This is a genomic window from Frigoribacterium sp. VKM Ac-2859 (assembly GCF_013204925.1).
In the GTDB taxonomy this organism is placed as follows: Bacteria; Actinomycetota; Actinomycetes; order Actinomycetales; family Microbacteriaceae; genus Frigoribacterium.
The window spans coordinates 551,042-605,868 of sequence record NZ_JABMLC010000002.1 but is presented as its reverse complement, the minus strand read 5'-3'; the positions used below and the strand labels follow the sequence as shown (position 1 = coordinate 605,868).

General features: G+C 72.4%; 56 protein-coding genes and 1 tRNA gene (2 of these 57 running past the window's edge). 33 read left to right on the top strand and 24 right to left on the bottom strand.

The annotated features are described in order from the left end of the window. The 4 genes from HQQ78_RS10695 to HQQ78_RS10680 form a co-directional block, all read right to left on the bottom strand. A protein-coding gene (locus HQQ78_RS10695; RefSeq protein ID WP_056043098.1) for a hypothetical protein crosses the window boundary here: on the bottom strand, positions 1-64 show its 5' end (the start). Its footprint begins 500 nt before the window's first position; 64 of the gene's 564 nt are visible here — the first part of the coding sequence; its start codon is at positions 62-64; the stop codon falls past the left edge of the window. Beyond that, positions 61-1,695 (bottom strand): DNA repair helicase XPB, encoded by a 1,635-nt coding sequence (locus HQQ78_RS10690; protein WP_056043095.1) that lies wholly within the window; start codon positions 1,693-1,695, stop codon positions 61-63. The genes HQQ78_RS10695 and HQQ78_RS10690 overlap by 4 nt, the downstream gene beginning before the upstream one ends. 108 nt (positions 1,696-1,803) lie before the next feature. Then, positions 1,804-3,663 carry a helicase-associated domain-containing protein gene (locus HQQ78_RS10685; RefSeq protein ID WP_173153112.1) on the bottom strand — a complete coding sequence of 620 codons (1,860 nt, stop codon included), beginning with the start codon at positions 3,661-3,663 and terminating at the stop codon, positions 1,804-1,806. A 39-nt stretch (positions 3,664-3,702) separates the two neighbouring features. Next, positions 3,703-3,981 (bottom strand): hypothetical protein, encoded by a 279-nt coding sequence (locus HQQ78_RS10680; RefSeq protein WP_054146822.1) that lies wholly within the window; start codon positions 3,979-3,981, stop codon positions 3,703-3,705. Between the two features lie 91 nt (positions 3,982-4,072). On the opposite strand from HQQ78_RS10680, the gene HQQ78_RS10675 reads away from it, so the two are divergent. Further along, entirely contained in the window at positions 4,073-4,450 is a 378-nt protein-coding gene (locus tag HQQ78_RS10675; RefSeq protein ID WP_043593516.1) for a cold-shock protein, read from the top strand. After that, on the top strand, positions 4,443-5,075 hold the full coding sequence (locus HQQ78_RS10670; protein WP_173153109.1) for a DUF3027 domain-containing protein: 633 nt from the start codon (positions 4,443-4,445) through the stop codon (positions 5,073-5,075). The genes HQQ78_RS10675 and HQQ78_RS10670 overlap by 8 nt, the downstream gene beginning before the upstream one ends. A 96-nt stretch (positions 5,076-5,171) precedes the next feature. On the opposite strand, the gene serC is transcribed toward HQQ78_RS10670, so the two are convergent. After that, a complete protein-coding gene (serC, locus tag HQQ78_RS10665; RefSeq protein ID WP_173153106.1) occupies positions 5,172-6,284 on the bottom strand; it encodes a phosphoserine transaminase in 1,113 nt (370 codons plus the stop codon). An 88-nt stretch (positions 6,285-6,372) separates the two neighbouring features. On the opposite strand from serC, the gene HQQ78_RS10660 reads away from it, so the two are divergent. The 4 genes from HQQ78_RS10660 to HQQ78_RS10645 all read left to right on the top strand — a co-directional run bounded on the left by HQQ78_RS10660 (position 6,373) and on the right by HQQ78_RS10645 (position 9,299). Beyond that, positions 6,373-7,065: a metal-dependent transcriptional regulator gene (locus tag HQQ78_RS10660; protein ID WP_056043076.1), complete on the top strand. Its 693-nt coding sequence runs from the start codon at positions 6,373-6,375 to the stop codon at positions 7,063-7,065. 327 nt (positions 7,066-7,392) lie between these two features. Next, the gene (locus HQQ78_RS16180; RefSeq protein WP_173153103.1) at positions 7,393-8,226 is read left to right on the top strand and encodes a C40 family peptidase; all 834 of its coding nucleotides are present in this window, start codon (positions 7,393-7,395) and stop codon (positions 8,224-8,226) included. A gap of 364 nt (positions 8,227-8,590) precedes the next feature. After that, the gene (locus HQQ78_RS10650) at positions 8,591-9,085 is read left to right on the top strand and encodes an HNH endonuclease (protein ID WP_159827583.1); all 495 of its coding nucleotides are present in this window, start codon (positions 8,591-8,593) and stop codon (positions 9,083-9,085) included. Between the two features lie 142 nt (positions 9,086-9,227). Further along, a tRNA-Arg gene (locus tag HQQ78_RS10645) sits at positions 9,228-9,299 on the top strand. Between the two features lie 101 nt (positions 9,300-9,400). On the opposite strand, the gene HQQ78_RS10640 is transcribed toward HQQ78_RS10645, so the two are convergent. After that, on the bottom strand, positions 9,401-9,577 hold the full coding sequence (locus HQQ78_RS10640) for a hypothetical protein (RefSeq protein ID WP_158612924.1): 177 nt from the start codon (positions 9,575-9,577) through the stop codon (positions 9,401-9,403). Between the two features lie 155 nt (positions 9,578-9,732). Here HQQ78_RS10640 and HQQ78_RS10635 point away from each other — a divergent pair, with 155 nt between their 5' ends. Continuing rightward, a complete protein-coding gene (locus HQQ78_RS10635) occupies positions 9,733-10,539 on the top strand; it encodes a phosphatase PAP2 family protein (RefSeq protein WP_173153099.1) in 807 nt (268 codons plus the stop codon). Between the two features lie 87 nt (positions 10,540-10,626). Here the strand turns inward: HQQ78_RS10635 and HQQ78_RS10630 are convergent, their stop codons facing one another. Next, positions 10,627-10,989: a VOC family protein gene (locus HQQ78_RS10630; RefSeq protein WP_056043063.1), complete on the bottom strand. Its 363-nt coding sequence runs from the start codon at positions 10,987-10,989 to the stop codon at positions 10,627-10,629. Positions 10,990-11,061: 72 nt separating this feature from the next. Here HQQ78_RS10630 and HQQ78_RS10625 point away from each other — a divergent pair, with 72 nt between their 5' ends. Continuing rightward, positions 11,062-11,502: a MarR family winged helix-turn-helix transcriptional regulator gene (locus HQQ78_RS10625; protein WP_173153096.1), complete on the top strand. Its 441-nt coding sequence runs from the start codon at positions 11,062-11,064 to the stop codon at positions 11,500-11,502. A 55-nt stretch (positions 11,503-11,557) separates the two neighbouring features. Here the strand turns inward: HQQ78_RS10625 and HQQ78_RS10620 are convergent, their stop codons facing one another. Then, positions 11,558-12,580 (bottom strand): LacI family DNA-binding transcriptional regulator, encoded by a 1,023-nt coding sequence (locus HQQ78_RS10620; protein WP_173153093.1) that lies wholly within the window; start codon positions 12,578-12,580, stop codon positions 11,558-11,560. A gap of 294 nt (positions 12,581-12,874) precedes the next feature. Here HQQ78_RS10620 and HQQ78_RS10615 point away from each other — a divergent pair, with 294 nt between their 5' ends. The 3 genes from HQQ78_RS10615 (at position 12,875) to HQQ78_RS10605 (ending at position 16,205) form a co-directional block, all read left to right on the top strand. Beyond that, the gene (locus HQQ78_RS10615) at positions 12,875-13,807 is read left to right on the top strand and encodes a carbohydrate ABC transporter permease (protein WP_056043057.1); all 933 of its coding nucleotides are present in this window, start codon (positions 12,875-12,877) and stop codon (positions 13,805-13,807) included. 89 nt (positions 13,808-13,896) lie between these two features. Then, positions 13,897-14,730, top strand: coding sequence for a carbohydrate ABC transporter permease (locus HQQ78_RS10610; RefSeq protein ID WP_056044474.1), 834 nt, complete (start codon positions 13,897-13,899; stop codon positions 14,728-14,730). A gap of 146 nt (positions 14,731-14,876) precedes the next feature. Then, complete coding sequence (locus tag HQQ78_RS10605) at positions 14,877-16,205, top strand: ABC transporter substrate-binding protein (RefSeq protein ID WP_173153090.1); 1,329 nt, start codon at positions 14,877-14,879, stop codon at positions 16,203-16,205. A 97-nt stretch (positions 16,206-16,302) separates the two neighbouring features. On the opposite strand, the gene HQQ78_RS10600 is transcribed toward HQQ78_RS10605, so the two are convergent. The 3 genes from HQQ78_RS10600 to HQQ78_RS10590 form a co-directional block, all read right to left on the bottom strand. Next, positions 16,303-17,658, bottom strand: a complete 1,356-nt coding sequence (locus HQQ78_RS10600; protein ID WP_173153087.1) for an APC family permease — start codon at positions 17,656-17,658, stop codon at positions 16,303-16,305. 206 nt (positions 17,659-17,864) lie between these two features. Further along, entirely contained in the window at positions 17,865-18,407 is a 543-nt protein-coding gene (locus HQQ78_RS10595) for a GNAT family N-acetyltransferase (protein ID WP_216844326.1), read from the bottom strand. 56 nt (positions 18,408-18,463) lie between these two features. Then, on the bottom strand, positions 18,464-19,126 hold the full coding sequence (locus HQQ78_RS10590; RefSeq protein WP_173153084.1) for a TetR/AcrR family transcriptional regulator: 663 nt from the start codon (positions 19,124-19,126) through the stop codon (positions 18,464-18,466). Positions 19,127-19,218: 92 nt separating this feature from the next. Between HQQ78_RS10590 and HQQ78_RS10585 the strand changes: the two genes are divergently transcribed. Continuing rightward, positions 19,219-19,908 (top strand): GNAT family N-acetyltransferase, encoded by a 690-nt coding sequence (locus HQQ78_RS10585; RefSeq protein ID WP_371740467.1) that lies wholly within the window; start codon positions 19,219-19,221, stop codon positions 19,906-19,908. Between the two features lie 217 nt (positions 19,909-20,125). Here HQQ78_RS10585 and HQQ78_RS10580 read toward each other — a convergent pair whose 3' ends face one another. From HQQ78_RS10580 to HQQ78_RS10570, 3 genes are all read right to left on the bottom strand, one after another. Beyond that, on the bottom strand, positions 20,126-20,863 hold the full coding sequence (locus HQQ78_RS10580; RefSeq protein WP_173153082.1) for a hypothetical protein: 738 nt from the start codon (positions 20,861-20,863) through the stop codon (positions 20,126-20,128). Then, entirely contained in the window at positions 20,860-21,858 is a 999-nt protein-coding gene (locus tag HQQ78_RS10575; RefSeq protein ID WP_173153080.1) for an ATP-binding cassette domain-containing protein, read from the bottom strand. The genes HQQ78_RS10580 and HQQ78_RS10575 overlap by 4 nt, the downstream gene beginning before the upstream one ends. A gap of 321 nt (positions 21,859-22,179) precedes the next feature. After that, the gene (locus HQQ78_RS10570; RefSeq protein WP_173153079.1) at positions 22,180-22,620 is read right to left on the bottom strand and encodes a hypothetical protein; all 441 of its coding nucleotides are present in this window, start codon (positions 22,618-22,620) and stop codon (positions 22,180-22,182) included. Positions 22,621-22,984: 364 nt separating this feature from the next. Between HQQ78_RS10570 and HQQ78_RS10565 the strand changes: the two genes are divergently transcribed. After that, entirely contained in the window at positions 22,985-25,195 is a 2,211-nt protein-coding gene (locus tag HQQ78_RS10565; protein ID WP_173153078.1) for an NADP-dependent isocitrate dehydrogenase, read from the top strand. Between the two features lie 178 nt (positions 25,196-25,373). On the opposite strand, the gene HQQ78_RS10560 is transcribed toward HQQ78_RS10565, so the two are convergent. Beyond that, positions 25,374-26,324 carry a LysR family transcriptional regulator ArgP gene (locus HQQ78_RS10560; RefSeq protein WP_173153077.1) on the bottom strand — a complete coding sequence of 317 codons (951 nt, stop codon included), beginning with the start codon at positions 26,322-26,324 and terminating at the stop codon, positions 25,374-25,376. Positions 26,325-26,393: 69 nt separating this feature from the next. Here HQQ78_RS10560 and HQQ78_RS10555 point away from each other — a divergent pair, with 69 nt between their 5' ends. After that, positions 26,394-27,026, top strand: coding sequence for a LysE/ArgO family amino acid transporter (locus HQQ78_RS10555; protein ID WP_056043037.1), 633 nt, complete (start codon positions 26,394-26,396; stop codon positions 27,024-27,026). Positions 27,027-27,118: 92 nt separating this feature from the next. Continuing rightward, positions 27,119-27,691, top strand: coding sequence for a YdeI family protein (locus HQQ78_RS10550; RefSeq protein ID WP_173153076.1), 573 nt, complete (start codon positions 27,119-27,121; stop codon positions 27,689-27,691). 178 nt (positions 27,692-27,869) lie between these two features. Here the strand turns inward: HQQ78_RS10550 and HQQ78_RS10545 are convergent, their stop codons facing one another. The 3 genes from HQQ78_RS10545 to HQQ78_RS10535 form a co-directional block, all read right to left on the bottom strand. After that, positions 27,870-28,502, bottom strand: a complete 633-nt coding sequence (locus HQQ78_RS10545; protein WP_173153074.1) for a Pr6Pr family membrane protein — start codon at positions 28,500-28,502, stop codon at positions 27,870-27,872. A gap of 72 nt (positions 28,503-28,574) precedes the next feature. Further along, positions 28,575-29,051, bottom strand: coding sequence for a Rho termination factor N-terminal domain-containing protein (locus HQQ78_RS16410; protein ID WP_173153072.1), 477 nt, complete (start codon positions 29,049-29,051; stop codon positions 28,575-28,577). A 69-nt stretch (positions 29,052-29,120) separates the two neighbouring features. Further along, positions 29,121-29,390 carry a hypothetical protein gene (locus HQQ78_RS10535; protein WP_123571676.1) on the bottom strand — a complete coding sequence of 90 codons (270 nt, stop codon included), beginning with the start codon at positions 29,388-29,390 and terminating at the stop codon, positions 29,121-29,123. Positions 29,391-29,542: 152 nt separating this feature from the next. Between HQQ78_RS10535 and HQQ78_RS10530 the strand changes: the two genes are divergently transcribed. From HQQ78_RS10530 to HQQ78_RS10515, 4 genes are read left to right on the top strand one after another with little or no spacing between them, the layout of a single operon-like run. Then, entirely contained in the window at positions 29,543-30,232 is a 690-nt protein-coding gene (locus HQQ78_RS10530) for a 4'-phosphopantetheinyl transferase superfamily protein (protein ID WP_173153069.1), read from the top strand. Then, complete coding sequence (locus HQQ78_RS10525; protein ID WP_173153066.1) at positions 30,229-34,221, top strand: Pls/PosA family non-ribosomal peptide synthetase; 3,993 nt, start codon at positions 30,229-30,231, stop codon at positions 34,219-34,221. Before HQQ78_RS10530 ends, HQQ78_RS10525 begins: the two co-directional genes overlap by 4 nt. Next, the gene (locus HQQ78_RS16405; RefSeq protein ID WP_371740468.1) at positions 34,218-35,522 is read left to right on the top strand and encodes a M1 family metallopeptidase; all 1,305 of its coding nucleotides are present in this window, start codon (positions 34,218-34,220) and stop codon (positions 35,520-35,522) included. The genes HQQ78_RS10525 and HQQ78_RS16405 overlap by 4 nt, the downstream gene beginning before the upstream one ends. 15 nt (positions 35,523-35,537) lie before the next feature. Continuing rightward, positions 35,538-36,650 (top strand): M20 family metallopeptidase, encoded by a 1,113-nt coding sequence (locus HQQ78_RS10515; protein ID WP_173153062.1) that lies wholly within the window; start codon positions 35,538-35,540, stop codon positions 36,648-36,650. Positions 36,651-36,674: 24 nt separating this feature from the next. Here the strand turns inward: HQQ78_RS10515 and HQQ78_RS10510 are convergent, their stop codons facing one another. After that, positions 36,675-37,700: a LacI family DNA-binding transcriptional regulator gene (locus tag HQQ78_RS10510; protein ID WP_173153059.1), complete on the bottom strand. Its 1,026-nt coding sequence runs from the start codon at positions 37,698-37,700 to the stop codon at positions 36,675-36,677. Between the two features lie 255 nt (positions 37,701-37,955). Here HQQ78_RS10510 and HQQ78_RS10505 point away from each other — a divergent pair, with 255 nt between their 5' ends. The 8 genes from HQQ78_RS10505 (at position 37,956) to HQQ78_RS10470 (ending at position 45,830) form a co-directional block, all read left to right on the top strand. Further along, positions 37,956-38,987, top strand: coding sequence for a substrate-binding domain-containing protein (locus tag HQQ78_RS10505; protein WP_159827362.1), 1,032 nt, complete (start codon positions 37,956-37,958; stop codon positions 38,985-38,987). Continuing rightward, positions 38,987-39,742 (top strand): ATP-binding cassette domain-containing protein, encoded by a 756-nt coding sequence (locus HQQ78_RS10500; protein ID WP_173153056.1) that lies wholly within the window; start codon positions 38,987-38,989, stop codon positions 39,740-39,742. Before HQQ78_RS10505 ends, HQQ78_RS10500 begins: the two co-directional genes overlap by 1 nt. After that, complete coding sequence (locus tag HQQ78_RS10495; protein ID WP_052505095.1) at positions 39,739-40,794, top strand: ABC transporter permease; 1,056 nt, start codon at positions 39,739-39,741, stop codon at positions 40,792-40,794. Before HQQ78_RS10500 ends, HQQ78_RS10495 begins: the two co-directional genes overlap by 4 nt. Beyond that, positions 40,791-41,879: a phosphotriesterase gene (locus HQQ78_RS10490; RefSeq protein ID WP_159827359.1), complete on the top strand. Its 1,089-nt coding sequence runs from the start codon at positions 40,791-40,793 to the stop codon at positions 41,877-41,879. Before HQQ78_RS10495 ends, HQQ78_RS10490 begins: the two co-directional genes overlap by 4 nt. Before the next feature lie 75 nt (positions 41,880-41,954). Then, positions 41,955-42,704, top strand: coding sequence for a glutamine amidotransferase (locus tag HQQ78_RS10485; RefSeq protein WP_173153053.1), 750 nt, complete (start codon positions 41,955-41,957; stop codon positions 42,702-42,704). Further along, the gene (locus tag HQQ78_RS10480) at positions 42,686-43,384 is read left to right on the top strand and encodes a TenA family protein (protein ID WP_173153050.1); all 699 of its coding nucleotides are present in this window, start codon (positions 42,686-42,688) and stop codon (positions 43,382-43,384) included. The genes HQQ78_RS10485 and HQQ78_RS10480 overlap by 19 nt, the downstream gene beginning before the upstream one ends. Beyond that, positions 43,381-44,640, top strand: a complete 1,260-nt coding sequence (locus HQQ78_RS10475; protein ID WP_173153047.1) for a hypothetical protein — start codon at positions 43,381-43,383, stop codon at positions 44,638-44,640. Before HQQ78_RS10480 ends, HQQ78_RS10475 begins: the two co-directional genes overlap by 4 nt. Then, positions 44,637-45,830, top strand: coding sequence for a M28 family metallopeptidase (locus HQQ78_RS10470; RefSeq protein WP_173153045.1), 1,194 nt, complete (start codon positions 44,637-44,639; stop codon positions 45,828-45,830). Before HQQ78_RS10475 ends, HQQ78_RS10470 begins: the two co-directional genes overlap by 4 nt. Before the next feature lie 77 nt (positions 45,831-45,907). On the opposite strand, the gene HQQ78_RS10465 is transcribed toward HQQ78_RS10470, so the two are convergent. Together HQQ78_RS10465 and HQQ78_RS10460 are read right to left on the bottom strand one after the other, a co-directional pair. Then, positions 45,908-46,573, bottom strand: a complete 666-nt coding sequence (locus tag HQQ78_RS10465) for a class F sortase (RefSeq protein WP_371740469.1) — start codon at positions 46,571-46,573, stop codon at positions 45,908-45,910. 1 nt (position 46,574) lies between these two features. Further along, positions 46,575-47,309, bottom strand: a complete 735-nt coding sequence (locus HQQ78_RS10460) for a CHRD domain-containing protein (protein ID WP_056044472.1) — start codon at positions 47,307-47,309, stop codon at positions 46,575-46,577. A 257-nt stretch (positions 47,310-47,566) separates the two neighbouring features. Between HQQ78_RS10460 and HQQ78_RS10455 the strand changes: the two genes are divergently transcribed. Both HQQ78_RS10455 and HQQ78_RS10450 read left to right on the top strand, forming a co-directional pair. Next, a complete protein-coding gene (locus HQQ78_RS10455; RefSeq protein WP_254065151.1) occupies positions 47,567-48,076 on the top strand; it encodes an RNA polymerase sigma factor in 510 nt (169 codons plus the stop codon). Next, complete coding sequence (locus HQQ78_RS10450) at positions 48,069-49,022, top strand: hypothetical protein (protein WP_173153043.1); 954 nt, start codon at positions 48,069-48,071, stop codon at positions 49,020-49,022. Before HQQ78_RS10455 ends, HQQ78_RS10450 begins: the two co-directional genes overlap by 8 nt. Before the next feature lie 92 nt (positions 49,023-49,114). Here the strand turns inward: HQQ78_RS10450 and HQQ78_RS10445 are convergent, their stop codons facing one another. Both HQQ78_RS10445 and HQQ78_RS10440 read right to left on the bottom strand, forming a co-directional pair. Next, positions 49,115-50,170, bottom strand: coding sequence for a Gfo/Idh/MocA family protein (locus HQQ78_RS10445; protein WP_173153041.1), 1,056 nt, complete (start codon positions 50,168-50,170; stop codon positions 49,115-49,117). 131 nt (positions 50,171-50,301) lie between these two features. Then, positions 50,302-51,147, bottom strand: coding sequence for a helix-turn-helix transcriptional regulator (locus HQQ78_RS10440; protein ID WP_056042983.1), 846 nt, complete (start codon positions 51,145-51,147; stop codon positions 50,302-50,304). A gap of 172 nt (positions 51,148-51,319) precedes the next feature. On the opposite strand from HQQ78_RS10440, the gene HQQ78_RS10435 reads away from it, so the two are divergent. Genes HQQ78_RS10435 through HQQ78_RS10425 form a run of 3 tightly spaced genes read left to right on the top strand, consistent with a single transcriptional unit; the run spans position 51,320 to position 52,977 of the window. Next, entirely contained in the window at positions 51,320-52,063 is a 744-nt protein-coding gene (locus HQQ78_RS10435; protein WP_056042980.1) for an SDR family oxidoreductase, read from the top strand. Positions 52,064-52,096: 33 nt separating this feature from the next. Next, entirely contained in the window at positions 52,097-52,330 is a 234-nt protein-coding gene (locus HQQ78_RS10430; protein ID WP_159827332.1) for a PLDc N-terminal domain-containing protein, read from the top strand. Between the two features lie 44 nt (positions 52,331-52,374). Next, positions 52,375-52,977, top strand: coding sequence for a GIY-YIG nuclease family protein (locus tag HQQ78_RS10425; RefSeq protein WP_371740470.1), 603 nt, complete (start codon positions 52,375-52,377; stop codon positions 52,975-52,977). A 185-nt stretch (positions 52,978-53,162) separates the two neighbouring features. Here the strand turns inward: HQQ78_RS10425 and HQQ78_RS10420 are convergent, their stop codons facing one another. Further along, positions 53,163-54,410 carry a hypothetical protein gene (locus HQQ78_RS10420; RefSeq protein ID WP_173153039.1) on the bottom strand — a complete coding sequence of 416 codons (1,248 nt, stop codon included), beginning with the start codon at positions 54,408-54,410 and terminating at the stop codon, positions 53,163-53,165. Positions 54,411-54,567: 157 nt separating this feature from the next. Between HQQ78_RS10420 and HQQ78_RS10415 the strand changes: the two genes are divergently transcribed. Beyond that, positions 54,568-54,827, top strand: partial view of an excinuclease ABC subunit UvrA gene (locus tag HQQ78_RS10415; protein ID WP_173153037.1) — the 5' portion only. Its footprint extends 2,209 nt past the window's final position; the window shows 260 of its 2,469 coding nt (coding positions 1-260); its start codon is at positions 54,568-54,570; the stop codon falls past the right edge of the window.

Sequence of the window (54,827 nt, the reverse complement as noted above, 5' to 3'; positions counted from 1 at the left end):
GCAGGCTGTCGCGCCAGAGCTCGTCGTCGCCCAGGGGGAGGTCGGCGTCCGTGGCGTCGCTCACGCGGCGACCACCGGCGAGTCGAGGATCGTGTAGCTGTAGCCCTGTTCGGCCAGGAACCGCTGACGGTTCTGGGCGAAGTCCTGGTCGACCGTGTCGCGGCTGACGAGCGTGTAGAACGAGGCCGGCAAGCCCGACTTCTTCGGCCGCAGCAGACGACCGAGTCGCTGTGCCTCTTCTTGCCGCGACCCGTACGAGCCGCTCACCTGGATGGCCACGGTCGCCTCGGGCAGGTCGACCGAGAAGTTGGCCACCTTCGAGACGACGAGCACCTTGAGGTCGCCGTCGCGGAAGCGCTGGTAGAGGCGCTCGCGCTCGTCGATGGCGGTGCTGCCGGTCAGCGTGGGGGCGTCGAGCACCGCGGCGAGCTCGTCGAGCTGGTCGAGGTACTGGCCGATGACGAGGATCTGCTCGCCGTCGTGCCGGGCCACGAGGTGCTTGACCACGTCGAGCTTGGCCGGGGCCGTCGCGGCCAGCCGGTAGCGCTCGTCGTCGGGGGAGGCCGCGTACTCGAGCCGCGCCTCCTGGGGGAGGTCGACCCGCACCTCGTAGCACGAGGCCGGCGAGATGAAGCCCTGGGCCTCGATCTCCTTCCACGGGGCGTCGAAGCGCTTGGGGCCGATCAGGCTGAAGACGTCGCTCTCGCGGCCGTCCTCGCGGACCAGCGTGGCGGTGAGGCCGAGGCGCCTGCGGGCCTGCAGCTCGGCCGTCAGCTTGAAGACCGGCGCGGGCAGGAGGTGCACCTCGTCGTAGACGACCAGGCCCCAGTCGAGCGCGTCGAGCAACGAGAGGTGCGTGTACTTGCCCCCGCGGCGGGCCGTGAGGATCTGGTAGGTGGCGATGGTGACCGGCTTGACCTCTTTCACCGAGCCGGAGTACTCGCCGATCTCGTCCTCGGTCAGGGAGGTGCGCTTGAGCAGTTCGTCCCGCCACTGTCGCGCCGAGACCGTGTTCGTGACGAGGATCAACGTGGTGGTGCCGGCGGCCGCCATGGCCCCGGCCCCGACGAGGGTCTTGCCGGCGCCGCAGGGCAGCACGACGACGCCCGAGCCGCCCTCGAAGAAGTTGTCGATCGCCTTCTGCTGGTAGTCGCGCAGGTGCCAGTCGCTCTCGTCGAGGTCGATGGCGTGCGGGGTGCCGGGCGTGTAACCGGCGTGGTCCTCGGCGGGCCAGCCGAGCTTGACGAGCTGCTGCTTGACCTCGCCGCGCGCCCACGGCAGGAGCTCCCACAGGTCGTCGGCCCGCTTGACGCCGAGCAGCTCGCCGACCTTCTTGGCCCGGGTGACCTCGCTCAGCACGGAGCTGTCGGTGCCGCGCAGCAGCAACTGGTCGCCGTCGCGCTCGATGACGATGCGGCCGTAGCGGGCGACGGTCTCGGCGATGTCGACGCTGACGCTCTGCGGCACCGGGAACTTGCTGTACTTCTCGAGCGTGCCGAGCATGTCGTCGGCACTGTGCCCGGCCGCCCGTGCGTTCCACAGTCCGAGGCGGGTGATGCGGTAGGTGTGCACGTGCTCGGGAGCGCGCTCGAGCTCGGCGAAGACGCTCAGGTCGTGCCGCGCGTCCTCCGCCTGCTCGTGCGCGACCTCGAGCAGGACGGTGCGATCGCTCTGCACGATCAGGGGTCCGGTCATGAGGGTCGAGTCTAGGCGCGCCCGGTCTCGGCTCTCACAGCCGGGCACCGCTCGGCGCCCACCCGGCAGGACGAGGAGGCGCGGCTCGGCCGACGAGGGCCGCCCGCCTCAGTCGCGACTCGCGACCGCCACCACGTTCTTCAGCGGCAGCGTGCGCTCGACGTCGGACTTCTTGTCGCGACCGCGGACGCGTCCGCCGCCGATGCCGGTGGGCTCCATGTCGAGGGTGGTGGTGCTGCCGTCGGGCATCGCGACCGTCACGGTGACCGTCAGACGGCCCTTCACGGCGGCGTCGAGCTGGCGGGCGATCCAGGCACGGTCGGTGGACTCGTCACCGGAGCCGGGGTCGGTGTGCAGACGCTGGACGAGTTCGCGCAGCGGGTCACGCGTCTCGATCGGGGCCGGTCGCCGGGGTCGGCGTCGGGACGGCGGGACGACCTCGGCACCGCCCTCGTCGACCACGACGACGGGGTAGCGCTCGTCGCTCAACGACCAGAAGACGGTGTCGCGTTCGAACCGGCTCGCCACGGTCGTCGCGTCGACCCGGGTCAGGGCGAGGGGCGAGAGCGACTGGTCGACCTCGAGGGTGTCGAGGCTCGCACGGTCGTCCGCGACCACGAGCGACAGCGCGTCGCCCGGCACGCCCGCGGGGGCGCCGCCCGGCGCGATCGCGCGGACGCGGTAGCGCCCGTGCCGTTCGGCGCTCTGCTGGATCAGGTAGTCGAGCGGCTGGGGGATGCCCGTCGACGAGATGCCGCCGAGGAACTCGCGCAGCGAATCGGCGGACTCGCCCTCGCTCAGGGCCCGTTGCAGTCCGCCCTCGGTGATGCGGTAGGTGGCCGCGAGGCCTGCGCTCTCGACCACCGCGATGACGCGGAGCCGGGCGTCGATGGCGGGCGACAGGGGCCCGGGCGACACGACGCTGAGGTCGTGCTGCAGGTAGACCTGCTCGACCGCGTCGGGCAACAGGGCGGCGACCCGGGTGCGGGCGGCGGCCGGACCTTCGCGGAACAGGGCGACGGCCGCCGAGGTGGGGGTGTCGTCGGAGGTCAGACCCAGCACCTCGGCGCTGCGCGAGAACGCGGCGATGCGCTCGGTGATCCAGCTGCCCCCGGCCGGGTAGGACCAGTCGGAGAACTCGCGCAGCGGCAGTCCCCACGACGTGTCGACGCGTTGCTCGAGCACCGCGAGGATCTCGGTCGGCAGCGATGCGAGCCAGGCCCGCGTGAGCGTCTGCCACCGGTCGGGCCAGGAGGCGCGGAGCCAGTCGGTCGCGTCGGCGGCCACGACCCAGCCGTCCGGGCTCGGCGCGGCCAACCCGGCCCGCACGGCGATGGCGAGCACGGTCGCGACGTCGTCGACGTCGATGCGGGCGGCCTCGGCGAGGCGCCTCGACTCGGGCAGGGCCAGGCCCCCCTTCGCGAGCTCGCGGGCAGGTGACTGCTCGAGGGCACGGAGGATCTCGGCGACCTCGATGACGACGGCGTACAGCCGCTCGGCCGAGCGGGCGTCGGCGTCGTCGCGGGCCTGGTCGAGGACGGTCTCGAGCACGACCGGCGGTCGCTCGGAGGTCAGGACCTCGAGGGCCAGGGCGGGGTCGTCGTCGAGTCGCTCGCCCACGGCGTCGAGGGTCGAGACGGAGTCGCCGCGGCGGACCACGAGGAAGGCCTCGTCCACGCGGTCGAGCGCGGCGGACACCGTCTCGCGGTCGACCTCGAAGGCGGCGTCGATGCGCTCGTGCACGGCGTCGACGTCGCCCGGCACCCGCACGACCTGCAGCACGATGAGCGCGACGCGGTCGAGGTGGGCGAGGGCGTCGCGCACGCTGGCCGGCTCGAGCAGGACGTCCGCGAGGTCGAAGGCGTCGTGGACGCTCGACGCCCGGACCTGCCGTCGAGCGAGGCGGCGCAACAGGTCGTCGTCGTCGATGGCGCGCAGGACGCCTGCGAGGTCGAGTGCACTAGCCATGGTCGAGGCCTCCAGCCGTCGTGCAGCCCGGGTCTGCGGTTACCGTCTGGTGCCCCGTGAGTCGCGGCTGCGACGCACGGCGCTCGCCACCACGAATGCGAGGAGCATCGCGAAGGCGATCGGGAGCCCGATGAGGGGCAGGATCGTGAGTGCGGGCCAGACGCCCGCGGTGAAGTCGGTGACACCCGTCGCCACGCCCACGAACCTCGTGAAGAACGCGAGGACCGAGACGACGACGATGGCGAGGATCATGAAGAGGAGGACGCGCTCTGTACGATTGACGTCAGAGGGCGCACTCGGTTCGATCTTCTTGGCCACGGGTCAACGATAGTGCGGTGCGGCCCTACCCGGCGATCTAAGCTGGGGCGACCCACCCCCAGGGTCACCCGTCTTCACGAGAGGTCCAGTCATGCCCACCGGCAAGGTCAAGTTCTACGACGACGAGAAGGGCTTCGGCTTCATCAGCAGCGATGACGGCCAAGAGGTCTTCCTCCACGCGTCGGCCCTGCCCGCCGGCACCGTGGGTGTCAAGGCGGGAACCCGCCTCGAGTACGGCATCGCCGACGGCAAGCGCGGCGCGCAGGCCCTGTCGGTCCGCGTGCTCGAAGCCGCCCCCAGCCTCGCCAAGATGAACCGTCGCTCCGCCGACGACATGGCCGTCATCGTCGAAGACCTCGTCAAGGTGCTCGACAAGGCCGGCGGCGACCTCCGTCACGGCCGGTACCCGCAGAACGGCGCCCGCATCGCCGTGCTGCTGCGCACCGTCGCGGACTCGTTCGATGCCTGAGGCCGCCACGCGCACGCCCTGGTCCGAGCTCGCCCGTCGCGCCCTCACCGAGATCACGCCCGACGAGACGATCGGTGCCGAGGCCGACCCGATCGACGACGAGCCCGGCGTCACCTCGGTGCGCTTCGCCACGCTGCTGCCCGGCTACCCCGGCTGGCACTGGACGGTCAGCGTCGCCCACCTCGACGGCGAAGAGCCCTCGGTGCTCGAGGCCGAGCTCATGCCCGGTGACGGCGCCCTGCTCGCCCCGGACTGGGTGCCGTGGGCCGACCGCCTCGCCGACATGAAGGCCCAGGAGGCGCACGGCGACGACGGCGACGACGAGGACGACGAGTCGGACGAGGACGACGACGAAGACGACTCGGACGACGACGACGCGGACGACGAGGACGAGTCCGACGACGAGCGCGGGTCGATCGTGCACGGCGGCGACGTGGACGGCGTCGACATCGACGACCTGGTCGACGCCTCCGAGGACTCCGACGACGACTCCGACGATTCCGGGCGGGCCGTGGACGCACCCGTCGTGCCGGCCGCGCACCCCGAGGCGGACCTCGACGACGACTCGCACGACGACGACTGGGACGGCGAGGATGAAGACCCGCTGAGCAGGCGACGGAAGTAGTCCCTCAGGCCCGACCCGCGCCTCCTGCGTCGGGGTCGGACCACGACGAAGGCCCCGACACGATCGTGTCGGGGCCTTCGTCGTGCGGGCGATCGGTCAGAGGGCGTCGACGACGAACTCGATCGACCGGATCAGCTGGCGGACGTCGTCGGGCTCGATGGCCGTGAAGGTCGCGACGCGCAACTGGTTGCGGCCGAGCTTGCGGTAGGGCTCGGTGTCGACGATGCCGTTGGCGCGGAGCACCTTCGCGATCGCGGCGGCGTCGATCGACTCGGCGAAGTCGATGGTCGCCACGACCTGGGAACGGTGCGACGGGTCGACGACGAACGGGGTCGCGTACTCGGAGGCGGTGGCCCAGTCGTAGAGCGCCGACGACGACTCGCGCGTGCGGGCGTCGGCCCAGGCGAGTCCGCCGTTCTCGAGCATCCAGCGGGTCTGGTCCTCGAGCAGCAGCAGGGTCGTCAGGGCGGGCGTGTTCAACGTCTGGTCGAGCCGCGAGTTGTCGACGGCGTTCTTGAGGCTGAGGAACTCGGGGATGTAACGGCCGCTGGCGGCGATCCGCTCGACGCGCTCGATCGCCGCGGGGGAGAAGAGCGCGAACCAGAGGCCGCCGTCGCTCGCGAAGTTCTTCTGCGGGGCGAAGTAGTAGACGTCGGCCTGAGAGGCGTCGACGTCGATGCCGCCCGCCGCGCTCGTCGCGTCGACGACGGTGAGGGCGCCGGGGTCGCCCGCGACGCGGGTGACCGGGGCCATGACGCCGGTCGAGGTCTCGTTGTGCGGCCAGGCGTAGACGTCGACGCCCTCGAGCACCTCCACCTCGGCCAACGAGCCGCCCTCGGCGGTGACCACGTGGGGGGCCTCGAGCCAGGGGGCCGCGACGGCCTTGGCGAACTTCGAGCCGAACTCGCCGAACGACAGGTTCTCGGCACGCTTCTCGACGAGCCCGAACGCCGCCGCGTCCCAGAAGGCGGTCGAGCCGCCGTTGCCCAGCACGACCTCGTAGCCGTCGGGCAGGCGGAAGAGCTCGCCCAGTTCGGCGCGGACGCGACCCACCAGGTCCTTCACGGGGGCCTGACGGTGCGAGGTGCCGAGGATCGTCGCGCCGGCGGTGACGAGGTGCTCGAGCTGGGCGGCCCGCACCTTCGAGGGGCCGCAACCGAAGCGGCCGTCGGTGGGCAAGAGGTCAGTGGGAATCCGGATGTCCGCCATGCGCTCGATCCTAGTGACGCGGCGCGGTGCCCAGCGTGCAGCCGGTAGGCTTGCGGGGTAGTCCACGTGTTCCACCGGGAGGCCCCTGTTGACCGATCTCGTCGACACCACAGAGATGTACCTGCGCACGATCCTCGACCTCGAAGAAGAGAACATCGTGCCGCTGCGTGCGCGCATCTCCGAGCGTCTCGGCCACTCCGGTCCGACCGTGTCGCAGACCATCGCCCGCATGGAACGCGACGGCCTGGTCGTCGTCTCCGGCGACCGACACCTCGAGCTCACGCACGACGGACGCGCGAAGGCGACCCACGTCATGCGCAAGCACCGCCTCGCCGAGCGCCTGCTCGCCGACGTGATCGGCCTCGACTGGGCCTACGTGCACGACGAGGCCTGCCGGTGGGAGCACGTCATGAGCGAGCAGGTCGAACGACGCCTGCTCGACATGCTCGACCACCCGACCGAGTCGCCCTACGGCAACCCGATCCCCGGGCTCGACGAGCTCGGCGACTCGCCCGCGGGGCGCTTCCTCGACGGCGTGGTCAACCTCGTGGCCGTGCTCGCCGAGCACCCCGAGGGCGTCACCCGGCCGATCCGTCGCCTGGCCGAGCCGGTGCAGTTCGAGCCCGAGCTGCTTCAGCAGTTGCAGGGCGCCGGCGTGCTGCCGGGCGGCGTCGCGACCCTCCGCTCGGCGGGGTCGTACGTCTTCGTCAAGGTCGAGGGCCATGACGAGGGCCTCGAGTTGCCGACCGAGGTCGCACAGCACATCTACGTCGGGCTCTGACCGCTCACCGAGGCGGGATGCGGCCGCGCGGGATTCTTGCGTCCGTGCGCCGCGCCTCCTGCGTTCTGCGCCGGATCACGCAGTCGTTTACCGATTCGTTACAAATATCCCTCTCGAGGATGATCTCGCAGGGGTCGCTGGGCTACAGTCGCTGAGTCCCCAGGCTGCTGAACCGGCCGCCGGACCCGTGGCAGGACGTCTCTCACGCCCGTCTCCTGCCGTGTGTCGTCGCGATACGAACGAACGGACGGGACAGCTTCCCGAAAGCTGTCGAGACGCAGGAGACCCACCCTCTTGACCCTCCCCGGCTCAGACCACACCCCCGACGTGCGCCCGAACCGCACCGTCGCCACCCGCACCCCCGCCGATCTGCCGACCCGCTCGTCGCTGCGTCGCGCCCAGGCCACGGCCGCGCCCGCCGCCCGCCCGGGCCGCCCGTCGGTCAAGCGGAGCGTGGTCTCGGTGACCGTGATGACGCTCACCGCCGGTCTGATCGGCACGATGGCGTTGCCGGCGTTCGCGTCGAACCCGGCGGCGGCGAACGGCCCGAGCGTCGGTGCCGCGTCGACGAGCTCGTCGACCAGCCACGCGCAGAGCGTCGCGGTCGCGGACGACGTCGCCCTCGCCGACGCCACCCGAGACGGCTACACGGCGACGTCGCAGGCGGACCTCAACGCGGCGGCCCTCGCCAGCCAGCGTGAGGCCGAGCGTGCGGCGCTGGCCGCGAGCTACGCCAGCTACACGGGCCCGACGGCCGCCCAGAACGTGGCCGCCGCGACGACCTCGGCGACGGGCACCGTCGCGACGCCGGGCGCGTTCAGCCTCAGTGCCGTCTACGCGACGGCCCTGCAGTACGTCGGCACGCCCTACGTCTTCGGTGGCGCGACCCCGGCCGGCTTCGACTGCTCGGGCTTCGTGATGTACGTCTACTCGCAGTACGGCATCTCGCTGCCGCACTCGGTCACCCGCCAGGGAGCCCTGGGCACGCCGATCTCGGCCGCCGAGGCGCAGCCCGGCGACGTCGTCATCTTCAACGACGGGTCGCACGACGGGTTCTACGCCGGAAACGGCATGATCCTCGACGCACCGAAGCCCGGTGGCTCGGTCAGCGTCCGCCCGCTGTGGACCTCCGCGGTGCACTACGTGCGCTACGGGGCGTAGGCGACCCGCGCCTCCTGTGGCACCGCGCCTCCCGGGACACCGCGCCTCCCGGGGCATCGTGCGCCCGGACGGCGCCCCGCGTGAACAACCTGTGAAGGGTCGTCCTGCCTCTAGGCAGTGCGACCCTTCCGGGGTTAACCTGGCGATCTCGGAGTTCCGCTGAGACCAGGAGCGTCAGATGCCTCGTTCGACCGCCACCCGCACCATGGGTGCGCTGTCGCACGAGCACATACGACACCCCGCCATGTGACAGAGCACCGTCCTCGTGACGGTGCTTTTTTCGTATCGGTGGGCCTGTTGGGCCTGCGCAGCCCCGAGAGATCGAATCCCTGGAAGCCGTCCAGGGTGCTTCGAAAGGGAAAGCATGCGCACTCTCGTCCTGAACGCCGGTTACGAGCCCCTCGCCGTCGTGTCCGACCGGCGGGCCCTCGTCCTCGTCATGAGCCAGAAGGCGACCGTCGTCGCCGCCGATGCGGAACACCCCGTGCTCGGGGCGGCGACGTCGTGGGATCGCCCGTCGGTCATCGTGCTGACGCGGTACGTGCGCATCCCGCACACCCGGCAGATCCCCGTCTCGAGGCGGGGCGTCATGCGGCGCGACTCGCACCGGTGCGCCTACTGCGGTCGGTCCGCGACGACGATCGACCACGTGCAGCCGCGGTCGCGGGGCGGGGCGGACAGCTGGGAGAACCTCGTCGCGTGCTGCCTCAAGTGCAACAACCTCAAGAGCGACCGCACCCCGCACGAGATGGGCTGGGAGCTGCTCTTCACGCCCAAGCCACCGCACGGGGTCGGCTGGGTCGTGCGCGGCATGGAGCGGACGCAGGCGAACTGGGACGAGTACCTCGCCGCTGCGTGACGCCTGGCGCCGGCGCCCGCTCGTCTGCCCATGAACCCCGTTCGCGAAGACGAACCCCGCTTCATCGGGGTTCACCTTCGCGAACGGGGTGCATGGCGGGCCGGACGGCAGGAGGCGCGGGTTCGGTAGACTCGCGGGGTCAGCCTCTGTAGCTCAATGGAAGAGCAGTTCCGTCCTAAGGAAAGGGTTGGGGGTTCGAGTCCCTCCAGGGGCACCTGACGTCGCTTCGCGACGATGCCCCTGGAGGGACTCGAACCCCTGCGGCTCCGCGCTCCGCGCGCCCGTCCAGGGGAACGCCTCGCGAGCGCCGATCGGCTACGCGGGCAGCTCGGGCAGGGCCAGGAGCGCGATGCCGAGTGCGGCCGCCACCGCTCCCAACGCCGTGATCGCCACGCCCGGCAGGGCGCTGCCGCCGTCCCGCTGCCGGACGATCAGGACGCCGCCGACGATGCCGACGAGCCCGAGGACGAGGAGGGTGATCGAGAACACCATGAGGGACCTTCCGGTTGGTGGGGACGGTGCTGACGTCGCCGAGCCTGCGTGGGGGAGTCGCCGGCGCACACGCCACCGTGGGTACCTGTCGCGCTCAGACGGCCGGGAACCACGCTACCTGGAGGCCCCGATCGCCGAGGGGCCAGAGTGGGCTCATGCCGACCGCCGCTGAGACCGCCCGCACGACCCGCTACGACCGGCAGATCGGCCGTCGCGACCTCACCGAGTGGCGCTCGAGGCCGGGCCGGCGTCTCGCGTCGCGACACAAGGCCGTCGCGCAGAAGGTCGGCGCCCGCCGCGCCCTGGTCGCGACGCTCGCCGTCGGCGGAGGCATCGCCCTCGCGGCGACCGCTGGGGCGGCCTACATCTACGACGGTGTCACGGGTCGGGACGGCATCGAGAGCCTCGACCGGCCGGCGCTCGAGCGCGCGAAGAAGCTCCGGAGCCCGGCGACGAACGGCGCGGCCGCCGCCCTCGCCCACGTCTTCGGGCCTGTCGTCCTGCCCGCCGTCACCATCGGAGCCGCGGCGGCCTTCGGCTTCCGGGACCGCCACCCCAGCCCTGTCGCCCTCGTTGTGGCGGCCGGTGCGGGATCGCTCGCCATGACGGTCGTGGGCAAGAGGCTCATCAAGCGCAACCGGCCCGACCGTCACGAAGCCATCCCACCGTACGAGAAGTCCCCGTCGTTCCCGTCCGGCCACACGCTGAACACCACCACGATCCTCGGCGTGCTCGCCTACCTCCTGGCTCTCCGGCAGGAGAAGCAGGCACCGCAGGTCGCCCTCGTCGGCGCCGCAGCCGGGACGGCCGGCGTCGTGGGGTTGTCCCGCGTGCTGCTCGGGGCCCACTGGTTCACCGACGTCGCCGTCGGCTGGGTCAGCGGCATCGGCTGGCTCTCGCTGATCGTCACGAGCCACCGGCTCTACCTGAGCACCCAGGACGACGACGACGTCCACGAGTGACGCGGAGCCCGACCGACGCGACCACCGCGGCGAGCGGGCGCCGCGCCTCCTCGTCCGGCGCCTCGTCCTGGGACGGCGGCGACGGCGTCACGCGCGGTCGTGCAGGGTGACCTGGTAGCCGTCGGGGTCGACGAAGGTGAAGGTGCGGCCGAAGGGGCCGTCGACCGGCGGGGTGGCGATCTCGACGTCGGCGGCGACCAGGGCGTCGTGGATCGCCTGGGCGTCGGGGGCGAGCAGCCAGAGGCCGACGCCGCGACCGAGCGGGGCCGCGTCGAGGTCGACGCCGGGCAGCGGGCCCCGCACGGCGAACGCGATCGGGGTCGTGGCGAAGACGACGGCGTGGGGCGGGCCGTCCTGCCGGGTGAGCCCGAGGTGCCGTTCGTAGAACGCGGCCGAGCGCTCGACGTCGCGGACCTGGAGGGAGATGAAGTCGGGGCCGGTGGCGGTCATGGTGCCTGCTCTCGTGTCGTGGCGGTTGATGTCAGTTGACTGACACAGCAGAACCTATGTCAGACTGCTGACATGAGTCAAGCCGCGTCGACCATCGACCTCGAGACCTCCGTGGGGTACCTGCTGAAGGAGGCGTCGAGCGCCCTCCGCGCCGCCATGGAGGCCGAGCTGCGCCCGTTGGGCATGACGATCACGCACTACTCGTGCCTCGAACTCCTGGCCCAGCGCCCCGGGCTCTCGAACTCCGAGCTCGCCCGCGGCGCCTTCGTCACGCGACAGTCCATGAACGTGCTGCTGCAGTCGCTCGAGCGCGACGGGCTCGTGCGGCGGGCCGAGCGGGCGTTGTCGGGGCGGGCGTTGCCGACCGAGTTGACGGCGGCGGGCCGCCGCCAACTGGCGACGGCGAGTGCCGCCGTGCGAGGCGTCGAGGACGCGATGACGCGGGGGCTCGACCAGGAGGCGCGGCGTCAGGTGGTCACGGCCCTGCGGGGATTCGCGGCCGCGTTGCGCTGACCGACGTCGTCGGGGCTCGTCTCGTCGCGCCTCCCCGTGTGGTGCCGGGGACGGGTCAGGCGCTCTCGCGCCACATGATTTCGGTCGGCAACAGGAGCGCGGTGTGCGTCTCGTCGGTGCCGCCGAGCTGGTCGAGGACCTGGCGGGCGGCCCGTCGGCCCAGCTCTTCGGCGGGCTGGCGCACGGTCGAGAGGGGCGGGGTGCAGCGCAGCGCCCACGAGCTGTCGTCGAAGCCGACGATGCCGAGGTCGCCGGGCACCGAGATCCCCCGCCGGTGGAGGACGTCGAGGGCCCCGGCGGCGACGGCGTCCGACGCCGCGAAGACCCCGTCGACCCGGGGGTCCCGCTCGAGCAGCTCGGTCATGCCGTCGACGCCGGCCGAGTAGCTGTAGAACGGGTTGCGCACCACGAGCTCCGGGTCGTAGAGGTCGCCGAGCGCGGCGCGGAAGCCGGCGAGGCGGTCTTCGCCCGAGTCGCGGTCGAGTCCCGAGGCGAGCATGCCGACCCGGGTGCGCCCCGTCGACACGAGTCGGCGCACGATCGCCTCGGCGGCGGCCTGGTTGTCGATGCCGATGAACGGGATGTCGGGAGCGTCGCTCGGGTGGCCGACGAACGAGGCCGCCAGCCCGAGCTCGGCGACGGCCTGCGAGATGGGGTCGCCCGTCCGGGCGGACAGGATGATCGCCCCGTCGACGAAGCCCCCGCGCAGGTACTCGACCACGCGGTCGCTGTCGCGCTGGGAGTCGATCATCAGCGTGACGAGTTGGTGGTCGGCCTGCGACAGCACGGCGTTGGTGCCGATCAGGATGTTGCCGATGTTCGGGTCGTCGAGCACGACCGAATGGGGCTCGTGGACGATCAGCGCGATCGCGCGCGACCGCTGGGTGACGAGGTTGCGCGCGGCCGCGTTGCGGACGTAGCCCACCTTGGCCACGGCGGCCTCGACGGCCTCGCGCGCCTGGTGCGAGACGTACGGTTCGTTGTTCAGCACGCGCGACACGGTGCCCCGGGAGATGCCGGCCTCGGCGGCCACGTCGTGGATCGTGGCACGCCGACGCGGAGATCTCGGACCGGGCATGTCGGTCACCCTAGCGGAGCCCGGGACCCTCGGGATCGTTCCCGGGAGGGCGAACGGAGGTCGCACGGAGGGCGAAGGACGGGCGGCCGGTCGGGTAACCGTACGATCACGGTCGGCCCCTCCGCTTTGACAAACCGGCGACCGTGGGCTTAGCTCTGTGAACGTTCCCAGAAAATGCCACCCGATCTTTCGGGTCATCTTCTGGGAACGATCACAGAAACCCTGTGAACCTTCGCCGTCGAAGGGCCTCCGGCCGTTCGTGAAGGACACCCGCCGAAGAAGCCGAGGCCCCGTGTGACCCAGACTGCTGCCGAGCCCGCCGTCGTCGCCCCGCCGTCCCCGCGTCCGACGAGACCGCGGAAGCCGTTCCGGTACCGCAAGGCGATCGCGATCTTCATCGTCCCCTTCGCGGCGCTCTTCGCGGCGTTCTACCTGACGCCCATCCTCTACGCCGTCTTCCAGTCGCTGCAGAAGGTCGAACGCGAGGGCACGTTCGGTGCCCCGACCCAGGTCTTCGGTGGCCTCTCGCAGTACGCGTTGGTCTTCCAGAACACCGAGTTCTGGTCGTCCATCGGCCGGGTGCTGCTCTTCGGCGTCGTCCAGGTCCCCGTGATGCTGCTGCTCGCCCTGCTCTTCGCGCTGCTGCTCGACTCGCCCCTGCTGCGCGGCAAGCGGTTCTTCCGCCTCGCGTTCTTCGCGCCCTACGCCGTGCCCGGCGTCATCGCGGCGATCATGTGGGGCTACCTCTACTCGCCGAGCCTCTCGCCGTTCTCGGCCGTCACGTCGCGGGCCGGCCTCCTCGACGGCGGCACGGTGCTCTGGGCCGTGGCCAACGTCGTCACCTGGGTGTTCGTCGGCTACAACATGCTGATCATCTACTCGTCGCTCCTCGCGATCCCCACCGAGATCTACGAGGCGGCCCGCCTCGACGGGGCCTCGCAGTGGCGCATCGCCGTGTCGATCAAGATCCCGCTGGTCGTCCCCGCGATCGTGCTGACCGCCGTCTTCTCGGTCATCGGCACCCTGCAGCTGCTGACCGAACCGCTGGTCTTCCGCCAGTTCACGTCGACCATCTCGTCGACCTTCACGCCGAACATGCTCGTCTACTCGACGTCCTCGGTGCCCAACTTCAACCTCGCGGCGGCGTTCAGCGTCGTCCTCGCGGTCGCCACGTTCATCCTCTCGATCGGGTTCCTCCGGTTGACCCAGCGGAAGGCCGACCAGTGACCGTCGACGCCCCCATCCGTCCCGCCCAGTCGTTCGACGACGCGACGACCCCTGCTCGCCGACGCGGCGGGGGGCCCCGCGAGAGCGTGATGTCGCGAACGGCCGCCATGGTCATCATGGGCGCCTTCACGCTCTACTTCCTCGTGCCGATCTTCTGGCTGCTGGTGTCGTCGACCAAGACGCTCGACAACTTCAACTCGAGCGCCGCCCTGTGGTTCTCGCCGACGTCGGCGCAGGACTTCGTCGGCAACGTCGGCCGGCTGTTCACGTACAACGACGGCATCTTCCCGCGGTGGATGCTCAACAGCATCGTCTACGCGACGGTCGCCGGCGCGCTCGGCACGATCCTGTCGGCGATGTGCGGCTACGCCCTGGCCAAGTACCGCTTCTGGGGTCGTGAGGCGCTGTTCAACATCTTCCTGGGTGGCGTGCTCGTGCCGGCGACGGCCCTGGCGCTGCCGCTGTTCCTGATCTTCAGCAAGGTCGAGCTGACCGACACCTTCTGGGCGGTCTTCCTGCCCAGCATCGTCAGCCCGTTCGGCGTGTACCTCAGCCGGATCTACGCCGCGTCGAGCGTCCCCGACGAGATCGTCGAGGCCGCCCGCATCGACGGCTCGAGCGAACTGCGCACGTTCTTCACCGTGGCGATCCGGCTGATGTCGCCCGCCCTCGTGACGGTGTTCCTGTTCCAGTTCGTCGCGATCTGGAACAACTTCTTCCTGCCGCTGGTGATGTTGCGGTCCCAGGAGCTCTTCCCCGTGACCCTCGGCCTCTACACCTGGAACTCCAACGTGAGCCAGTACCCCGAACTGCGCACCCTGGTGCTCGTCGGCGCACTGGTCTCGATCATCCCCCTGCTCGTCGCCTTCCTCAGCCTGCAGCGCTTCTGGCGCAGCGGCCTGGGGTCCGGCGGCCTCAAGTAGCCGATCCCGCGGCCCCGGCCGTCCCGACCAGCCGCTCCCGTCCTGATCCACCGACCCGCACCTCCTCGACCTCCTCTCCGCAAGGCAACGACGTCGTTCCCTCCCGTGGCCGGCCCCTCCGGCTCCGCACCCCGATTGGACACCAGATGAAGACATCCCGAGTACTCACGATCGCGGCGGCCGCCGTGGTCTCGACCATGGCCCTCGCCGGTTGCAGCTCCGGCAGCGGCTCGGACGGCGCCTCCGGCGACTCCGCCTCGTGCGAGGCGTCCTCCGGCAAGGTCACCCTGAACTTCACGACCTGGGTGCCGAACATGGACAAGGTCGTCGCCCTCTGGAACGAGGAGAACCCCGACATCCAGGTCAAGGTCTCGATCGTGCCGAACGGCAACAGCGGCACATACCAGAACTTCTTCAACCAGCTGCAGGCCGGCAACGCTCCCGACATCGGTCAGGTCGAGTACGACACCCTGCCCGCCTTCCGCGTGCAGGACGGACTGGCGAACATCGCCTCGTGCGAGGGCGTCTCCGCCGCGAAGGCCGACTACTCCGACGGCCTCTGGAACCAGGTCACCTTCGGCGAGGACGACTCCGTCTACGCGATCCCGCAGGACTCCGGTCCCATGGCGTTGTACTACCGCAAGGACCTCTTCGAGCAGGCCGGCCTCGACGTCCCCACCACGTGGGAGCAGTACGCCGAGGACGCCGTGAAGATCAAGGAGATGGGCGGCAGCATCACCAACTTCGCCAAGGGCGACGTGAACCAGTTCGCCGGTCTGGTGTCGCAGGCCGGTGGCCAGTGGTTCGACACCGCGGACGGCACCTGGAAGGTCGACATGGGCGACGAGGCCTCGACCAAGGTCGCCGACTACTGGCAGGACCTCATCTCGAAGGACCTCGTCACGACCCTGCCGAGCTTCACCGACGAGTGGAACAACGCGTACAACACCGACCAGGACTGGACCTGGGTCTCGGCCGTCTGGGGTGCCAACACCATCTCGAGCGGCGCCCCCGACACGTCGGGCAAGTGGGCCGTCGCGCCCATGCCGCAGTGGAAGGACGGCGAGTCCGCGTCGGCCGCCTGGGGCGGATCGTCGAACGTCGTCTTCAAGGGCAGCGAGCACCCCGCCGAGGCGTCGAAGTTCCTGGTGTGGCTGAACACCTCGACCGAGTCGCTCGAGGCGCTGAACAAGGAGGCCAACCTGTACCCGGCCTCCACGACCGGTGCCGACCTGCCGGCCCTGACCTCGGGCGTCGAGTTCTACGGCGACCAGGCCATCTACGAGGACTTCGCGAAGGCCGCCGAGAACATCCAGCCCTTCACGTGGGGACCGACGATGACGCAGACCTACAGCGACATCTCGGACGGCTTCGGGGCGGCCGCCTCGGGTGACGGCACCCTCCTCGACGCCTTGACGTCGGGCCAGGAGAAGACCGTGGCCGCGATGAAGGCCCAGTCGATCACCGTCGAGTAGCGATGATCCGAGGAGGCGCGGTGTCGGTGATCCCGGCACCGCGCCTCCTCTGCGTCTCCCGCCGGTATCGCGCCGGCCGGTGTCCGACCGCGGCGCCTCAGCGCCCCGCGGTGGCCCGGTTCCTCGCCCGTGCGACGAGGTACAGCACGGTGCCCGCCGCGAGCAGGATCGCCCCGAACAGCCAGACCTGCCCGCTCTGCTGCGACATCAGCAGCAGGCAGGACGCGACGCCGGCCACCGGCACGGCCGTCCAGACGCGGAAGTGCGCGTGGTCGACCCGGTCGCGACGCAGCACCAGCACGGCCACGTTCGTGCTGATGAACACGAACAGCAGCAGCAGGACGACCGTCTCGGCGAGGACGCTGATGTCGCCGACGGTGGTCAACGCCATGGCGACGGCCGTGGTGACCGCGATCGCGGCCCAGGGCGTCTTCCGTCGGGGCAGGACCGCACCGAGCGAGCGGGGCAACAGCCCCTGCTCGGCCATGCCGAAGGTCACGCGGCTCGCCATGATCATCGTCAGCAGGGCACCGTTGGCGACGGCCACGAGGGCGATGAGGCTGAACACCCAGGTGGGCACGCCGACGCCGGTCGCGGCGACGACCGCCAGCAGGGGACCGGTCGAGTCCGCGAGCTCGGTCGGCGGCAACGCCACGGCGCTCGCGAGCCCGACGAGCACGTAGACCACGCCCGCCGTGGCCAACGCGCCGAACAGGGCGCGGGGGTAGACCCGGCTCGGTTCGCGCACCTCCTCGGCGATGTTCGCACTCGTCTCGAAGCCGACGAACGAGTAGTACGCGATGATCGCCGCACCGAGCGTGGCCAGGGCGGGGTTCGCGTCGACGGGGAACTCCCCGACGCGCGAGACGTCTCCGCCCCCGCCGGCGAGCATCACGGCCACGACCACGATCACGATGACGAGCCCGCTCACCTCGACGACGGTCATGACCACGTTGCCCCGCAAGGACTCGCTGATGCCCCGGGCGTTGAGCAGGGCGACGAGTGCCAGGAACGCGATGGCGGTCGGCACCGGGGGCAGGTCGACGAAGGTGCCGAGGTAGTCGCCGGCGAAGGCCAGCGAGAGGCCCGCCGCACTCGTCACGCCGGCCGCCAGCATGCTGAAGCCGACCAGGAACGAGACCAGTGGCCGACGGAACGCCCTCTCGGCGAAGATCGCCGCCCCTCCTGCCTTGGGGTACTTGGTGACGAGCTCGGCGTACGAACCCGCGGTCAGCAGCGCCAGGAGCAGGGCGAGCACGAGCGGGGCCCAGAGCGCCCCACCGACCTCGGCCGACAGGGTTCCCATCAGGGCGTAGATCCCGGCTCCGAGCACGTCGCCGAGGATGAAGAGGTAGAGCAGCGGGCCCGTGATCGCCTGCTTGAGCTTGGACTGCCCGACGGCCGGGTCTCCGGTCGGGGGCTGCGGGACGTCGCGGGTCGCCGGCTCGGCCATGGGTCCTCCTCGATCGGGCCGGGCGGGGTGCGCAGGCCTCGCCGACGAACGAACCACGACCGAGCCGTCGGGGGCCGAGTGCCGGCCGGGGGTTGACGAACGGTCGCCTCGTGGGCCATGAGCTGGCCGACGGGGTCGGTCGGGTCGCCGTGTCGGGGCGACCGGATCGCTGCGTCGAGCCGACCCGGTCGGGCGTCGCGGCCCGCTCAGTCGGTGGGGCGGGCGTCGTCCGACGGCCCGGCCGCCTCGGCGAGCCCGGCCCCGTGCGTCGGGGTGCCGTCCAGGGTGCGGCCGAGCGACACCGTGCCCTCGTCGTCCGCGTAGTGGCCGTAGGCCGCGATCGGCCGGTAGCCGGCCGACTCGTAGAGGCGGATCGCGGTGTCGTGGGCCACGTTGGTCTCGATCACCATCTCGGTGACGCCGGCGTGTGCGGCCGACCGTTCGAGCCAGTGCAGCACGAGCCGGGACAGGCCGTGCCCGCGCCGGTCGGGCCGCACGTACATCCGCTTCAGCTCGGCCCGTCCGTCGGGCAGCAGGCGCCAGGCGCCGAGCGCCACGGGCTCGCCGGCCTCGTAGGCCACGGCGAACGTGCCCCTCGGCAGCTCGAACTCGGAGCGGTCGATCGGGCTGTCGTCGCGCCCGCCGTAGATCTCGACGTACAGCTCTTGCAGTCCCTCGACGAGCTGCTGCACGTCGGGGTGGTCGTAGGGGCGGGGTTCGATGCTCGTCGCGGGCGCCGGAGTGGTCACCGGACCATCTTCGCCGATCAGGCGAGGTGTGGCTCGGCCCGGGGCGGCCCGGTGCGTCAGTCCGCGTCGCGCCCGGTCACCCGGTCGAGACCGGACGAGGAGGCGCGGCGAGCGTCCCCGAGGTCGCACCCGAGGGCCACGAGCACGCGGGCGACCAGCTCGACCGTCCACGCGGGGGTGACGAGTTCGGGGGTCGACCACCAGGTGTGCAGCCCGCCGAGGAGGCTGCCGCCGACCAGGGACAGCGCCAGGTCGACGTTCAGCTCGGCGAAGGAGCCCGCCGCCTGCCCGGCCTGCACGAGAGCCCGTGCCTGCGGCACCAGCGCGGTCTCGGCGTCGAGCAGGCGCAGGCCGTTGCGCGCGACGACCACGGCCACGGCCGGGTCGCTCTCGGCCAGCCCGAGGACCACGTGCATCGCGATCGCCGCGGTCGTCACGGGGGAGTCGTCCGCGCGCCCGAGCGTCGCCATGCGCTCGGTCTGCGCGTCGAGCACGCTCTGCACGGCCTCGTCGAACAACGCGTCCTTGCCGGCGAAGTGGTTGTAGAACGTGCCGAGGCCGACATCGGCCAGCTGCGTGATCTCGGCGACGGGGACGGCGGCGTAGTCGGCCCGCCGCAAGAGGACGACGCCGGCCTCGACCAGCTTGCGACGCGTGTCGCGCGTGCGGCGGGACGTCCTCGAGGGGGCGACCCGCGCCTCTTCGTCGTCCGGTTTCACAGCGGCCTCTCACGTGTCGGGCGGGATGTCTCGCTACATTCTGTCACGACTGACGAATCCGTCAGATATGACGAATCATTCGAGGAGACATCGTGCCCGACGTGACCATCACCGCCGCCCGCCCGGACCAGCTGGACGCGGCCGCCGCCGTGCTCGCCGAGGGGTTCCGCGACGATCCCGTCATGCTCGGGTTCGTCCCGCGCGGGCGACGGCGGCATGCCCGTCTGGTCGACCTCTTCTCCGCGATGATGCGGTCGATCCCGGCGGGCCGTCGCACGGTCGACGTGGCCGTGGCGGACGCCGGTCGGGACGTCGTGGGGGCGGCCGTCTGGGAGGCGCCGCGCACCCGACCGTCCTCGCCGCTGCGTCTGCCGGTGTCGTTCGCGGAGCTCGGGCAGCTGCCGCGGTACCTGCGCGCGCTCGGGCTCGGCGGGCTGGTGCCGGCGGCTCGCCACCAGGCGACCCTGGCGGCACCCCGCCCACGGCTGCCGCACTGGTACCTCGGCGAGATCGCGGTCGGCGACGCGGCCCGAGGGCTCGGCGTGGGCACCTCGTTGATCGAGCACCGCCTCGCGGCGATCGACGAGACGGGCGGCGCCGCCTACCTCGAGTCGTCGACCGAGCGGAACCGGGCGCTCTACCGGCGCCTGGGCTTTGTCGAGCTGGGCCCGATCGGCGGGCTGCCGGGCGCGACGCCCGCGGCGATGTGGCGCCCGGCGACGACATGGCCAGGCTCGACCTCCGAGCGATCGGGCACGGTGGCGACCCCGACGCCGTCCTGATCGCGGTGGTTCGCGTCGCGCTCACCGCGGGCCTCGCATCCGGCCCGGAAGGTGCGGGTCGCGCCTGCCGGAACCTCGTGTGCGACCCCGGATGCTGGACGAGGCCGTGCCATGCATCACGGCTGTCGCCACCTGCGCCCGAGTCGTCGGTCGAGAATTCAGGAGATACAGCTCGCTTCTTACGCGTGAGCGGCATGTCGTGACTTCTGGGCGGGCCTCATGACACGTCGCGACGCAGTTGCCGCCACCAGCCGAGCCCGAGGGGCAGCGCCACCCAGAGCAGCAGGGAGGTGAGGGCCTGCCCGGCGCCCGGGATGTCGCCGGGGCCGTCCGCCCAGCTCAGGTGCGGCTGGGCGAGCCAGGCCGCGAATGCGAGCGTGGAGATCCACGGGGCCGCGGTCGGGACGAGGAGCGCCGCAGTGATGTCGTAGGTGAGCGGCAGCAGCATGGTGACGACGATGGCCAGGGGTGTGTTCAGCAGCAGCGATCCGACGGCCGTGCCGGTCAGGGCCGCTGCGACCGCGAGGGCAACGACTCCGCAGGCAGCCGCCGTCACTGCCCACCAGTCGGTGGTCGCCAGCAGGTCGGCATGCAGAACCACGAACGCGAGTGCTGCAGCGGCGGCCGTGACGAGGGCGACGCCCAGGACGAGCCCGACGATGGCGACGAGACGTGCTGTGAGGACGAGGAGGCGCTGCGGCGTCTGCGAGAACGTCGCGAGGGCGGACCGCCCGTTCCAGTCGCCCGTGACCGCGAGCACGGCCACGACGGGAAGCAGCAGTGTGAGCGGGATGCCGACGCCGCTCACGAAGGTTTCCAGCGACGCGTCGGAGGCCTGGGACAAAGCGACCGCGCCGACGCCGAGAAGGGCGATGGCGGCGAAGAGCCCTCGGGCAGCCCGGGTGTCGGTCGCCTTCATGACCTCGATGTGCACGAGGACGGGCCACGGGGTCATGGGGTCCCTTTCGGAGTGGACGTGGACGTGTGAACGGGCTCGAGCGGTGACGTCCCCCTCGGTGGCCCCTGTGCCATGGACGGGCGGGCTGCATGTTCGCCCGAGGTCTGGTCGAGAAAGAACGACTCGAGTGACGGACGCGACTCGGACAGATGGGTCAGCGGAATGCCCAGGGTCACCGAGAGGCGTCCGACATGATCGGCGGTGGTCGTCGCGGTGAGGCGCGTCGTGCCGTCCCGCCCGCGGCCGACCGTCACCTCGTCGTCGACGAGGGCTCGAGCAAGCCGGTCATCATCCGTGCTGGCGAAGGCGACGTTCGTCAGCCTGGCGGCTCGCGCCGGGCCGGCGTGGACGACGCGGCCTCGGTCGAGGATGACGACATCGTCAGCGATCGTCTCGATGTCGCCGAGGTGGTGGCTCGACAGCAGGACGCCGCCACCGCACCGGGCGAAAGCGACGACGAAGTCGTTCAACCAGCGGAGTCCCTCGGGGTCGAGGCCGTTGCCCGGCTCATCGAGGATCAGCGTCGTCGGCTCGCCCAGCAAGGCGACGGCGAGGCCGAGGCGCTGACGCATGCCGAGACTCAGCGAGCCGACCCGACGGGCGCCCACGCTCGACAAGCCGACGAGACCGAGACACGCGTCGACACGATGCGACGAGACGCCGATCGCCAGTGCCGAGAGGCGAGCTGTCTCATGGACGGTGCGCCCACCGTGGCCCGCGCTCGCGTCGAGCAGGACACCGACGATGCGACCCGGCCGATCGATCTCGGCGAAGGGGAGGCCGTCGAAGAGCGTGGTGCCGCTCGTCGGGCGGACCAGCCCGAGCATTGCCCGAAGCGTCGTCGATTTGCCTGCCCCGTTCGGCCCGAGCAGAGCCGTCACCCGGCCCGCTCCGGCTTCGAAGCTCACGTCGTCGATGACGACCCGTCGCCCGTAGGTTTTGCTCAGGTTGCGGACCGAGACGGCCGCGCTTTCGCGGACGAAGGCGTTCACGCGCGAGCGGCGAGGAGGACAGACGTGATGGCGCACACGCACATGATGAGGAATGCCGCGATCGGTTGCGGTGCTCTGGGTGATCGACGGGCCGCCAGGCTGAGGAACCAGACGCCAGCGGCCAGCGGGATGAATGGCATGGGCCAGTGCTCCGTCATCGCGAAGCAGGTCAGCACCGAGAGCGAGACGGCCAGAGCGGACAAAACAGTGACCCGGGCGCGGGTGGCTTTCGTTGACTCGTACTGAGCAGGCAACAGGACTTCTTCTTTCGTGATGTGCGGAGACGGGGGCGGGGCCCGAGGGCCCCGTCCCCGGAGATGATCAGTGGAAGTAGTTCCAGAGTTCCCAAGCCGTCAGCAGATTCGCGATGGCCCCCAGCGCTCGCGTCACGGCAGGCCACACGGTCGACACGAACGTGGAGTAGGCCTTCTTCGCACCGTTCACGACGGCTGTGAAGAGCGACGGAATCTTCTTGAGAGCGTTGAGGAGGTTCGTGAACCTGTTGCGGCTCTCCCGTTCCCCGGACGGAGTCGAGACGGGGGATTGCTCGGAGACCCCTGCAGGCGACGACGCCGTCATCGAGATCGTCGCGATGGAGGCTCGTGTCGCCGCCTCGGTCGCAGTCGCAGTCGCAGTCGCAGTCGTAGTCGCAGCTGACGGTGTGGCAGCCGTGGCGCTCGTGCTGACTCCCAGAATGCCGGGGGAGACTAGGACGGCGACAGCGACTGCTTTGTGCCAGACGGTCCAGCGGTTCTTGTCCATGTGTTCATCCGTTCTGCTTCTCGAGGCCCCGCCTCTCGGGACCTCGGGATGGGGCCGGTTCGGGTGCAACCGTCCGGCTCCGACGCGGGTGGGCCTCGTGCCCACCCGCGTCACCAATATGTCGTCTTTGCCATTGCGGATGCAAGGGGAAGATGTTCCTGTGGAAACTCCGTGCCTGATCGCCGTCAGACTCGTGTGCGGGTGCGTGCTCGCTGAACCCGCCCGGCGACACGGACGACCTGAGCCGCGTGGGCGGGCCGTCCAGACCGGGCATGTATCTTCATGTCGAGAGACTTCTGCGCGGTAGCGTAGAGGCAGCACCACCGAGCACACGCATGCCCGACAACGAGGGAGCACCTGCCGCATGGCGAAGATCATCTACACGCTGACCGACGAGGCGCCCATGCTGGCGACCTACTCGTTCCTGCCCATCATCCAGGCCTACGCCAAGACCGCGGGGGTCGACGTCGAGACCCGCGACATCTCGCTGGCGGCCCGCATCATCAGTCAGTTCCCCGAGCGCCTCACCGACGAGCAGCGCCAGGGCGACGCCCTCGCCGAGCTGGGGGCCCTGGCGAAGACGCCCGAGGCCAACATCATCAAGCTGCCGAACATCTCGGCCTCGATGCCGCAGCTCAAGGCCGCCGTGGCCGAACTCCGGTCGCAGGGCTACGACCTGCCCGACTACCCCGACTCGCCTTCGACCGACGCCGAGCGCGACGTCAAGGCCCGGTACGACAAGGTCAAGGGCAGCGCGGTCAACCCCGTGCTGCGCGAGGGCAACAGCGACCGTCGTGCTCCGCTCTCGGTCAAGAACTACGCCCGAAAGCACCCGCACCGCATGGGCGCCTGGACGGCCGACTCGAAGACGAACGTCGCGACCATGGGCGTCGACGACTTCCGTTCGAACGAGAAGACGGTCGTCATCCCGGCCGACGACACCCTGCGCATCGAGTTCGTCGGCGCCGACGGCGAGACCCGCGTGCTGCACGAGTCGATCCCCGTGCTGGCCGGCGAGGTCGTCGACGGCACCGTGCTGCACGTCGCCGCGCTGCACGAGTTCCTCGCCGCACAGATCGCCCGGGCCGAGGCCGAGGGCGTCCTGTTCTCGGTCCACCTCAAGGCCACGATGATGAAGATCAGCGACCCGATCCTCTTCGGTCACGTGATCCGCGCCTTCTTCCCCCGCGTCTTCGAGCAGTACGGTGCCGACCTGCAGGCTGCCGGGCTCGACCCCGCCAACGGTCTCAACGGCATCCTGCAGGGCCTCGCGGCACTGCCGAACGGCGACGAGATCAAGGCCGCCTTCGACCAGGGGATCGCCGACGGGCCCGACCTCGCCATGGTCGACTCCGACAAGGGCGTCACCAACCTCCACGTGCCGAGCGACGTCATCGTCGACGCGTCGATGCCCGCGATGATCCGTACGTCGGGCCACATGTGGGGCCCCGACGGCGACGAGCACGACACCCTCGCCGTCATCCCCGACTCGAGCTACGCCGGCATCTACCAGGCCGTGCTCGACGACTGCCGTGCGAACGGCGCCTTCGACCCCGCGACCATGGGCTCGGTGCCGAACGTCGGCCTGATGGCGCAGGCCGCCGAAGAGTACGGCTCGCACGACAAGACCTTCGAGGTGCCCGGCGACGGCACCGTCCGCGTCGTGAACCAGGCGGGCGAGACGCTCATCGAGCACGAGGTCGCCACGGGCGACATCTGGCGCGCCTGCCAGACGAAGGACGTCCCGATCCGCGACTGGGTCAAGCTCGCCGTCACGCGGGCCCGCGCCAGCCAGACCCCGGCGGTCTTCTGGCTCGACGAGACCCGTGCCCACGACGCGACCCTGATCGGGCTCGTCCGCACGTACCTCGCCGAACACGACACCGAGGGGCTGCAGATCGAGATCCTCTCGCCCGTCGACGCGATGGCGTTCTCGCTCGAGCGCATCCGCCGTGGCGACGACACCATCTCGGTCACCGGCAACGTGTTGCGCGACTACCTGACCGACCTGTTCCCGATCATGGAGCTCGGCACCTCGGCCAAGATGCTCTCGGTCGTGCCGTTGATCAACGGCGGCGGCCTGTTCGAGACGGGTGCCGGCGGTTCGGCCCCGAAGCACGTCTCGCAGCTCGTCGAGCAGGACTACCTGCGCTGGGACAGCCTGGGCGAGTTCCTCGCCCTCGCGGTCAGCTTCGAGCACCTCGCGACGTCGACGGACAACGCGCGGGCGCAGATCCTCGCGGACACGCTCGACCGCGCCACCGGCACCTTCCTCGACGAGAACAAGTCGCCCGGCCGCAAGCTCGGCTCGATCGACAACCGCGGCAGCCACTTCTACCTGGCGAAGTACTGGGCCGACGAGCTCGCCGCCCAGACCGACGACGCCGAACTGGCCGCCGCCTTCGCCGGGCTGGCCGCCACCCTCGGCGGGGCCGAAGAGGCGATCGTCGCCGAACTGATCGAGCCCCAGGGCACGGCCGTCGACATCGGGGGCTACTACCACCCCGACGCCGCGAAGACCGAAGCCGTGATGCGCCCGTCGCGCACGCTGAACGAGGCGCTCGCGACGCTGTAGGTCGTCGGTCGCCGGGCGCAGGTCGCTCGAGAACAGGAGGCGCGGTGCCGGTCGGCACCGCGCCTCCCGTCGTCCGTCGGGTCGGGCCCTCGTCTGGCCGGTCGTCGACTGGTCGCGAATCGTCCTTCGGGGGCGCGCGAAGGACGATTCGCGACCACTCGACCGGCGAGACAGGGCGTCAGGGATGCAGGGCGTGGCGGGCGGTGGCGCGGACGGCGTCGGTGACGGCCTCGAGGAGGGGCGAGGCGAGGGTCCAGCGCTGCCAGAAGAGCGGCACGTCGACCGGGTCGCCGGCGGCCAGTTCGACCAGACGGCCGGCGTCGAGTTCGGGGCCGGCCTGCGCCTCGGGCAGCATGCCCCAGCCGAGGCCGAGCACGACGGCCCGGGCGAAGTCGGCCGAGGCGGGCACGTGGTGCCGGGGCGCGAGCGGCTCGTGACCGGTGAGCCGGCGCGCGAAGTCGTGCTGCAGGTCGTCGGCGCGGTCGAAGACCACCATCGGGGCACGATCGAGCCTTCCGTGGTCCAGGCCCCCGCGCTCGGCGGTTCCCCCCGCGCTCGGTCGGGCGCCCAGCCACCGTTCGACGAACCCCGGACTGGCGACCGCGCGGTAGCGCATGACGCCGAGCGGCTCCGAGCTGCAGCCCTGCACGGGCTCCCGGGTCGCGGTGACGGCGGCGAGCACGTCCCCCGATCGCAACAGCTCGGCCGTGTGCTGTTGGTCGGCCCGGCGCAGGTCGAACACCACGGGCACCGTGGGCGGGACGGCGGCCAGCGCGTCGAGGAACCAGGTCGCCGTCGAGTCGGCGTTGACCGCGATGGGGAGGGTGGTGGGGACGGGGTCGTCACCGTCGTCCCCTCCGTCGGGTCGGCCGGCGCCGAGCCGGGCCAGCGCGTCCGACGTGAGCAGGTCGACCTGGCGGGCGTGTCGCAGCACCACGTCACCGGCCGCGGTCGTGGTGACCGGTGTCGTGCGTCGCAGCAGCACCTGCCCGGCCGCTCGTTCGAGTTGCTTGATGCGCTGTGACACCGCGGACTGCGTCACGTGCAGGCGTCTCGCCGCCGCCTCGAACGTGCCTTCGTCGACGACGGTGCGGAGGGTGTCGAGCTGGTCGAGCGCGAAACGGGCCATGAGTCGAGCTTATGCAGCATCACGAACATGAGTTGGCGTGATGGCCTGGTGGGCCCTTAGCGTGTCGCCATGACCTTCGCGACCGTGCTGCCCGCCGCCCTCTTCGGTTTCGGCACGAGCCTCGCCCTGATCGTCGCCATCGGTGCCCAGAACGCCTACGTGCTGCGCGTCGGGCTCCAGGCCGTGACCCGCGTCGTCGTGCCGGTCGTCGTGGTCTGCGCGGTGAGCGACGCCGTGCTGATCAGCGCCGGGGTGGCCGGGGTCGGCGCGCTCGTCGAGGCCGCGCCGCAGGCGGTCGTCGTCGTGCAGATCGTCGGGGCAGGGTTCCTGCTGGTCTACGGCGCCTTCGCCGCGAAGCGCGCGATCCGGCCCGTGGGCGCGCTCACGGTCGAGGCCGGAGCGCCGCCCGCGCGGGTCGTCCCGGCCGTCCTGGGGGCCCTCGCCTTCACCTGGCTCAACCCGCACACCTACCTCGACACGATCGTGTTCCTCGGCTCGGTGGCGAACCACCAGCCGCCCGAGCTGCGGTGGTGGTTCGCGGGCGGGGCCGTCACGGGCAGTCTCGTGTGGTTCTCGGCGCTGGGGTTCGGCGCGCGCCTCCTGCGTCCCCTGTTCGCGAAGCCGGTCGCGTGGCGGGTGCTCGACGCGGTGATCGCCGTCGTGATGGTCGCCCTCGGGCTGCGGCTGCTGTTCGGGCTCTGACGGCCGGCCGCCCCTCGAGGGGTCGGGACGGGCCGCTCGGTTCCGCAGGGGAGCGGCACGTCGTGACGCCTCGCCGCCGGTAGGGTCGCCGCATGGTCAGCTTCGCCGACAAGCCCGTGCTCGACGTGACGGTCGAGCAGTGGCGCGAGTACCTCGAGGGCGACCCCGACGTGGGCGGGGTGCGACTGACGCTCCGCAAGGTGCGGTCGACGAGGCCCGGCATGACCTGGTCGGAGGCCCTCGACGTCGCCCTCTGCCACGGCTGGATCGACGGCCAGACCAGCCGACTCGACGACGACTTCACAGTCACGGCGTTCCAACCGAGGCGCAAGGACAGCCCCTGGTCCCAGGTGAACCGCGAACACGTCGCACGCCTGACCGCCGAGGGTCGGATGACCCCCGCGGGTCAGGCCGAGGTCGACAGGGCGAAGGCCGACGGCCGCTGGGACGCCGCCTACCGCCAGAAGGACGCCGTGCCTCCTGACGACCTGCAGGGAGCCCTCGACGCCGACCCGGTGGCGGCGGCGCACTTCGCGACGATGACGAAGACCGAGCGGTTCCGGGTGTACTTCCGGCTGGCCGCGCTGAAGCGGCCCGAGACCCGGGCGGCCCGCATCCGCGACGTGGTCGCAGCGGCCGCCCGCGGCGAGCAGCACTACCGCTGAGCCGCCCGCAGGAGGCGCGGGTCGCGTCATGGGCGCACCCCGCCACGATATAAACACGCCGCCACGCAAACTTGTGGCGGTTCGTTTACATCGTGGCGGGGTGGCGGGGTGGCGGGGTGGCGGGACGTGGCGGTGCGGCGGCGACGCGACACGTCGCCCGCAGGAGGCGCGGGTCGCGTCAGCGGCGCGAGCGCTGCTTCCAGAAGCGGCCGGCGAGGCGCGCCAGACCGACCAGCGCGACCGACAGCACGGCGAGTGCGACGAGCAGCACGACCATGTAGAGCGCCACGGGGCCGTAGCCGCCCAGCGCCTCCGGGTCGTAGAAGGGGTAGGGGTAGAACGACGTGACGGCGCCGCGGACGAGCGAGTACACGCTGTAGAGGACGGGCACGACGAGGCCGAGGCCCGCGGCGGCCCAGGGCAGGCGACGGCCGACGGGCAACACGAGCCAGTCGACCAGCACGGCGACGGGCATCACCATGTGCACGACGACGTTGACCCAGGGCAGCACGCCGCCGGCCACCTCGGTCAGCAGCAGGTTGAAGACGAGGCCGACGAACACCATGTTCACGACCGCGATCAGCCGGACCACGTCCCAGGCCCGGCTGCCGGGACGGCGGCGCATGGTGCGGACGCCGCCGACGGTGAAGACCACGACGGCGAACAGGTTGCTCAGGTTCGTGAAGAACGAGAAGAAGTTGACGACGCTGTAGTCGTTCTCGAGGGTGTCCGCGAACTGGGCGGAGACGGCCACGAGGGCGAGCGCGGCGAAGACGAACCGGTACGGGACCATGAGCTGAGCGCGCGTCATGTCCTCACCCTAGTGAGGCGGAGCCGACCCGTAGCCGCTCACGAGGTCATCGGGTCGACGCCGGCGTCCGGGTCAGGCCTGCTCGATCTTCTCGATCAGGGTCGCCTTGGTGTGACGCGACACGTTCGTGATGCCCTTGGTGCGGGCGAGGGCGCGCAGGGCGACGAGGGTCTGCGCGTGCAGGTCGACATGGGCGTCGTGACCGTCGGACAGCTGGACGGTGGTCTCGTCGACCTCGGGCAGGGGCGGCGTGTAGATCGAGCGCGGCTCGGCCGGGGTTGCGGACGACGTGCTCGACGACGAACCGTTCGACGCCGAACCCTTCGAGCCCTGCACGGCACCCTTGGCCGTCTTCTTGGCGTCCTTCAAGCCGGACGTGGCGTCGTCGAGGGCGTTCTCGAGCGGCTTCACCGACGGGCGGCTCTTCTTGGCGAGCTTCTTCGCACGACGCTTGGCCTCGGCGACCGCGGCGCGGGCATCGGTGACGGCGTCCTCGGCCTTGTCGTAGGCCTTGGCGGCGGATTTCTTGAGCTTCTTCTGGTCGGCCACGGATCGGCCCCTCTCTCGAACGTGCGGAAATCGTGCCTGTGAGCGTGGCACGCCCACCTGGGACGGCTGTCAGTCGACCGGCGTCGTCTTGCCGCTCGCGATGCGGTCCCGCTCGGCACGGAGCGACTCGATCGTCTCGGGATCGAGGAAGTCCACGAACGGGTTCGGCTGCCCCGTCCGGGCGGCCACCACCTCGGTGTAGGCGGCCGAGGCGCGGCGCACCTTCGCGGTGGCGCGACCGAGCCGTTTGGACGACGACGACTTCGCCGTGACGACCTCGGCGTGGTGCTCGAGGGCGTCGACGAGTTCGGCGAGCGCGGTGGGGATCTTCTTGGCCATGCGGGGGCCTCTCGGGTGAGGGAAACGGGTGGCGGGGCGTCCCGGACCGGTCGGGAGTGGTCACGGACGCCGACCGGATCATCACCCCACCCGGAGAACGGCAGGTGAACGGAGCCTCGGCGCGGGTGCGGACGCGGCTAGGCTCGCCTGCCGTGACGGGCGCGCGGGTGTGGCTGGTCGACCTCGACCTCGACCTCGACCTCGACCTCGGCCGAGAACGCGACGCCGGCGCGCCTCTGGCGAGCGAGGTCTGCGACGCGCACGAGCGGGCCCGCGCGGCGGCCTTCGTGGACGCGACCGACGCGCGTCGGTACCTGGCCTCGCATCGTGCGCTGCGCCTCCTGCTCTCGTCCGTGACCGGCCGGGAGGCCGGGTCGATCGAGTTCGGACGCGAGGCCTGTCGCTCGTGCGGTGGTCCGCACGGTCGGCCGGTGCCGGTGCCGTCGGACGACCTGCACGTGAGCCTCAGCCGGAGCGGTCGCTGGGCCGCCGTGGCGGTGCGGGCCGGGGCGCCCGTCGGCGTCGACGTCGAAGGGGCCCGTCCGGCCGGTGCGCTCGAGCACCTCCGGCCCGACGTGAGCCCCGAGGACGTCGACGTGGACGTGCTGCGCGCCTGGGTGCGGAAGGAGGCGCTGCTCAAGTCGACGGGGGAGGGGCTGACCACCGCGATGTCGGCGCTCCGTCTGGGGCCCGGGCCCGGGGGCACGACCACGGACGGTCGACGCGGACTGGTCCACGACCGGCGCTCGGCGACCGGGGTCCTCCTCGCCGTCGCCGGTCCGGCCCTGGACGCGGTCGAGTTCACCGACGTGACACCTGGGGTCCCTACCGTGCGGCCGTGAGCCAGACACTGCCCGGCGTGATCGCCGGTTCGCCCGCGGCCCCCGCACCCCGGACGCTCGTCGACGTCCTGCGGGCCACGGCGCTCGAGCACCCGGACGCCTCGGCCCTCGAGGACGAGCGGGGCGCGTGGAGCTACGCGGAACTCGTCGTCCGCGTCGGAGCCGCTTCGCGCGCGCTCGCCGACGCCGGGGTGCGCCGCGGCGACCGGGTGGGCGTGCGCATGCCCTCCGGCGACTCGTCGCTCTACCTGACGATCCTCGCCGTCCTGGCCGCCGGGGCCGCCTACGTGCCGGTCGACGCCGACGACCCCGACGAGCGGGCAGCCCTGGTCTTCGGCGAGGCCGGCGTCGTGGGCATCGTCTCGGCGGGGGGATGCTTCACCCCGCGTGACGCCGACCGACCGGAGAGCCTCGTGCTCGCCGCACCGGCCGGGCACGTCAGCGGGCGGGGCACGGCGCTCGCCGACGACGACCGGTCGCCGACCCCGGACGACGACGCCTGGGTGATTTTCACCTCGGGCTCGACCGGCACGCCGAAGGGCGTCGCCGCGAGTCATCGCTCGGCGGCCGCCCTGGCCGACGCCGAGGCGAGGATGTTCCTGTCGTCGCCCGGGCTCGATCCGCTCGGACCGGGCGACCGGGTGCTGGCCGGACTGTCGGTCGCGTTCGACGCCTCGTGCGAGGAGATGTGGCTGGCCTGGCGCAGTGGCGCCTGCCTGGTGCCGGCCCCTCGCAGCCTCGTCCGGTCGGGTGCCGATCTCGGGCCGTGGCTCGTCACCCACGGCATCACCGTCGTCTCGACCGTGCCGACCCTCGCGGCCCTCTGGCCGGACGAGGCCCTCGAGAGCGTCCGGTTGCTGATCTTCGGTGGAGAAGCGCTCCCGCCCGAGATCGTCGACCGCGTCGTCGGCGACGACCGTGAGGTGTGGAACACCTACGGGCCGACCGAGTCGACCGTGGTGGCCACCGGGGCGTTCGTACGGGCCGGAGAGACGGTGAGGATCGGTCTGCCGCTCGACGGGTGGGACGTCGCCGTCGTCGACGCCGAGGGCGACCCGGTCGCGGAGGGCGAGGTGGGCGAGCTGATCATCGGCGGCGTCGGCCTGGCCCGCTACCTCGACCCCGCCAAGGACGCCGAGAAGTACGCCCCGCACGAGCAGCTCGGCTGGCAGCGCGCCTATCGCAGCGGTGACCTGGTGCGGTTCGACCGGGCCGGGCTCGTGTTCCAGGGGCGGGCCGACGACCAGGTCAAGGTCGGCGGGCGCCGGATCGAGCTCGGGGAGATCGAGACCGCGCTGCAGGCCCTGCCCGGGGTCGGCGGCGCCGCCGCGGCGGTGCGGACGACGGCGGCCGGCAACCAGGTGCTCGTCGGCTACCTCGCGGTCGCGTCGGCCGAGACCTTCGACCGAGGCGCCGCCCTCGCCCGCCTCCGGGACGGACTGCCGGCCGCGCTGGTGCCGCTGCTGGCGCTGGTCACCGGCGACCTGCCGACGAAGACGTCGGGCAAGATCGACCGCGACGCGCTGCCCTGGCCGTTGGTCGACTCGTCGACCGGTGGCGACGGGAGAGGTGGCCGGCCCGACGGTGCCGGTTCGATGACCCCGGTCGAGCAGCTCGTCGCCGACCGCTGGCGCGAGGTCCTCGGCGTACCCGTCCCGGACGCCGACGCGAACTTCTTCGACCTCGGCGGGGGATCGCTGGCCGCCGCCCAGCTCGTGGCCCGGCTGCGCGAGCTCGACCCCGAGTTCACCGTCGCCGAGATCTACTCGCACCCCCGGCTCGGCGCGCTGGCCGAGGCGCTGACGGTGGCGGACGTCGACGACGAGGCCCCGCCGGCCGTGTTCCACCGGTCGGTGCCGACCCCGCGCCGCACCCAATGGCTGCAGACCCTGCTCGGGGTGCCCCTCCTCGTGCTGTCGGGTGCGCGCTGGCTGACCTACGCCCTGACCGCGAGCACCGTGCTGCGCTGGTGGAGCGGGTTCGACGCCCTGCCGGCGGTCGACGGCGGGCTGCTCGTCGTCGCGATCCTCGTGTTCGCGACCCCGCCGGGACGCATGGCGATCTCGGTGCTGGCCTCGCGCCTCCTCCTCCGGGGGGTCGAGGCGGGCGATCATCCGCGCGGCGGCAGCGTGCACCTGAGGCTCTGGCTGGCCGAGCAGGTCGCGCACCAGATCGGGGCGGTCGGGCTCGCCGGCGCCCCGTGGATCAGTTACTACGCGCGGGCCCTCGGGGCTCGCATCGCACCCGACGTCGACCTGCACGCGCTGCCGCCCGTCACCGGCATGCTGCGCATCGGTCGCGGGGCGTCGGTCGAGCCCGAGGTCGACCTGGCCGGGCACTGGATCGACGGCGACGTCGTCCGCATCGGGGCGATCCGCATCGGTGCGGGCAGCACGATCGGCATGCGGAGCACCCTCCTGCCCGGCACCCGGATCGGCAAGGACGCCTCGATCGCGCCCGGGTCCGCGGTCTTCGGACGGGTGCCGTCGGGTCAGCACTGGGCCGGGTCGCCGGCCGAGCGCATCGGCCGCACCCGCGCCTGGTGGCCGGAGGACCGACCCCCGGCACCCACCCGGTGGTTCGTCGCCTACGGGGCGTCGGCCGTCGTCGTCGCGTTGCTGCCGGTGGCGTCGCTGAGCGCAGGAGGCGCGGTCGTCGCGCTCGGCGTGCGGGGTGCGGGTTCGCTGACGGACGCGTGGTGGCGGGCCCTCGCCGTCCTGGTGCCGGGCACGCTCGTGGCCGGGCTGGTGGCCGCCGTGCTCGTCGTCGCGCTCACCCGCCTGTGGGCCCTCGGAGTGACCGAGGGCACCTTCGCGGTGCGGTCGAGGGTCGGCTGGCAGGTCTGGAGCACCGAACGCCTGCTCGACCTGTCGCGCACCCTGTTGTTCCCGCTCTACTCGAGCCTGTTCACGCCGGTCTGGCTGCGCCTGCTCGGGGCCGAGATCGGGCGGGACGTCGAGGCGTCGACCGTCCTGCTGCTGCCGTCGATGACGACCGTCCGCGACGGAGCCTTCCTGGCGGACGACACGCTCGTGGCGTCGTACGAGCTCGGCGGCGGCTGGCTGCGAGTGGCCCGGGCCGAGATCGGTCGGCGGGCGTTCCTGGGCAACTCGGGCATGACCGCCCCGGGCCACAAGGTGCCGAAGGACGGTCTGGTGGCCGTGCTCTCGTCGGCTCCGCGCAAGTCCAAGGCGGGGTCGTCGTGGCTCGGTTCACCCGCGGTGCGCCTGCGCCGCACGGTCGCCGTCGCCGACGAGACCCGCACCTTCCGCCCGGCCACACACCTCCGGGTGGCCCGCATCGCGTGGGAGCTCAGCCGGGTCGTGCCCGTCGTCGTCACCTGCGGCATCGGCCTCGGCCTGGTCGTCGGACTGTGGGCGCTGGTCGACGCGATCGGGGTCGGCGCGACGGCCGCGGTCAGCGGCGTCGTGATGCTCGCCGTCGGGGCGGCGGCCGCCGGGGTCACGACGCTCGCCAAGTGGGCGCTCGTCGGGCGCATCCGGGCCGGCGAGCACCCGCTCTGGTCGTCGTTCGTCTGGCGCAGCGAGGTGTCCGACACCTTCACCGAGATGTGCGCGGCCCCCTGGTTCGCCCACGCGGCGGCCGGCACCCCGGCCCTCGTGTGGTGGCTGCGCTCGCTCGGGGCCTCGATCGGTCGCGGCGTGTGGACCGACAGCTACTGGTTGCCCGAGGCCGACCTGGTGCGACTCGACGACGCGTCGACGGTGAATCGGGGATGCGTCGTGCAGACCCACCTGTTCCATGATCGAATCATGAGCATGGACACCGTCACCCTGGCCGCGGGCTCGACCCTCGGACCCCACAGCGTCGTGCTGCCCGCGGCCCGCCTGGGCGAACACGCCACGGTCGGACCCGCGTCGCTCGTCATGCGCGGCGAGGTCGTCCCCGTCGGCAGCCGGTGGAGCGGCAACCCGATCGGCCCGTGGCGGGACGTCACGTTCGCGGACTACCACGCCGTCTCGCAGTGACCGGTCCGGCGGCGATCCCGGACGGCTACACGCCCGAGAGCGGCAACACCGGGTACGGCGTGCGCTCGTACGACCTCGTCGTCGGGTACCGCGTGGCGACGAACCGACTGGACGGCGTGGCGACGCTGACGGTCGTGCCGACCGAGGTCCTCCGCACGCTCGTGTTCGACCTGCTCCGCCTCCGTGCCGCGAAGGTGCGGGTGGATGGGCGCAAGGCGCGTCACGCGCAGTCGGCGACGAAGCTGACGGTGACGCTGCCCGAGGAGACCGTGCCGGGTGAGCCGGTCGAGGTGGTCGTCGAGTACGCGGGCTCGCCCGCACCTCGACGCACCCGCTGGGGCACCCTCGGCTGGGAGGAGCTGACCGACGGCGCACTCGTCGCCTCGCAGCCGAACGGGGCGGCGACCTGGTTCCCGTGCAACGACGACCCGGCGGACAAGGCGACCTACCGGGTGCAGGTCACGACCGAGCAGCCCTACGCCGTCGTCGCCCACGGTGAGCTGACCGACCGGCACACGCGGTCCGGCCGCACGACCTGGGTCTACGAGCAGCCCGACCCCACGGCGACGTACCTCGCGACGGTGCAGATCGGCCGCTACGAGTTGGTGCCGGTCGTGCTCGCGGGGGTGCCCGGCGTCTTCGCCGGGGTGCCCGCGATGCGGTCCCGCATCGGTCGTGACTTCGGCGAGGTGGCCGACATGATGTCCTGCTTCGTCGAGCGGTTCGGTCCGTACCCCTTCGCGTCGTACTCGGTGGTCGTCACCGACGACGACCTCGAGATCCCGCTCGAGGCCCAGGGCCTCGCGATCTTCGGGGCGAACCACGCCGACGGCGCGGGCGGGTCGCGTCGGCTGATCGCGCACGAACTGGCGCACCAGTGGTTCGGCAACAGCGTGGGCCTGACGACCTGGCGCGACATCTGGCTGAACGAGGGCTTCGCCTGCTACGCCGAGTGGATCTGGTCCGAGGCCTCGGGCGGTCCGTCTGCCGCGCGCATCGCCGCCCAGACCCGCGCGCGGCTGGCCGGTCTGCCCCGCGACCTGCTCGTCGGCGACCCCGGCCCCGACCTGATGTTCGACGATCGCGTCTACAAGCGCGGGGCGCTCGCGGTGCACGCCCTGCGCTCGGCGGTCGGCGACGTCGCGTTCTTCGACGTGCTGCGCGCCTGGACCGCCGAGCACCGACACGGCGTGGCGACCACGGCCGACTTCGTCGCCCTCGCCACCCGCGTCTCCGGCCACCCCGTCGGACCGCTGCTGCGTCCCTGGCTCGACGAGCGGGCCCTGCCGCCGTCGCCGTGACGATAACGTGACGGCATGACCGCCCCGACGCCGTCCGCACCGCCCGTGAACGCCCTGCTCCGCGACCTCGTCGCCATCGACTCGACCAGCGGCTCACCGGGCGAGGCGGCCGTCCTGCGCCGCGTCGCCGCGGAGTTCGAGGGCGTCGAGGAGGCGCGGGTCGCCTTCGCCCCCGGGGCCGACGGCGAGCCCGCGGCCCTCCTGGTCTCGCCGACGTCCGTCGCCGTCGACCGGCCGCTGCTCGTCTTCGCGTCGCACGCCGACGTCGTGCCGGTGACCGACGCCTCGGCCTGGACCCACGATCCCTTCGCCTCGACCGTCGTCGGCGACCGCCTGTACGGGCGGGGTGCCTCGGACATGAAGTCCGGCCTGGCCGCCTCGATCGTCGCCGTGCGGGACCTCCTGCGTCAGGCCGCGCCCGTCGCGCTCGCCGTCTCGACCGGTGAGGAGGTCGGCTGCCTCGGTGCTCCTGCCGTCGTCGACCTGCTCGCGGGCCTGCGCGTGGGGGCCGTGGTGATCCCCGAGTCGACCGATGGGCAGGTCGTGCTCGGTCACCGCGGCGCGCTCTGGGCGACCGTCCGCACCTCGGGCGTCGCCGCGCACGGCAGCACGCCCGAGCGGGGCCACAACGCGATCCTCGACCTGGTGACCGTGCTCGGGCGCCTGGGCGACCTGCCGCTCTCGTCCCATGCCGACCTCGGGCGCGAGACGGTCAACGTCGGCGTCGTGTCGGGCGGCAGCGTGCCGAACATCGTGCCCGACGTCTGCGAGGCGCGGATCGACCTGCGCGTCGTCCGGGAGGACGTCGACGAACTCGTCGACTGGTGGCGTGGCCAGCCCGAGGTGACCGACGTCCGCGTCGACCTCGACCTGGCCGCCGTGTGGACACCGCGCGACCATCCCTGGCTCGCCGGGCTCGACGCCCCGGTCTCGGAGGCGCCCGCCTCGTACTTCACGGACGCCTCGGTGCTCGTGCGGTCGCTCGAGGACGGGGTGCCCGTCGTGGTCTGGGGCCCGGGCGACCCCACCGTCGTCCACACGGTGGACGAGTCCGTGTCGGTCGAGGCGGTCCTGCGGGCCGTCGAGCAGTTCGGCCGCGTCGGCGGGCGGTGGGCCGTCGAGCACTGACCGACGCCCGACGGGGCGGTCGGGTCAGGCGGGCTGGGGAGTCGGCGACCGCGTGCTCTGCCGGCGGACGAGCCTCGGCGCGAACGAGACGCGCGCGCCTCCGAGTCCTCCGTCGTCGGAGCCCCGCAGCGAGAGCAGCCGCAGCGCCTCGGCGGCCATGCGGTCGGTCGGCTGCGCCAGGGTCGTCAGGGCCGGGGTCACGTACGAGGCGAAAACGATGTCGTCGAAGCCCGTGACCTGCAGCTCGTCGGGCACCGACACCCCGAGCTCGCGGGCCGCCCTCAGCACGCCCATGGCGATCAGGTCGTCCGCGCAGACGATGGCGTCCGGGCGGTCGTCGGAGGTCAGCAGTCGGCGGGCCGCCGCGTCGCCGCTGTCGACCGAGTAGTCGCCGAGCACGACCCCGTCGCGCACCTCGCGGATGCCGAGTTCGGCCGCCCAGTGCCGGAAGCCCCGGAGGCGCAGGGTCGTCGACGAGTTCGTCAGCTCGGAGGTCACGAACGCGGCCGAGCGGGCACCGGTCCCGGCGAGGTGCGTCAGGACGAGCTTCATCGCCTCGGCGTCGTCGAGGCCGATCCAGTCGGTGCCGGCGACGTCGACCCGCCGGTCGAGCTGCACCAGCGGGACGGCCCGGGCGGACGCGGCGACGGCCGCCGCGCTCTCGGTGTCGTGCACGGGGCTGACCACGATGCCGTCGACGTGCCGCTCGATGAGCGACCGGAGGTGCTCGGCCTCGACGGCGGGGTCCTGCCGCGAGTCGCAGAGGAACAGCTGTTTGCCCTCGCCGTGCAGCGCGCTCTCGAGGCTGTCGACCAGGGTCGTGAAGAACGGGTTGAGGATGCTCGGGACGACCATGCCGACCGTGTCGGTGCGGCGGGTGCGCAGGGCGCGGGCGATGCCGTTGCCCGAGTAGCCCAGCTCGTCGGCCGCCAGCCGCACGCGGGCCTCGACCTCGCGGCCGACCGGGCGCGACGCCGACATGACGCGCGAGACCGTCGCGGCGGAGACGCCCGCCCGGCGGGCGACGTCCGAGATGGTGACGGCGTTCATGGGCTCCTCAGGGCGTGGCCGCCGGGGACGACGGGTGATGCCGTCATCGTATCGTCCCCTCGCGGGAAACCGATTGCCCGGCCCGGATCTCTTTTACACGTCGGAAACACAAAGGTGTTGACACTCGAAACACGAAGGCGTCACTCTTGACGCAGTTCCCGACGGAAATCGATTGCCCGTCGATCTCGACCCCACCGAGATCGCCCCCTCGCCAGTCCCGCATGCTCCACCTCGTCCTCCCCAGGAAGGCTCCTCATGCCCACGACCCGTACCGTCCTCGCCGCATTCGCCGTGGGCGCCATCGCCATCGGCACCCTCGCCGGCTGCGACTCGTCCTCGACCACCGCCTCCGGCTCCGCGTCCGGCGGCTCGACCTCGACCCGCCCGGCCCCCACCGACGTCCCCCAGGCCTGTGCCCCCGACGGCGGCGGCACCCTCCAGCTCGGCATGGTCGACATCAACGAGCAGACCGCCTTCTTCACCCAGATGAACGAGGGCGTCCAGGACGTCGCCGACGAGGCAGGTGCCGACCTGCAGATCGTCAGCGGCGACAACGACAGCGCCACGCAGGTCTCGGGCGTCGAGAACCTCGTCGCCTCAGGGGTCGACGCGCTCATCGTCGACCCGGTCGACGCGACCGCGCTGATCCCGGCGCTCACGGCGGCCAAGGCGGCCGGCATCCCGGTCGTCGCGGCCGACGGTTCGGTCGAGGACGCCTCGGCGATCGACTCGTACGTGGGCACGGCGAACGAGGACGGCGGCGCCCAGCTCGGGAAGGCCTTCCTCGACATCACCGGCGGCGAGGGCGAGGTCGGCGTCGTCGGAGCGCTCAACAGCGCGATCCAGATCCAGCGCCAGAACGGCTTCACCGACGCGGTCGAGGCCGGCGGCATGACCATCGGCACGATCGTCGACGGCCAGAACGTCAACGAGGACGCCCAGGCGGCGGCCGAGAACCTGCTGACCGGCAACCCCGACCTCGAGTACATCTACGCCACGGGCGAGCCCGCGCTGAACGGCGCCATCGCCGCGGTCAAGAGCCAGGGCGCCCAGGACCGCGTCACGATCGTCGGCTGGGACCTCTCGCCCTCGGCCGTCGAGGGACTGCAGGACGGCTACGTGAAGGCCGTCATCCAGCAGGACACCTTCGGCTTCGGCTACGAGGCCGCGAAGGCCGCGATCAACCTGGCCTGCGGCACCGCCGACGTGCCGGCGACCGTCGACGTGCCGATCACGATCGTCACGCCCGACAACCTGGCCGACTTCTCGTACTACCTGGAGGGCTGATGGCCGACGTCACCACCGGCGACCTGCTCGTCGAACTCCAGGGCATCCGCAAGTCGTACGGCGCCGTCGACGTCCTGCGCGGCGTCGACCTGCGCCTCGCGCGCGGCGAGGTGCTCGGCCTGGTCGGCGACAACGGCGCCGGCAAGTCCACCCTCATGAAGGTGCTCGCCGGTTCGGTCCAGCACGACGGCGGCCGCATCAGCATCAAGGGCAAGGAGGTGCGGTTCCAGTCCCCGAGCGACGCCCAGGCCGAGGACATCGGCATCGTCTACCAGGACCTCGCCCTCTGCGACAGCCTCAACGTCGCCGCCAACCTGTTCCTCGGCCGCGAGCCTCGGGTCGGGCCCTTCCTCAAGGTCGGGGCGATGCACGCCGAGGCCACGGCCGTGCTCAAGGAGTTCGGCGTCCGCGTCACGTCCACGCACCAGCTGATCTCGCAGCTGTCGGGTGGTCAGCGCCAGTCCGTCGCCATCGCGCGCGCCGCGTCGGTCGACCCCGACGTGCTGATCCTCGACGAGCCGACCGCCGCCCTCGCCGTCACCGAGGTCGAGTCGGTGCTGCGCCTCATCAAGGAGGTCGCGGCCCGGGGGGTCGGCGTCATCCTGATCACCCACCGGCTGCAGGACCTCTTCCGGGTCTGCGACCGCATCACCGTCATGTACGAGGGGCGCAGCATCGACGACGCCCGCATCGACGACCTCACCATCGAGTCGCTCGTCGACATGATCACCCGTGAAGGGAGCGCTGCCGCATGACCGCGACGACCTCTGACCCCACCCGCACCGACGGCCCCGAGCCGGGTCGCGGACACGGCTCCACCGACGTGCGCGAGCGCCGCTGGGAAGCCCTGCAACGCGTCAACAAGTCCACCCTGTTGATGCTCGTCGTGACGCTGGTCGTCATCGTCGTCTTCTCGGTGGCGACCCCGACCTTCCTCACCGGCACGAACCTGCGGAACGTCGCCGTGCAGGTCGCCCCCGCGGCGATCGTGGCCGTCGCGATGACCTTCGTCATCACGGCGGGCATGATCGACCTCTCGGTCGGGTCGACGCTCGCCCTCGTCTCGGTGATCGGGGCGGTCCTGCTGCGGGCCGGTCTCGAGTCGGTGCTGGTGATCGTCATCTGCCTGGCCGTCGGAGCCTTCTGCGGGTTGGTCAACGGCTGGTTCTCGAGTTACCAGGGCATCCCGTCGTTCATCGTCACGTTGGCCACCATGTCGATCGTGCGGGGCGTCGCCCTGCTGATCACGAAGGGCTACTCGATCGCCATCGGCTCGGGGCTGATCTTCGCCCAGGTCGGGCAGGGCCGGCTGTTCGGGCTCGGGTACCCGGCCTGGCTCGCGCTGATCATCGTCGGCGTCGGCATCGTGGGGCTGCAGCGCATGCGGTTCGGCCAGTACATCACCGGCATCGGCTCGAACGAGGAGTCGGTCCGCCGGGCGGGCGTCGACACCCGCTTCGTCAAGATGATGGCCCTCGTGCTCAGCGGCACGGCGGCCGGCGCGGCCGGCATCATCACCGCGGCCCGACTGGGGTCGGGCGACGCCAACTCGGGCGTCGACTTCGCCATGACGGTCATCACCGCCGTCGTGATCGGCGGCACGAACCTGCTGGGCGGCAAGGGCAGCGTCATCGGCACGGCGATCGGGGCGATCCTGACCGGCGTCATCACCAACGGCCTCACGTTGCTCGGCCTGAGCCCCTACATCGTGCCCATCGTGACCGGCAGCCTCCTGATCATCGTCATCTGGATCAACCTGCGGGGCGGCTCGTTCACCGACCTGGTGCGCAAGCGGGTGACCCGATGAGCCGCGTCGGAGGGTTCGGGGTCGAGACGACCACCGTCGTCGACGTGCAGACGGTCACCGGTCCCGTGCCGAGCGACCGCCTCGGCTACACGCTGCCGCACGAGCACCTGATCAACAGCATCGAGGAGGGCGGGCTCGAACCCGACCCCGACTTCCCCGAGCTGTTCGACGCCCCGGTCACTCCCGAGATCGCCTGGTTGCTGCGCGACCGTCCGCTCGCCTGCCGCGACAACTGCGTGCTCGACGGCGACGACGACGCGGTCGACGAGCTCGTCGCGTTCCGCGAGCTCGGTGGCAGCACGGTCGTCGAGCTGACCTCGGACGGACAGGGGCGCGACCCCCGCCGTCTCGCCGAGATCTCGCGCCGCAGCGGGGTCGCCGTCGTCACCGGCGGCGGCTGGTACCTCGAGCGGTTCCACCCCGAGGCCACGGGCCGCGACACCGTCGACGACCTGGCCTCGCGCCTGGTCGCGCAGTACCGGGCCGACCCGGCCGAGACCGGGGTGCCCCGGTCGGGCGTGATCGGCGAGATCGGCGTCTCGCCCGGGTTCACCGAGCGGGAGGAGCGTTCGCTGCGCGCGGCCTGCCGCCTGCAACGCGAGACCGGCCTGCCGATGTTCGTGCACCTGCCCGGCTTCGTCCGGCACGGCGGCCGCGTGCTCGACGTCGTGCTGCGCGACGAGGGCGTCGACCCCACGGCGGTCGTCCTCTGCCACATGGACCCGTCCGGCAGCGACCCCGACTACCAGCGCAGCCTCGCCGAGCGCGGGGTCTGGCTCGAGTTCGACATGATCGGCATGCCGTACCGCTTCTCCCTGCCCGGCGAAGGGCAGTCTCCGTCGCCGGTCGAGACGGCCACGGCCATCGCCCGCCTGGCCTCGGCCGGGTTCGGCCGCCGTCTGCTCTTCAGCCACGACCTCTTCCTCAAGAGCATGTTGCGCAAGCACGGCGGCAACGGCCTCTCGTACGTCCCCGCGGTGTTCCTCGACCGGCTGACCGACCTCGGCGTCGACGCCGAGATCGTGCACGGCGTCGGCACCCGTAACGTCCGCGACCTCTTCGAGGGCGCCGCCCTGACCCGCTGAGGGGCGACGACGCGGCACCGAGCCGCTCGCGCCTCCTCGTCCCGAACCGTCCCGTCACCACCGGAAGGCCCCACCATGTCCCGCATCCTCATCGCCGGCGAGAGCTGGATCACCGCGACCACCCACACCAAGGGCGTCGACGAGTTCACCGCCCACTCGTACACCGAGGGCGTCGCGCAGCTGCGCACGGCCCTGCAGGCCGGCGGCCACGAGGTCGTCCACCTGCCCGCCCACCTCGTCGCCACCGACTTCCCCGAGACGCAGGAGGCGCTGGACGCCTACGACGTCGTGGTGCTGTCCGACATCGGCGTCAACTCGCTGCAGCTCGCGCCCGCCGTCTTCGAGAAGAGCATCCCGGGTCGCGACCGCGTCCGCGAGCTCGCCCGCTGGGTCGAGGCCGGAGGCGCGCTGCTGATGATCGGCGGCTACCTGTCGTTCTCGGGCTGGCAGGGTCGTGCGGGCTACGCCCGCACCGAGATCGCCGACGTGCTGCCGATCGAGATGCTGACCGGGGACGACCGCGTCGAGCGCCCGGCCGGCGTCGTCGCCACCGTGCTCGACGCCGAGCACCCCGCCCTCGGCGGCGCGGGCACCGAGTGGCCGCTGCTGCTCGGCTACAACCGCACCGTCGTGAAGCCGGGCGCGGTCGAGCTCGCCCGCCTCGACGGCGACCCGCTCGTCGTCGTCGGCGAGGCAGGCGCGGGACGCACGGCGGTCTTCACGAGCGACTGCTCGCCGCACTGGGCGCCCCCGGCGTTCTGCGAGGAGTGGGACGGCTACGCCCGGGTCTTCAACGGCATCGTGTCGTGGCTGACCGGCCGCTGACGATGGCGGGCACGACCCGGCCCGAGGGCGTCGGCACGGGACGGGCGGCAGCGCTGGTCGCCCGCTGCTCGGCCGAGCTCGACGCCTCGGCGTCGGTCCCGCTGCTGGCCCGGATGGCCGACGGCACGCTCGACGACCCCGCCTTCGGTCGCTACCTCGCGATCGAGCAGGCGTTCGTCCGGACGGCGGCCCGCCTCGCGGGCTACTGCCTCTGGCAGCAGCCCGAGTGGTCCCGCGCCGAGCGTCACGCCGAGGCCGTCGCCGACCTCGTCGGTCCGCAGAGCCGGTACTTCGAGCGGTTGCTCTCGACGCGACCGGTCGACGACGCGACCTCGACCGACCTGCTGCGCCGCGCCTCCGTCCTCGAGGGGGCGGTGACGGCGGCACTCGCCGAGGGCGGCTACGCCGGGGTCGTCACCAGCCTCGCCGCGGCCGAGACGCTCTACCTGCGGTGGTGCACGCGGGCGGCCGAGCGTGCCGTGCCCCGACCGGACGACGTGCAACGGTGGATCGAGCTGCACGTCACCGACGGCTTCCGCACCCAGGTGGCCTTCTTGCACCAGCTGGTCGACGAGCTGCCCGCCGACGTGACCGACGCCCGGCTGGACGCCTGGTTCGTCGGCATGCTGTGCGCCGAGGACGCGTTCCACGCGAGCGCCCTCGTCGAGGTGGCCGCGTGACCGGGCCCACTGTCGGCCCGGTCGACCCGGTCGGCCCGGTCGGCCCGGTCGCGATCGACCTGCGCGCCGTCGAGGCCCGTCTCGCCGCGGCCGGCATCGCCTCCGAACGGGTGGTCGTCGGAGCCGACGCCGTCGTGGTCGTCTCGTCCTACGGCGGACGCGTCTATGGACCCTTCTTCGCCGAGGGCGAGGCCGAGAACTGGCTGCCCGACGCGTTCGCCGACGACGACGCGTTCGGCGCGTTGGTCGACTCGGGCGACTGGAACGTCGGCGGCGACCGGGTCTGGATCGGGCCCGAGATCGCCTACATGATCCGCGACCGCAGCGACTACTGGGGCAGCTACGAGATGCCGCCGTCGCTCGACCCCGGCCGCCACGACCTCGGCCGCACGGGCGACCGCGTGACGCTGTCGCGGGTCGCCCAGCTCGAGGCGTTCACGGAGCCGACCGGGCTCGTGCGGGCCGACCTGACGCTCGTCGTGCGGCCGGCGGCCCACCCGCTGCGACACCTGCGCGGGGCGTCGGCCGGGGGCCCCGGCGGCGCACCGCTCGTCGATGCCGTCGAGTACGGCGGCTACGTGACGGAGGTGCGGCTCGGCATCACCTCGGACGGCGCGCACGAGGCCGAGTCGTGGATGCTCGACCAGGTGCGGGCGGGCGGCACGGCGTTCGTCGCGGCCGTGCCCGACACCCAGGTGACCGACTACTACGAGCCGGTCGGCGACCTGCTCGCCGAGGTGCCCGGTGGCGTCGCCGTGTCGCTGACCGGTGCCGACCGCTTCAAGATCGGATTCGCGGCACCGCACGTCACCGGACGCGTCGGGTACGTGCGCGCGGTCGGCGACCCGGCCGACGACCGTGCCGTGCTCTTCGTGCGCGGCAGCCACAGCGACCCGTCGGCCGAGTACTCGGAGGAGCCCGACCCGTCCCCGGGGGTCCGGGGAGACTCGCTGCACCTGTACGACGACGACGGCGGGCTCGGCGGGTTCGCCGAGATCGAGGCCCGGGGCACGCCCGTCCTCGGCCCGCGACCCGAGGCGGTCACCGACCGGTTCGCCAGCTGGTGGTTCCGGGGGAGGACGGACGACGTCGCCCGCGTGGCCCAGCACCTGCTCGGGGTGCCCGCGGCGACGGTGGCGCAGGCCGCCCGGGGGGCCGCGCTGCGCCTCCTCGGTCCGTCGGCCGCGTCGTCGACCGCCACCACGACACCGTCACCGACCCCGACCCCAGAGCCGTTACCGAGAGGCACGACATGACCCACGACACCGACCCGGCCGCGGCGCAGCGCGCGGAACGCGCCTACGACGACCTCGTCGCCCTGGTCCAGCACGGCCCCCGGTTCCACGGCACCGCAGGCATCGCGGCCGCGGCCGGCTGGCTCGAGCAGCGGCTGACCGCGGTCGGGTGGCCGGTCGCCCGGCAGCCCGTGACGCTGCCCGGCTGGCAGCCGGGCAGCGTGCACCGGGTCGCGGTGCAGCAGCCGATCGCCCGTGAGCTGCCCGCCTGGCCGATGCTCTGGAGCGGATCGACCGGCGGTGCGCGCCGGGGCACGGTCGAGGCCGTCGGCCCGCAGGGGCTCTGGGGAGACTCGATGGTCTGGCAGAAGTTCGTCGTGCGGGCGGACGACGGCGACGTCGTGGCCTACCTGCACGCGCGGGACGACGGACCCGCCGCGCCGCAGCCGCTGCCCTCCGGGTCGGACCACGACGTGGCCCACCTCGCGATCGGCCGCGTCGACGGTCTGCAGCTGACCGAGTGGATCGCCGACGGCAAGCCCGTCGAGGTCGAGATCGAGGCCGACGGCGGCCCGGTCGACGCCGCGACCAGCGACAACCTGGTCGTCGACGTGCCCGGCACGGGCGACGGGTCGATCCTGCTCTGCGCGCACTACGACACGTTCTTCAACACGGTCGGCGCCTACGACAACGGCAGTGGCACGATCGCCCTGCTGCAGCTGGCCGAGCGGTGGGCGGCGGCCCCGCCGGTCGCGTCGGTCCGCCTCGTCTTCTTCACCGCCGAGGAGTGGCACCTGGGCGGGTCCCGGCACTTCGTCGACAGCGCCTCGTCCGACGAACTCGACGCCATCGACTACGTGCTCAACGTCGATGGGCTCGGGCGCGGATCTTTCGTGGAGGCGTTCGGCGCCCCCGAGGCGTTCTCGACGGCGTTCCGCGGGGCGCTGCTGGAGCACGCCGCGGCCACCCGGCCCGACCTCGAGCTGGTCACCCGGTTCCCGCCGACGACCGGCACCGACGACGCGTCGTTCTACCGGGCGGGCGTGCCCAGCGCGTTCCTGACCTTCAACGACCTGCACCGCCTGCACCAGCCCGACGACGAACCGAACCGCGGCATCGCGGCGAACGTCGCGTGGACCGTGCCGCTCGTCGAGCACCTCGTGGCGACCCTGGCGCGACCGACGCGGGCCGCGCCTCCCGGGGTGTTGTAGACCAGCCGGCACGGCACGGCACGTCGTGGCGTGCCGGCGTGTCCGCGTGCCCGGGCGGCGGGCGACGGGTGCCGGGCTCAGGCCACCGGCTCGGCGAAGACGATCCGGTTCTGGTCGTAGTGGCCCGAGCCGCGGTCGAAGACGCCGCCGCAGGTGATCAGCCGCAGCTGGTCGGTCGGCTGCGCCCCGAAGACCCGGGCGGTCGGGAACTCCGCCTTCGGCGCGTCGACGACCTCGGTGACGGCGTAGCCGACGACGTCCCCGTCGACCGTGGTCACGTCGACCCGGTCGCCGACGACGAGTTCGTCGAGGCGGGCGAAGACCGCGGGGCCCGACGCCGAGTCGACGTGGGCGGCGATCACGGTCGGCCCGCTCCCGCCGGGTCGGCCCCCGCCGGTGAACCACCCGACGTCGTCCGCGTCCACCGGTACCTCCATGGCACCGTCGTCGGCGATGCCGAGATCGATCAGCGGGGCGTCCAGCCCGATGGCCGGCACCGAGACGGCCGCCGGAGCGACGCCCTCGCCGACCACCTCGCCGCTGCCGTCGACCCCGCCGCTGCCGTCGACCCCGCCCACCGCAGGAGGTGCGGTGCCCGTCGCCGACGGAGCCGCGGTCGTCGAGGGGCTCGCCCCCGCCCCCGGGGCCGGCGTCACCGTCGGTGCGACCACCCCGGGTGACGCGCACCCGGCGAGGGCCAGCACGACGCCGACGACGACCACCGGGCGGAGGGAGCGGAGCACGTCAGGCCCGGGCCGCGCGCTGACGACGGGTCAGGACGTACGCACCCGCACCGAGCAGGGCGAGGGCCCCGGCGCCACCGGCCGCGAGGCCGAGACCGCCGGCCGACGCGCTCTCGGCGGCCGCGCCTCCGAGTCCGGTGTCGACGCCCCCGACGGGCACCTGCGTCAGCTGGCCGCGGACGACGCCGGCCGCGAACGTGGCCGTGTGCGAGTCGCCCGTGAAGCCGGCCGGGTTCGCCTCGAGCTGCTTCAGGCTGAAGCCGGTGCCCGTGTCGGCCCCGGCGGCGCTCATGACGCCGGTCGTGAAGGGCCCCTGCAGGCAGCCGCTGCTCGTGCGCGTGCCGTCACCGCGGTCGACCGGGTTCGGGAACGAGATGCGCGGCGGGCCGGCCTGGCCCTTCGCGGCCTCGTGGATGTGCGTCGCGGTCTTCGCCGGGCTCTGGTACTCGCCCGTGACGCCGCGCAGGGTGATGTCGTAGCAGATCACCTCGGTGTCGCTGTTGACGCGGAAGTCGAACGTGCCCGTGGCACCGGCCTCGCCCGGGGTGGCGACCCCGTCGTTGTTGATCACCTGGTCGGGCGTCGCCATGACCGTGTAGGCGCTGGTGAAGGTCGCGGGCTCGGGCACCTCGGTCTCGGCGAACGCGGGCGTCACGCCGAACAGGGTGACGGCGGTGGCGGCGGCGCCACCGATCGTCAGGGTGCGGATGGCGGTCTTCTTGGTCGTGCGCGTCATCTTCGGCATGCTCCGGGTCCTCTCGACGGGGCGGCGCCCGGGCGGGTGCCGCTCGACAGGGCCTACGTCGTCGGGCCTCGATGCGTTCACCAGGTGCCGAGAAAGTTTTCTCGACGGTGCGGTGAACGCCGGAGGCGCAGCGGACGTAGACCCCGTCGGCATCCGCGAACGGCGTGGATAGGCTGGAGGGCAGACGGATGATCGCCGTCATGGGTCGCGCGGGGCCCGTCCCGGGCCGCGTCGCAGATCGGAGCCCGATGAGCGAGGGGTCGTCCGGTCTCGACGTCCGGGCCGCGTTCGTCGAACACGGCTCGTCGCTGCTCGGTTTCGCCGTCAACGCCCTCCGCGACCGGGCGCTCGCCGAGGACTGCGTGCAAGAGACCTTCGTGCGTGCCTGGCGCGCCCGCGACTCGTTCGACGCCGACCGTGGCAGCGTCCGCACCTGGCTGTTCGCGATCGAACGCCGCGTCGTGCTCGACGTGTACCGGGCACGCACGCGCACGCCGTCGGTCGTGCCGCTCGAGCACGCCCCCGACCCCGTGGCGACCGTCGCCGACCCGCTCGAGCACCTGGGCATGGCCGAGGGGCTCGCCCGCCTGAGCGACGACCACCGGGCGGCCGTGGTGGCCGTCCACCTCGAGGGCCTGAGCTACCGCGAGGTCTCCGAGCGCACGGGCGTGCCCGTCGCGACCCTCCGCACCCGCGTGTTCCACGCGCTGCGTGCCCTCCGCACCCACCTCGACGACCAGGAGACGACCGATGACTGACCGCACGCCAGGGGTGGGGGCCGGTGCCGGTGCCGGTGCCGGTGCCGGGGACGGCGGGGGCGCCGACGGTGTCGGGGGCGCCGACGCCCGTCGTGACGAGTTGACGGCCGCGGCGCTCGCGGACGACCTCTCGCCGGGCGAACGCGTCGAGTTCGACGCGTTGCGGGCCGCCGACCCGTCGATCGACGCCGAGTTGGCGGCGCTGGGCGTCGTCGTCGGAGGGCTCTCGGACTTCGGTCGTTGGGACGAGGTCGCCCCGAGCGACGGACTCCGCGAGCGCATCGACGCCGTCGCACGGGCCGGAGACGACCCGGCCGCCGGGCGGGCGACCGATGCCGGCATCACCCCGGGCGTCGGCACCGCCTCGGGCGTCGGCACCGCCTCGGGCGTCGGTACCGCTTCCGACGTCGGCACCGCCTCCGATGCCGGCGCCCTGTCCGGCGCCGGCACGACGGGGGACGACCCGACGCTCCCGCGCATCGGTCCGCACGTCGCCACCGCCCGCTCGGGCCGGGGCCGTCGCCCGCTGCTGATCGCCGTCGCCGCCGCCGCATGCCTGGCGATCGGGGCCGGGGGCGGAGTCCTGCTCGCGATGCCTCGCGACACGGTGGTGGCCGGCCCGGCCGGGACCCTCGGCGCCGTCGAGCACGTGGACTTCGTCGGTCAGCCGGCCGGGGTCGACCTGGACGGGGACCTCGTCGCCCACACCTGGGGCACCGAGACCGTCCTCAGCATCGACGGCCTGCCGACGGGCTCGGCGTTCACGGTCGTGGTGGTCGGGGGCGACGGGCGTGAGTACGAGTCCGGTGCGTTCCTCGGGTCGGACGTGCGCGTCGACTGTCGGTTGAACGCCGCCGTGCTGCGGCCCGACGTGGCGTCCGTCGAGATCCGTGCCGCGGACGGCCATGACATCGCCGTCGCGTCGGTGCCCCCGGTCGCGAGTTGAGCTATGTCCCGGGCCCGGGCACGGGTGGCCGAGAGGTCCGACGTGCCGCTCCACCCTGGACCTGAGCCACACGTCGTGATGTCTCGCCGGGGTCAGACGACGGTCAAGGAGGCGCGGGTCGCCTCGATCGTCGCGAGCAGCGACCTCGAGTCGGCCAGCGAGTGCAGAGGCGAGTCGCGCAGCCCGGCATCGACGTAGGACGCCAGGGCCGTCGCCTGGTAGGCCAAGCCCTGGCGGCCGGTCGGGACGGACGGGTCGCTCCAGACGGCCTTGCCGCGGCCCGTGGTCAGCTCGAACGTCGCGGGGAAGACCAGGTTCTGCAGGGTGCGGATCGAGCCGGTCGTGCCCGAGATCGTGCCGAGTCCGGGCGAGGTCGTGAGCAGGCTGGTCGCCGCGGTGGCCAGCACCCCGTCGGCCGTGCGGGTGACGACGGCCGCGTCGAGGTCGACGCCGTCGGCCCGGGTCGAGCCGGTGGCGTGCCACTCGACGGGGTGACCGGTGGCGAACTGGGTGAACCAGAAGGCGTAGACGCCGATGTCGAGCAGGGCGCCGCCGCCGAGGGCCGGGTCCGTCATGCGTCCGCCGGCCGAGAGGTCGTTCGCCCAGGCGACGTCGGCGGTCGCCAGTCGCACGTCTCCGATCGCCCCCTCGGCGAGCAGTTCGGCGATGACGGTGGTGTGCGGCAGGTAGCGCGTCCACAGCGCTTCCATCGCGAGGACCCCCGCGGCGTTCGCCGCGGCCACGATCTCGTCGGCTTCGGCGGTGCTGGTCGCCATCGGCTTCTCGATCAGGACGTGCTTCCCGGCGCGGATCGCGGTCAGGGCGTCCGGCAGGTGCCGGGTGTGGGGCGTGGCCACGTAGACGACGTCGACGTCGGGGGAGGCGACCAGCGCCTCCGCGTCCCCGTGGGCGTTGTCGACGCCGTGGGCGCGGGCGAACGCTTCGGCCCGGTCGAGGCTGCGCGAGGCCACGGCGACCACGCGCTGGTCGGTGTGCGCGTGTAGGGCGTCGGTGAAGTCGCCGGCGATCTCGCCCGGGCCGATCACGCCCCAGCGGAGGACCGGCCCGCCCCGCAACGGGACGGCCGTCGAAGCGGGGAAGCTCGGGGTGCTCGGGGTGCTCGGGGTGCTCGGGGTCTGCGGGGACATGCGTTCTCCTCGGGGTCACGTCGTCGTGGGTGCATCCATCTTCGCGGGTGCGGGTGCGGGTGCGGGTGCGGGTGTGGGTGCGGGCGGCTGCCAGTGTGCGGCTGCGGGTGTCTGACGGTCGCCCCTCGCCCTCACTCGTGTTCGGCGAACCGCCCGATGCCGATCACGTCGAGCAAGCGCAGCTTGGCGTCGTCGTCGGACCCGGGCGTCGCCGTCAGCACGAGGAGCGTCTGCGACTGGTCCTCGGTGAAGAGGGCCTGGCAGTCCACCTCGATGCGGCCGAGCTCGGGATGCAACAGCGTCTTGCGGTCGTCGAAACGTTGGTGGACCGCGTGACGGCTCCAGATCGTCGCGAACTCGTCGCTCGAGGCGAGCAGCGCCTCCACCAGTTCGCGCGGTCGCCCGCGGCCGCCCGCCAGGCTGAGCGCCGCCCGCAGCCCGGACGCCTGCAGCTCGAGCTGGTGCGCGTGGTCCTCGACCGGGTAGGAGGCGCGCTCGGCCGGGTCGGTGAACCACCGGTGGAACGCGCTGCGGTCGAGACCCTCGTGCCTCATCTGGTCGCCGAGCAGGGCGACCGCGAGCCGGTTCTGCGCGAGCGTCTCGGCCAGGTCGCTGAGGACGAGCGCGGGGGTGTCGTCCAGACGGTCGAGCACCCGCAGCAGGGCGGGACTGACGTGGTCGCCGCCGCGTGTGCGGCGCGGCGGGTGGTGACCGGTCAGGCGGTAGAGATGGTCGCGCTCGTCGAGGCTCAGCCGCAGCGCCCGGGTGAGCGCGACCAGCATCTGCTCGGACGGTTGGGGGCCGCGCTGCTGCTCGAGCCGCGCGTAGTAGTCGGTCGACATGCCGACGAGCCCCGCCACCTCTTCACGACGCAGTCCCGCGGTTCGCCGACGCACGCCCTCGGGCAGCCCGACGTCGGACGGCCGCAGCGCCTCGCGGCGGTGGCGGAGGAAGTCGGCGAGTTCGGCGCGGTCCATCGCCCCATGCTGTCAGCCCCGTCGCTCGCCGACCAGGGAGTGGCGATCCCTGGACGAGCGCTCTCTGCCGCCTCGCGCCTCCCCGGGTCAGAGTGGGGTCGTCGCCCCGACCACCCTCGGCGCGGCGACGACCACCGGCCGCGCCGAGCGCGGCACACCCGAAGGAGCAACCGTGAAGATCAGCGGCAACACCGTGTTCATCCCCGGAGCCACGTCCGGCATCGGCCTGGGCCTCGCCCTGCGCCTGCAGGCCGCCGGCAACACCGTCGTCGTGGCGGGCCGACGCCGGGCCCTGCTCGACCAGATCGTCCGCGACCACCCGGGCCTCGAGGCCGTCGAGCTGGACACCACCGACCCGCAGGCCGTCGTCGACGTCTCGGCCGAGGTGCAACGCCGCTGGCCCGAGACCAACGTCGTGGTCGCGATGGCCGGCATCATGCAGACCGAGGACGTCACGACAGGGGAGTTCCTCCCGACCGCCGAGGCGATCGTCACGACGAACCTGCTCGGGCCGATCCGCCTGATCGCCGCGTGGACGTCGTTCCTGCAGTCACGGCCGGCGGCATCGATCGTGACCGTGTCGTCCGGGCTCGCGAGCGTGCCGCTGCCGATCACGCCGACCTACAACGCGACCAAGGCGGCGATCCACTCGTTCAGCGAGGGCATCCGCGTGCAGCTCGCCGGCACGAGCGTCCAGGTCGTCGAACTCGTGCCGCCGGCCGTGCAGACCACCCTGCTCGGCCAGCAGGACGACCCGTCGGCCATGCCGCTCGACGAGTACCTCGACGAGACCATGGCGCTGCTCGAGGCACAGCCCGACGCCCACGAGATCCTGGTCGAGCGGGTCAAGTTCCTGCGCAACGCCGAGGCCGAGGGGCGCTACGACGAGGTGCTGGCGCGGCTCAGCGGTCACTGAGGCGGGCTGAGGGCCGCACCCTAGGCTGGGTGGATGAGCACATGGGGTGACTGGGGTCCGGCGGTGGTGGCGATCGTCGTGGCGGTCGTGTACCTCGTGATCGTCGTCAGCATCGTGCGTGCCGTCCGACGGCGTGCCGACACGACGCAGCTCGAGCGCACGGTCTGGACGGTCGCCGCCGTCCTCTTCCCGCTCGGTGCCGGTGCGGTCTGGCTGCTGCTCGGGCCGCACCCGCTCGGGCTGCGCATCGACCACGAGCACGATTGAGCCGGGCCCGGCCGGGTGTCGGTGGCCGCACCTAGCCTGCGGGGGTGACCAACCCGACGCCCCGACCGGACGACACCTGCCGAGGAGGCACGGGTCGGCTCGTCGTCGACTCCTGCGGTCGTCCGGTCGATCCGTCGTCACCTGTGCCGCTCTGCGACCGGCACCTCGCGCTCGCCGTCGACTGGGTGGCTTCGCTCGAGGGTTCGGGCGAGGGCGTGACCGACTTGCTGCCGTCCCCCTGCCTCGCCTGCGGGTCGCGGCTCGGCGTGCACTGGCCGTCGGGGTGGCTCTGCGCCGTCTGCGAGTGGCGTCAGGGCGACGTGCCCGACGGCGAGCTCGGGGTCGTGCGGGTCGACGTCGTCTACTACATCCGCTTCGAGGACCGCATCAAGATCGGCACCTCGTCGAATCCCCGACAGCGACTGGGAACGCTCTGGCACGACGAACTCCTGGCCTTCGAGCGTGGCGACCGCCTGGTCGAGCGACGACGGCACGGCCAGTTCGCGGCGTCCCGGTTCGGTCGCACCGAATGGTTCGCCCGGAGTGCCGAGCTCGACGCCCATGTCGCGGCGCTCGCCGAGGGCATCGACGACCCGTGGCAGCGCTACGCCCGCTGGCGCAGCGAGGCGCTGGCCCTCCGCGGCTGAGCCCGCCTGGCCCGCCTGGCCCGCCTGGCCCGCCTGGCCTGGGGGTCGCGTCACACCACGTTCTGAACGTCGCACCGTGTTTCGTGCAGCGCACCGCGACGAGATCGGGTGCCGTGCACGAAACGCGGTGCGGTGTCGTGGTCCCGCCCGCCCGCCCGCCCGGCCCTGCCGGGGGCGCGCCGGACTCAGCGGCGCAGGTAGGCGTCGACGAGCAGCGGGCCGCGGATGGCACGCAGCTCGTCGAGCAGCAGGGGCACCGTCTGCCGCGTCAGCCCCGAGAGTTGCAGGTCGTGGGGGCCGAGCGGGGGCAGCTTTCCGGTCCGGAGCCGTACGACCTCCCAGCCGGCGGCCCGCAGCGCGGCGTCCTTGCGGCGGTCGGCGGTCTCGCGGTGCCCGACGTGCTCGAGCCCGTGCCGCCCGGTCGAGTCGTACTCGATCGCGACCCGCAGCTCGCTCAGCACGATGTCGGGCCACACCTCGACGTGGTCGAAGAAGGGACGCCCGACCCGCACCGCGTTCAGACCGGGCTCGAACTCGAGCCGGGCCGTCAGTCCGGCTCGCAGCTCGGCCTCGACCGCCGACGCCGGCTTGGGGGCACACGCGCTGACGAAGGGCGTACCGGTCGGCAGGGCCGGCGTCTTGTCGCACACCGGCCGGGAGGCGCGGGTCGGCCGAGGGGCGCGGGCCGGCCGGGACGCGCGTTCGGTGAGGGAGGTGCTGATGGGCAGGGAGGCGCGCTCGGTGCGGGAGCCGCTGATGGGCGGGGAGGCGCGTTCGGTGCGGGAGGCGCCGGTGGACGGGGAGGCATGCTCGGTGCGGATGTCGCTGACCGGCGGCGAGGTGGGGGAGGCGCGGGAGGGCTCGGGACTGCGGCTCGCCTCCGCGCGCGGCGTCGTCGACGGCAGACCCGTGCTCGAGCCGCGGCGACGCCGGGGCGGGGGTGACGTGGCCGCCGGCACCGCGCCTCCTGCCGTCTGGGCCGCCCAGGCCTGGCCGGACGCCGTCCCGGCATTGCCCGGTGCCGGCCGGGCCTGGCCCGGTGCGCTCGCGCCCTGCGCTGGCATGCCCTCGGCCTGTGCGCGGACCGCCGCCGCCGGTGCCATCGGCGGTCTCATCGGCAGGGCGCGCGGAGCGGCGAGCTCGCTGCACTCGGGGCACCACGACGACCGCCGACGCTCGCGCCCGGGCCGGTGCCGCTGTTCGTTGGGGGTGGCGACGAAGACGTGGCCCGCGTCGCAGAGCCAGCACAGCCACACGTCGGCCGCGGGCGGGATCTGGCTGAGCACGATGCCGCCGTTGTGTTCGGGCCGGTACTGCCGCACGAGCACCGGGTACGACGCCCAGGCCTCGCGGTAGCTGCCCACGGGGTAGGGCACGGCGAGGCCGCGCGACGACCGGCGTCGCGCCCACCAGGCGGCGATCGGCTCGGGCACGCGCACACGCTACGACGGGCCACCGACACTCGGCCCGCAGCCCCGCAGCCCCGCAGCCCGCCGACACCCCGCCGACACCCCGCCGACGCCGCACCGGCACCCCGACGGGCCACCGGCACCCGGGCCGAGTCCGTCGGACACCCGTAGCATCGACCGGATGCCCGACACCGCCCCTCCCGATGTGCCCGACGTGCCCGCCGACGCCCCCGCCGACACCCCCGCCGACGTCCACGCCCGCGGTTTCGTCCGCGTCCGCGGCGCCCGCGAGAACAACCTGCGCGCGGTCGACGTCGACGTCCCGCGCGACAGCATCGTCGCGTTCACCGGCGTCTCGGGCTCTGGCAAGTCGTCGCTGGCCTTCGGCACGATCTTCGCCGAGGCGCAGCGCCGCTTCTTCGAGTCCGTCGCCCCCTACGC

Bases quoted from the DNA above. Each gene is read 5' to 3' on its own strand.
- HQQ78_RS10690 (WP_056043095.1), bottom strand. From the start codon at position 1,695: ATGACCGGACCCCTGATCGTGCAGAGCGATCGCACCGTCCTGCTCGAG.
- HQQ78_RS10685 (WP_173153112.1), bottom strand. From the start codon at position 3,663: ATGGCTAGTGCACTCGACCTCGCAGGCGTCCTGCGCGCCATCGACGAC.
- HQQ78_RS10675 (WP_043593516.1), top strand. From the start codon at position 4,073: ATGCCCACCGGCAAGGTCAAGTTCTACGACGACGAGAAGGGCTTCGGC.
- HQQ78_RS10670 (WP_173153109.1), top strand. From the start codon at position 4,443: ATGCCTGAGGCCGCCACGCGCACGCCCTGGTCCGAGCTCGCCCGTCGC.
- serC (WP_173153106.1), bottom strand. From the start codon at position 6,284: ATGGCGGACATCCGGATTCCCACTGACCTCTTGCCCACCGACGGCCGC.
- HQQ78_RS10650 (WP_159827583.1), top strand. From the start codon at position 8,591: ATGCGCACTCTCGTCCTGAACGCCGGTTACGAGCCCCTCGCCGTCGTG.
- HQQ78_RS10640 (WP_158612924.1), bottom strand. From the start codon at position 9,577: ATGGTGTTCTCGATCACCCTCCTCGTCCTCGGGCTCGTCGGCATCGTC.
- HQQ78_RS10635 (WP_173153099.1), top strand. From the start codon at position 9,733: ATGCCGACCGCCGCTGAGACCGCCCGCACGACCCGCTACGACCGGCAG.
- HQQ78_RS10630 (WP_056043063.1), bottom strand. From the start codon at position 10,989: ATGACCGCCACCGGCCCCGACTTCATCTCCCTCCAGGTCCGCGACGTC.
- HQQ78_RS10625 (WP_173153096.1), top strand. From the start codon at position 11,062: ATGAGTCAAGCCGCGTCGACCATCGACCTCGAGACCTCCGTGGGGTAC.
- HQQ78_RS10620 (WP_173153093.1), bottom strand. From the start codon at position 12,580: ATGCCCGGTCCGAGATCTCCGCGTCGGCGTGCCACGATCCACGACGTG.
- HQQ78_RS10610 (WP_056044474.1), top strand. From the start codon at position 13,897: ATGTCGCGAACGGCCGCCATGGTCATCATGGGCGCCTTCACGCTCTAC.
- HQQ78_RS10605 (WP_173153090.1), top strand. From the start codon at position 14,877: ATGAAGACATCCCGAGTACTCACGATCGCGGCGGCCGCCGTGGTCTCG.
- HQQ78_RS10600 (WP_173153087.1), bottom strand. From the start codon at position 17,658: ATGGCCGAGCCGGCGACCCGCGACGTCCCGCAGCCCCCGACCGGAGAC.
- HQQ78_RS10580 (WP_173153082.1), bottom strand. From the start codon at position 20,863: ATGACCCCGTGGCCCGTCCTCGTGCACATCGAGGTCATGAAGGCGACC.
- HQQ78_RS10570 (WP_173153079.1), bottom strand. From the start codon at position 22,620: ATGGACAAGAACCGCTGGACCGTCTGGCACAAAGCAGTCGCTGTCGCC.
- HQQ78_RS10565 (WP_173153078.1), top strand. From the start codon at position 22,985: ATGGCGAAGATCATCTACACGCTGACCGACGAGGCGCCCATGCTGGCG.
- HQQ78_RS10560 (WP_173153077.1), bottom strand. From the start codon at position 26,324: ATGGCCCGTTTCGCGCTCGACCAGCTCGACACCCTCCGCACCGTCGTC.
- HQQ78_RS10555 (WP_056043037.1), top strand. From the start codon at position 26,394: ATGACCTTCGCGACCGTGCTGCCCGCCGCCCTCTTCGGTTTCGGCACG.
- HQQ78_RS10550 (WP_173153076.1), top strand. From the start codon at position 27,119: ATGGTCAGCTTCGCCGACAAGCCCGTGCTCGACGTGACGGTCGAGCAG.
- HQQ78_RS10545 (WP_173153074.1), bottom strand. From the start codon at position 28,502: ATGACGCGCGCTCAGCTCATGGTCCCGTACCGGTTCGTCTTCGCCGCG.
- HQQ78_RS10535 (WP_123571676.1), bottom strand. From the start codon at position 29,390: ATGGCCAAGAAGATCCCCACCGCGCTCGCCGAACTCGTCGACGCCCTC.
- HQQ78_RS10515 (WP_173153062.1), top strand. From the start codon at position 35,538: ATGACCGCCCCGACGCCGTCCGCACCGCCCGTGAACGCCCTGCTCCGC.
- HQQ78_RS10510 (WP_173153059.1), bottom strand. From the start codon at position 37,700: ATGAACGCCGTCACCATCTCGGACGTCGCCCGCCGGGCGGGCGTCTCC.
- HQQ78_RS10505 (WP_159827362.1), top strand. From the start codon at position 37,956: ATGCCCACGACCCGTACCGTCCTCGCCGCATTCGCCGTGGGCGCCATC.
- HQQ78_RS10500 (WP_173153056.1), top strand. From the start codon at position 38,987: ATGGCCGACGTCACCACCGGCGACCTGCTCGTCGAACTCCAGGGCATC.
- HQQ78_RS10495 (WP_052505095.1), top strand. From the start codon at position 39,739: ATGACCGCGACGACCTCTGACCCCACCCGCACCGACGGCCCCGAGCCG.
- HQQ78_RS10490 (WP_159827359.1), top strand. From the start codon at position 40,791: ATGAGCCGCGTCGGAGGGTTCGGGGTCGAGACGACCACCGTCGTCGAC.
- HQQ78_RS10485 (WP_173153053.1), top strand. From the start codon at position 41,955: ATGTCCCGCATCCTCATCGCCGGCGAGAGCTGGATCACCGCGACCACC.
- HQQ78_RS10470 (WP_173153045.1), top strand. From the start codon at position 44,637: ATGACCCACGACACCGACCCGGCCGCGGCGCAGCGCGCGGAACGCGCC.
- HQQ78_RS10460 (WP_056044472.1), bottom strand. From the start codon at position 47,309: ATGACGCGCACGACCAAGAAGACCGCCATCCGCACCCTGACGATCGGT.
- HQQ78_RS10455 (WP_254065151.1), top strand. From the start codon at position 47,567: ATGAGCGAGGGGTCGTCCGGTCTCGACGTCCGGGCCGCGTTCGTCGAA.
- HQQ78_RS10450 (WP_173153043.1), top strand. From the start codon at position 48,069: ATGACTGACCGCACGCCAGGGGTGGGGGCCGGTGCCGGTGCCGGTGCC.
- HQQ78_RS10445 (WP_173153041.1), bottom strand. From the start codon at position 50,170: ATGTCCCCGCAGACCCCGAGCACCCCGAGCACCCCGAGCACCCCGAGC.
- HQQ78_RS10440 (WP_056042983.1), bottom strand. From the start codon at position 51,147: ATGGACCGCGCCGAACTCGCCGACTTCCTCCGCCACCGCCGCGAGGCG.
- HQQ78_RS10430 (WP_159827332.1), top strand. From the start codon at position 52,097: ATGAGCACATGGGGTGACTGGGGTCCGGCGGTGGTGGCGATCGTCGTG.